The organism is Polyangium sp. 6x1 (assembly GCF_029946515.1).
GTDB lineage: Bacteria > Myxococcota_A > Polyangia > Polyangiales > Polyangiaceae > Polyangium.
Genome location: NZ_JARZHH010000033.1, coordinates 1 through 56,016 on the forward strand (window position 1 = coordinate 1; position 56,016 = coordinate 56,016).

50 protein-coding genes and 1 pseudogene (1 of these 51 only partly in view) are annotated in these 56,016 nt (G+C 69.3%); 19 read left to right on the plus strand and 32 right to left on the minus strand.

The annotated features are described in order from the left end of the window. The 3 genes and pseudogenes from QHF85_RS27580 to efp all read right to left on the minus strand — a co-directional run. Nucleotides 1–876: pseudogene (locus QHF85_RS27580) on the minus strand (hypothetical protein); the annotation flags it as partial. 265 nt (nt 877–1,141) lie between these two features. Next, on the minus strand, nt 1,142–1,390 hold the full coding sequence (locus QHF85_RS27585) for a DUF5522 domain-containing protein (protein ID WP_281330316.1): 249 nt from the start codon (nt 1,388–1,390) through the stop codon (nt 1,142–1,144). Nucleotides 1,391–1,489: 99 nt separating this feature from the next. Continuing rightward, nucleotides 1,490–2,056 carry an elongation factor P gene (gene efp / locus QHF85_RS27590; RefSeq protein ID WP_281330317.1) on the minus strand — a complete coding sequence of 189 codons (567 nt, stop codon included), beginning with the start codon at nt 2,054–2,056 and terminating at the stop codon, nt 1,490–1,492. A 104-nt stretch (nt 2,057–2,160) separates the two neighbouring features. Here efp and QHF85_RS27595 point away from each other — a divergent pair, with 104 nt between their 5' ends. From QHF85_RS27595 to QHF85_RS27605, 3 genes are read left to right on the plus strand one after another with little or no spacing between them, the layout of a single operon-like run. Then, nucleotides 2,161–3,021: a tetratricopeptide repeat protein gene (locus QHF85_RS27595; protein ID WP_281330318.1), complete on the plus strand. Its 861-nt coding sequence runs from the start codon at nt 2,161–2,163 to the stop codon at nt 3,019–3,021. A gap of 58 nt (nt 3,022–3,079) precedes the next feature. Beyond that, nucleotides 3,080–3,307, plus strand: a complete 228-nt coding sequence (locus QHF85_RS27600; RefSeq protein ID WP_281330319.1) for an addiction module protein — start codon at nt 3,080–3,082, stop codon at nt 3,305–3,307. After that, the gene (locus tag QHF85_RS27605) at nt 3,304–3,624 is read left to right on the plus strand and encodes a type II toxin-antitoxin system RelE/ParE family toxin (RefSeq protein ID WP_281330320.1); all 321 of its coding nucleotides are present in this window, start codon (nt 3,304–3,306) and stop codon (nt 3,622–3,624) included. Before QHF85_RS27600 ends, QHF85_RS27605 begins: the two co-directional genes overlap by 4 nt. A 24-nt stretch (nt 3,625–3,648) precedes the next feature. On the opposite strand, the gene QHF85_RS27610 is transcribed toward QHF85_RS27605, so the two are convergent. Both QHF85_RS27610 and QHF85_RS27615 read right to left on the minus strand, forming a co-directional pair. Then, on the minus strand, nt 3,649–5,013 hold the full coding sequence (locus tag QHF85_RS27610) for an alpha/beta hydrolase-fold protein (RefSeq protein WP_281330321.1): 1,365 nt from the start codon (nt 5,011–5,013) through the stop codon (nt 3,649–3,651). 79 nt (nt 5,014–5,092) lie between these two features. Next, nucleotides 5,093–6,466 carry a serine/threonine-protein kinase gene (locus QHF85_RS27615; RefSeq protein ID WP_281330322.1) on the minus strand — a complete coding sequence of 458 codons (1,374 nt, stop codon included), beginning with the start codon at nt 6,464–6,466 and terminating at the stop codon, nt 5,093–5,095. A 99-nt stretch (nt 6,467–6,565) separates the two neighbouring features. Between QHF85_RS27615 and QHF85_RS27620 the strand changes: the two genes are divergently transcribed. Further along, on the plus strand, nt 6,566–7,795 hold the full coding sequence (locus QHF85_RS27620; protein ID WP_281330323.1) for a vWA domain-containing protein: 1,230 nt from the start codon (nt 6,566–6,568) through the stop codon (nt 7,793–7,795). Nucleotides 7,796–7,847: 52 nt separating this feature from the next. Here the strand turns inward: QHF85_RS27620 and QHF85_RS27625 are convergent, their stop codons facing one another. Genes QHF85_RS27625 through QHF85_RS27640 form a run of 4 tightly spaced genes read right to left on the minus strand, consistent with a single transcriptional unit; the run spans nt 7,848 to nt 13,204 of the window. After that, complete coding sequence (locus QHF85_RS27625; RefSeq protein ID WP_281330324.1) at nt 7,848–9,359, minus strand: carboxyltransferase domain-containing protein; 1,512 nt, start codon at nt 9,357–9,359, stop codon at nt 7,848–7,850. Further along, nucleotides 9,356–10,066 (minus strand): LamB/YcsF family protein, encoded by a 711-nt coding sequence (locus tag QHF85_RS27630; protein WP_281330325.1) that lies wholly within the window; start codon nt 10,064–10,066, stop codon nt 9,356–9,358. Before QHF85_RS27630 ends, QHF85_RS27625 begins: the two co-directional genes overlap by 4 nt. A gap of 20 nt (nt 10,067–10,086) precedes the next feature. Beyond that, nucleotides 10,087–11,139 (minus strand): hypothetical protein, encoded by a 1,053-nt coding sequence (locus QHF85_RS27635; protein WP_281330326.1) that lies wholly within the window; start codon nt 11,137–11,139, stop codon nt 10,087–10,089. 28 nt (nt 11,140–11,167) lie between these two features. Next, entirely contained in the window at nt 11,168–13,204 is a 2,037-nt protein-coding gene (locus QHF85_RS27640) for a hypothetical protein (RefSeq protein WP_281330327.1), read from the minus strand. A 47-nt stretch (nt 13,205–13,251) separates the two neighbouring features. Between QHF85_RS27640 and QHF85_RS27645 the strand changes: the two genes are divergently transcribed. Beyond that, nucleotides 13,252–14,433, plus strand: coding sequence for a class I SAM-dependent rRNA methyltransferase (locus QHF85_RS27645; protein ID WP_281330328.1), 1,182 nt, complete (start codon nt 13,252–13,254; stop codon nt 14,431–14,433). 49 nt (nt 14,434–14,482) lie between these two features. Here QHF85_RS27645 and QHF85_RS27650 read toward each other — a convergent pair whose 3' ends face one another. The 7 genes from QHF85_RS27650 to QHF85_RS27680 form a co-directional block, all read right to left on the minus strand. Next, nucleotides 14,483–16,138, minus strand: coding sequence for a serine/threonine-protein kinase (locus tag QHF85_RS27650; RefSeq protein WP_281330329.1), 1,656 nt, complete (start codon nt 16,136–16,138; stop codon nt 14,483–14,485). 130 nt (nt 16,139–16,268) lie between these two features. Further along, a complete protein-coding gene (locus tag QHF85_RS27655) occupies nt 16,269–17,459 on the minus strand; it encodes a M20/M25/M40 family metallo-hydrolase (RefSeq protein WP_281330330.1) in 1,191 nt (396 codons plus the stop codon). A gap of 542 nt (nt 17,460–18,001) precedes the next feature. Next, nucleotides 18,002–18,766 (minus strand): acyl-ACP--UDP-N-acetylglucosamine O-acyltransferase, encoded by a 765-nt coding sequence (gene lpxA / locus QHF85_RS27660; protein ID WP_281330331.1) that lies wholly within the window; start codon nt 18,764–18,766, stop codon nt 18,002–18,004. 121 nt (nt 18,767–18,887) lie between these two features. Further along, on the minus strand, nt 18,888–19,703 hold the full coding sequence (locus tag QHF85_RS27665; protein WP_281330332.1) for an SIMPL domain-containing protein: 816 nt from the start codon (nt 19,701–19,703) through the stop codon (nt 18,888–18,890). 202 nt (nt 19,704–19,905) lie between these two features. Next, nucleotides 19,906–21,657, minus strand: a complete 1,752-nt coding sequence (locus QHF85_RS27670) for a protein kinase (protein ID WP_281330333.1) — start codon at nt 21,655–21,657, stop codon at nt 19,906–19,908. A gap of 3 nt (nt 21,658–21,660) precedes the next feature. After that, nucleotides 21,661–22,359, minus strand: a complete 699-nt coding sequence (locus QHF85_RS27675) for a hypothetical protein (RefSeq protein WP_281330334.1) — start codon at nt 22,357–22,359, stop codon at nt 21,661–21,663. Between the two features lie 112 nt (nt 22,360–22,471). Next, nucleotides 22,472–23,179 carry a hypothetical protein gene (locus QHF85_RS27680; RefSeq protein WP_281330335.1) on the minus strand — a complete coding sequence of 236 codons (708 nt, stop codon included), beginning with the start codon at nt 23,177–23,179 and terminating at the stop codon, nt 22,472–22,474. Between the two features lie 243 nt (nt 23,180–23,422). Between QHF85_RS27680 and glgC the strand changes: the two genes are divergently transcribed. From glgC to QHF85_RS27715, 7 genes are all read left to right on the plus strand, one after another. Further along, nucleotides 23,423–24,688, plus strand: a complete 1,266-nt coding sequence (glgC, locus tag QHF85_RS27685; RefSeq protein ID WP_281330336.1) for a glucose-1-phosphate adenylyltransferase — start codon at nt 23,423–23,425, stop codon at nt 24,686–24,688. A 9-nt stretch (nt 24,689–24,697) separates the two neighbouring features. Then, nucleotides 24,698–25,387, plus strand: coding sequence for a metallophosphoesterase (locus tag QHF85_RS27690; RefSeq protein WP_281330337.1), 690 nt, complete (start codon nt 24,698–24,700; stop codon nt 25,385–25,387). Nucleotides 25,388–25,442: 55 nt separating this feature from the next. Next, on the plus strand, nt 25,443–26,345 hold the full coding sequence (locus tag QHF85_RS27695; protein ID WP_281330338.1) for a hypothetical protein: 903 nt from the start codon (nt 25,443–25,445) through the stop codon (nt 26,343–26,345). A 48-nt stretch (nt 26,346–26,393) separates the two neighbouring features. Next, complete coding sequence (locus tag QHF85_RS27700; RefSeq protein ID WP_281330339.1) at nt 26,394–27,290, plus strand: 50S ribosomal protein L11 methyltransferase; 897 nt, start codon at nt 26,394–26,396, stop codon at nt 27,288–27,290. Further along, complete coding sequence (locus QHF85_RS27705; protein WP_281330340.1) at nt 27,287–28,015, plus strand: 16S rRNA (uracil(1498)-N(3))-methyltransferase; 729 nt, start codon at nt 27,287–27,289, stop codon at nt 28,013–28,015. The genes QHF85_RS27700 and QHF85_RS27705 overlap by 4 nt, the downstream gene beginning before the upstream one ends. Before the next feature lie 100 nt (nt 28,016–28,115). After that, entirely contained in the window at nt 28,116–29,666 is a 1,551-nt protein-coding gene (locus QHF85_RS27710) for a HAMP domain-containing sensor histidine kinase (protein ID WP_281330341.1), read from the plus strand. Between the two features lie 5 nt (nt 29,667–29,671). After that, complete coding sequence (locus QHF85_RS27715) at nt 29,672–30,595, plus strand: response regulator (protein ID WP_281330342.1); 924 nt, start codon at nt 29,672–29,674, stop codon at nt 30,593–30,595. Between the two features lie 21 nt (nt 30,596–30,616). Here QHF85_RS27715 and QHF85_RS27720 read toward each other — a convergent pair whose 3' ends face one another. The 6 genes from QHF85_RS27720 to QHF85_RS27745 form a co-directional block, all read right to left on the minus strand. After that, nucleotides 30,617–31,312, minus strand: a complete 696-nt coding sequence (locus tag QHF85_RS27720; RefSeq protein WP_281330343.1) for a hypothetical protein — start codon at nt 31,310–31,312, stop codon at nt 30,617–30,619. Next, nucleotides 31,309–34,038, minus strand: a complete 2,730-nt coding sequence (locus QHF85_RS27725) for a serine/threonine-protein kinase (RefSeq protein ID WP_281330344.1) — start codon at nt 34,036–34,038, stop codon at nt 31,309–31,311. Before QHF85_RS27725 ends, QHF85_RS27720 begins: the two co-directional genes overlap by 4 nt. 137 nt (nt 34,039–34,175) lie before the next feature. Continuing rightward, entirely contained in the window at nt 34,176–34,970 is a 795-nt protein-coding gene (locus tag QHF85_RS27730) for a hypothetical protein (protein ID WP_281330345.1), read from the minus strand. Nucleotides 34,971–35,046: 76 nt separating this feature from the next. Further along, the gene (locus QHF85_RS27735; protein ID WP_281330346.1) at nt 35,047–36,525 is read right to left on the minus strand and encodes an STAS domain-containing protein; all 1,479 of its coding nucleotides are present in this window, start codon (nt 36,523–36,525) and stop codon (nt 35,047–35,049) included. Nucleotides 36,526–36,853: 328 nt separating this feature from the next. Next, nucleotides 36,854–37,045 carry an FAD-binding protein gene (locus QHF85_RS27740; protein ID WP_281330347.1) on the minus strand — a complete coding sequence of 64 codons (192 nt, stop codon included), beginning with the start codon at nt 37,043–37,045 and terminating at the stop codon, nt 36,854–36,856. A gap of 48 nt (nt 37,046–37,093) precedes the next feature. Then, on the minus strand, nt 37,094–37,288 hold the full coding sequence (locus QHF85_RS27745) for a hypothetical protein (RefSeq protein WP_281330348.1): 195 nt from the start codon (nt 37,286–37,288) through the stop codon (nt 37,094–37,096). Here QHF85_RS27745 and QHF85_RS27750 point away from each other — a divergent pair. The 3 genes from QHF85_RS27750 (at nt 37,287) to QHF85_RS27760 (ending at nt 40,850) form a co-directional block, all read left to right on the plus strand. Next, a complete protein-coding gene (locus QHF85_RS27750; protein WP_281330349.1) occupies nt 37,287–38,588 on the plus strand; it encodes a ferritin-like domain-containing protein in 1,302 nt (433 codons plus the stop codon). The two genes, QHF85_RS27745 and QHF85_RS27750, sit on opposite strands and share 2 nt — an antisense overlap. Before the next feature lie 112 nt (nt 38,589–38,700). After that, on the plus strand, nt 38,701–39,873 hold the full coding sequence (locus QHF85_RS27755) for a Type 1 glutamine amidotransferase-like domain-containing protein (RefSeq protein ID WP_281330350.1): 1,173 nt from the start codon (nt 38,701–38,703) through the stop codon (nt 39,871–39,873). 5 nt (nt 39,874–39,878) lie between these two features. Further along, complete coding sequence (locus QHF85_RS27760) at nt 39,879–40,850, plus strand: alpha/beta fold hydrolase (protein WP_281330411.1); 972 nt, start codon at nt 39,879–39,881, stop codon at nt 40,848–40,850. Between the two features lie 4 nt (nt 40,851–40,854). Here QHF85_RS27760 and QHF85_RS27765 read toward each other — a convergent pair whose 3' ends face one another. The 8 genes from QHF85_RS27765 to QHF85_RS27800 all read right to left on the minus strand — a co-directional run bounded on the left by QHF85_RS27765 (nt 40,855) and on the right by QHF85_RS27800 (nt 50,861). Continuing rightward, the gene (locus QHF85_RS27765; protein WP_281330351.1) at nt 40,855–41,433 is read right to left on the minus strand and encodes a hypothetical protein; all 579 of its coding nucleotides are present in this window, start codon (nt 41,431–41,433) and stop codon (nt 40,855–40,857) included. A 60-nt stretch (nt 41,434–41,493) separates the two neighbouring features. Further along, a complete protein-coding gene (locus QHF85_RS27770) occupies nt 41,494–42,105 on the minus strand; it encodes a hypothetical protein (RefSeq protein WP_281330352.1) in 612 nt (203 codons plus the stop codon). A gap of 13 nt (nt 42,106–42,118) precedes the next feature. Further along, nucleotides 42,119–45,196 carry a serine/threonine-protein kinase gene (locus QHF85_RS27775; RefSeq protein WP_281330353.1) on the minus strand — a complete coding sequence of 1,026 codons (3,078 nt, stop codon included), beginning with the start codon at nt 45,194–45,196 and terminating at the stop codon, nt 42,119–42,121. Nucleotides 45,197–45,260: 64 nt separating this feature from the next. Then, nucleotides 45,261–45,611 (minus strand): hypothetical protein, encoded by a 351-nt coding sequence (locus QHF85_RS27780; protein WP_281330354.1) that lies wholly within the window; start codon nt 45,609–45,611, stop codon nt 45,261–45,263. A gap of 21 nt (nt 45,612–45,632) precedes the next feature. Then, nucleotides 45,633–46,784, minus strand: coding sequence for a zinc-dependent alcohol dehydrogenase (locus tag QHF85_RS27785; RefSeq protein ID WP_281330355.1), 1,152 nt, complete (start codon nt 46,782–46,784; stop codon nt 45,633–45,635). A 129-nt stretch (nt 46,785–46,913) separates the two neighbouring features. After that, nucleotides 46,914–47,588: a DUF2490 domain-containing protein gene (locus tag QHF85_RS27790; RefSeq protein ID WP_281330356.1), complete on the minus strand. Its 675-nt coding sequence runs from the start codon at nt 47,586–47,588 to the stop codon at nt 46,914–46,916. A gap of 50 nt (nt 47,589–47,638) precedes the next feature. Continuing rightward, nucleotides 47,639–49,765 (minus strand): protein kinase, encoded by a 2,127-nt coding sequence (locus tag QHF85_RS27795; protein ID WP_281330357.1) that lies wholly within the window; start codon nt 49,763–49,765, stop codon nt 47,639–47,641. 85 nt (nt 49,766–49,850) lie between these two features. Beyond that, on the minus strand, nt 49,851–50,861 hold the full coding sequence (locus QHF85_RS27800; RefSeq protein WP_281330358.1) for a hypothetical protein: 1,011 nt from the start codon (nt 50,859–50,861) through the stop codon (nt 49,851–49,853). A 487-nt stretch (nt 50,862–51,348) separates the two neighbouring features. Here QHF85_RS27800 and QHF85_RS27805 point away from each other — a divergent pair, with 487 nt between their 5' ends. Continuing rightward, nucleotides 51,349–52,005 carry a glutathione S-transferase family protein gene (locus QHF85_RS27805; RefSeq protein WP_281330359.1) on the plus strand — a complete coding sequence of 219 codons (657 nt, stop codon included), beginning with the start codon at nt 51,349–51,351 and terminating at the stop codon, nt 52,003–52,005. A gap of 71 nt (nt 52,006–52,076) precedes the next feature. Continuing rightward, nucleotides 52,077–52,811 carry an SMI1/KNR4 family protein gene (locus QHF85_RS27810; RefSeq protein ID WP_281330360.1) on the plus strand — a complete coding sequence of 245 codons (735 nt, stop codon included), beginning with the start codon at nt 52,077–52,079 and terminating at the stop codon, nt 52,809–52,811. A 123-nt stretch (nt 52,812–52,934) separates the two neighbouring features. Here QHF85_RS27810 and QHF85_RS27815 read toward each other — a convergent pair whose 3' ends face one another. Then, on the minus strand, nt 52,935–53,741 hold the full coding sequence (locus QHF85_RS27815; RefSeq protein ID WP_281330361.1) for an SDR family NAD(P)-dependent oxidoreductase: 807 nt from the start codon (nt 53,739–53,741) through the stop codon (nt 52,935–52,937). Continuing rightward, nucleotides 53,726–53,980 carry a hypothetical protein gene (locus tag QHF85_RS27820; RefSeq protein WP_281330362.1) on the minus strand — a complete coding sequence of 85 codons (255 nt, stop codon included), beginning with the start codon at nt 53,978–53,980 and terminating at the stop codon, nt 53,726–53,728. Before QHF85_RS27820 ends, QHF85_RS27815 begins: the two co-directional genes overlap by 16 nt. 44 nt (nt 53,981–54,024) lie before the next feature. Here QHF85_RS27820 and QHF85_RS27825 point away from each other — a divergent pair, with 44 nt between their 5' ends. Further along, complete coding sequence (locus QHF85_RS27825) at nt 54,025–55,737, plus strand: HAD-IIB family hydrolase (RefSeq protein WP_281330363.1); 1,713 nt, start codon at nt 54,025–54,027, stop codon at nt 55,735–55,737. Nucleotides 55,738–55,785: 48 nt separating this feature from the next. Next, on the plus strand, nt 55,786–56,016 hold the 5' end (the start) of the coding sequence (locus QHF85_RS27830; protein ID WP_281330364.1) for a DUF488 domain-containing protein. 270 nt of this gene lie beyond the right edge of the window; the window shows 231 of its 501 coding nt (coding positions 1–231); the start codon lies at nt 55,786–55,788; its stop codon lies beyond the right edge, outside the window.

Genomic DNA, 56,016 nt, shown 5'->3' on the forward strand with positions numbered 1-56,016 from the left:
GCCCGCGCCGCCCGCGCCGCCGGTGCCTGCGCCACCGGCGCCACCGGCGCCACCCGCGCCACCCGCGCCACCCGCGCCGCCCATGCCGCCCATGCCGCCCTGGCCGCTGCTGCCGACCTGGCCGAGGCAGGTGCCGATGCCGCCGGGGTACTCCTCCGACTTGTCACACTTCGCGCCCTCGCCGCCGCAGTCGGTGTCATCGCAGCAGAACTTCGCGCACTTGCTGCTGAGGCACGTATTGCCGCCCTGGCAGTAGCCGACGGAGCTGCCGCACTCGGCGCACACCGCCTGCGTGTTCGGCGGATCGTAGCACTCGTAGCCGGTCTGCCCGAAGTCGCAGGCCTGGCCCGCCGTGCAGCCCTCGTTCGTCACCGGGTTGCAGCCGCCGGCGGGCGGCGTGAAGCACGCGCCCTTCGTCGGCGAGTCGGCCGGCGCGGGCCCGTTGCAGGTGTAGTCGGGCGGGGGCGGGAAGCACTCGGTCTCGCACGCGCCCTGGAGGCACATGATGAGGTTGTTGTAGTACTGCGGGTCCATCTCCTCGCACGAGGCGTTGTCGCCCGTGAGGCAGTCGAAGCACCCGAAGGCGCACTCGCTGTTGGCGCACTCGGCGAGCGGCTCGCAGCAGTTGGCCTCGGCGCACTTGCCGCAGTCGTTCTGGTTGAGCAGGCCCGTGCAGGTCGGGTCGAAGGTCGGATCGCACATGCCACCCGACGACGAGCTCTGCGCGACGGAGCTCGAGCTCGACGACACCGACGAGCCCGCGCCGCCTTCGCCCCCGTTGCCGCCGGTGTTCCCCCCGGGGTTCGTTTCGACGGTACAGGCCCACATCGACAGGGCGCCGAAGCCCGCCATCACGAGGAATCCAATCGTTCGCATCGGAAAAGCTCCTACTACACCGACAACAACGGACGTCGCCGGGTCACGAGAGACCTGGGGTTGGCCCCGAGTGCGGGCCGGGCAAACGCGTGGTCGGCAGAGACGACCCGAGCGTGCGCCACTGGTTCGCCTATATCCGAAGTCTCCGCGGGAGCGAAGCAGATGTCGTCGGAAACCGCGGCCTTGCGGGACACCGCGTTTCGACAGGGCCAAACCGCGCTGCGTCGCGTCGCGTTCGTGCTGTGAAAGGCCGAAAAGCGCGGGCCTAGGGTTTGGTCTCGCCCTCGTCCGTGGCGCTCGCGGGCGCGCAGGCGAGGCACTCGAGCCCCTGGATCTCCACGGAGACCTTCTGCGCCACGCCGAGCCCGTACGGGCAGTGCCGGCACTTCGAGTGGCAACAGTAACCGCGCTTCAGGTGGTAGACCGACGTGAAGACGACTTTGTGGTCTTCCTTGTAGAAGTCCACGCCTTCGAGAAGCTGGCTGAACTTGGGAAGCGCTTTCGACAAAGCCACCGCCTCACGGGTCGACGTCGTTCGTTCGATCAAAGCACGAACGACGTCGCCACGGTAGCTCTGTCGAAAGCCCGGTCTCTTCCGCGGGGAAGGACCTTCTCAGCGGTTCACACGCTCGAGGTACTTGCCCTCGGTCGTGTCGACCTTCACCCACTCGCCCTCTTTGACGAAGAGCGGGACGTTGATCACCGCGCCGGTCGAGAGCGTGGCGGGCTTGGTGGCGCCGCTCGCGGTGTCACCCTTCACGCCCGGCTCGCAGGTCGTGATCTGCAGGACGACGCTCAGCGGAATCTCGACGCCGATCGGCTGCTCGTTGAAGAGCGTCACGTCGACGTTCATGCCGTCGGACAGCCACTGGGCGTCGTCGCCGACCTTGTCACCGGGGACGGTGATCTGCTCGCCCGTGCTCTGGTCCATGAACACGAAGTCCCCGCCTTCCGGGTAGATGTACTGGAACGTGCGCGTCTCGACGTTCGCCGGCTCGAGCTTCTCGCCCGACTTGAACGTCCTCTCGAGAACGTTGCCGTTTGCCATGTTCTTCAGCTTCACCCGGGTGAAGGCCTGGCCTTTGCCAGGCTTGACGAACTGGAACTCGATGACGGAGAAGGGGTCCTTGCTCCCATCGAGCATCATCTTGAGGCCTTTACGGATGTCGCTCGTGTCCATGCGGGGCGCTTCCTGGTAGCTTGACTTGGGCGCCCCCCTTAGCACAGGCAAGGGGGTGGCGCACAAGGGGCGAGGCGACTACCCCACCCTGTCTACGCAAGATCATGGATCAATTCGACGACGAGTTACGGGAGATCAAGCGCGAGATCGTCGAGTCCCGCGGGCTCATCATCAAGACGAACAACCTGACGAACGCCCTGGCGGCCGACCTCAAGACGATCTCCAAGCGCCAGCTCGGCTTCGAAAAGCGGGCGTTCTGGAACAGCGCCAGCGCCAACCTGCTCTTCGTCTTGGTCGTGATCGGCGTGGTGAAGCTCGCCTGGGATGCGCGGATCGACTCGGTTCAAGCCGAAACGAAGCAGGCGAAGGACAAGATCGGCAAGCTGGAAGCCGACGTGAAGGAGATGCAGCGCCGGGCCGACGACCGGACGCGAGCGGAGTCGGCGGCGGCGGCTTTCTACGAGCTCGTACGAGCGGGTCGGCGGCAGGAGATCATCGACGGCTTCGAGGCGCTCCGGAAGGAGCCGCTCTCGCGGGCCGAGCTCGCCTTCTTCACGGACGCGGTGGACACCGCGCGCGCCGAGCTCGGCATCAAGAGCTACCAGCTCGGCCTCGACCACCTGCGCACGGGCCGCTGGCACGAGGCGGCCGTCGCGTTCGAGGACGCGATCCGGATGAAGGAGAACGCGGCGCATACGCCCTCGGCGCGGCTGAACCTCGCGCGCGCCTACCGCAAGCTGAACCGCCAGCGCGACGCGATCCCGATGCTGATGCAGCTCTCCGAGGCCTCGCCGGACAAGGAGATCACCGACGACGCGATGTTCCTGCTCTGCGAGTGCCTCGTCGACATCCAGGCCTGGAACGACGCGAAGACCACGCTCCGCGCCTTCATCCGCCGCTTCCCCGACAGCCCGTTCCTGAACGACGCGCGGATGGAGCTCGCGGACATCTCGCTCAAACACTGAGGGCGTTCGTCCGCGTGAAGACGGTTGTGGCGCCCCACGAGGGCGCTACCATCGAGGCATGAGCACTGCCCGGAAGCTCCTCGCGGAGGCTCTCCAGCTCGACGACGAGCAGCGAGCCGCCCTCGCGCTCTCCCTGATGGATTCGCTCTCCCGTCCCGAGCCTCGCGACGAGCCCGCCTGGATCGCGGAGATCGAAAAGAGAGCACGCCACGTCCTCGCCGGCGCGGAGTCGGGCGCCGATGGCGACGAAGTGATCGATCGCATCGCTCACGATCTCGGCTTGTGACGGCGTTACGGATCGGTCCGGAGGCCGAGGTCGAGCTGCGAGAAGCGGCGGCCTGGTACAAGGAGCGGTCGCCCGAGGTCGCGCGACGATTCCTGCGAGAAGTCCGTACGCTGACCAAGGTGGTGGCCCGGATGCCCCTCCGTTTTCCCGTGATCGAGGGGATCGATATCGATCCGCCCGTGCGGCGTGCGCTCGTCGCGGGCTTTCCTTACGCGATGGTATTCATTGTCGCGGACGACGTGGTCCACATCCTGGCGATCGCGCATCAGCAAAGAATGCCTGGATACTGGCGGCATCGACTCGGCCGGGACGAGTAATGGACCATTCGATGGGGATTCGCTTCAGAGCCCCTTGAAAAGCTCCATCGGCCGAAAGACCCGCGCCCGCCACGCCGCCTCGTTGTGCGGCGCCCCCGCTTCCCACCAGTGATACACGTCCGTCTGCAGCGTGTAACCCACAGAAACCAGCACATCCCGCATCTGCGCATTCTCGCAGGCGTTATCGCCGATCTCGACGTCGTCCTCGATCCCGTCGCCGTCCGTGTCCTTGCATTTGGCCTCGTTTTCGGCCTGGCCGAGCGCCGGGTCCCCGCCGCCCGCGTCGAGGTAGAGCACCGCCGCGCGATGGCCGTGCGCGGCATATCGCTCGATCATCGTCTCGTTCTTTGACGTATCGCCCATCTTGCCCCAGCCCATCGTGCCCGACAGGCTCGCCGCGTAATCGTATTCGCCCGGGAAACGGTCGGCGATGTGGAATGCAATGAGCCCGCCGAGCGATGAGCCCATCGTGCCCACCTTCGGCGGCTCGCCATATCGGTCCGCGACGAGCTTGCGTACCGCGCCGTTCACGAAATCCGCATACGCGTCGCCCTTGCCGCCCCAGGGCTCGGCCGTCCCGTTTTCGTCGAGATCGATCACGTCGGGTACGTGCGTGTACTCGTCCATTCGACCGATCCCCGTGTTGTCGATTCCGACGAGCATCATCCCGGCCGGCGCGCTCGCCTGCAGCATCCATCCGCCCCATGCCGCCGCCGGATCGAACAGGTTCTGCCCGTCGTGCACGTAAAGCACGTGCGTCGCCGTGCCCTCCGGCACCCACACGTTCACCGTGCGCTCCGGCATTTGCGCGTCGCCGATCCGGAAGAACCGATCGAGGTGCGCCGCCACCGGCGCGACGAGGCTGATTTGCCCGTTGTCGTCGTACGTGTACGAGCGCGCCCACGGGTCGGCCTCCCAGATCGTCTTGTTCGTGAACTTGTAGCGGCTCCCCGCCGCCACGCCCTTCACGTGCAGCCAGCGAAAGCCCGCGTTGTCGATCTTCATCGGGCTGCCGGCCCAGCCGTCGTGATCGCCCGCGACGAGATCCAGGCTCGGGTTCGTCGAGACGAACAGATTCCCGCCCTCCACCCACACGGGCCATCCGTCGCTCGCGGCGTACTTGTCCATCGCGGCGTCGAGGTCCGCGCGGAGCTCGGCGAGCAGGCCGTCGAGGCTCGTCGCGCTCGATCCACCTTGCCCCGCGCCGCCCATCCCGCCCGCGCCGCCGCTCGCGCCGCCGAGGCCGCCGCCGCCTTGCCCGCCGCCTCCCGTGCCTCCGCCGCTCCCTCCGTCCCCGCAGCCGACGATCACCGCCGCGAGCGCGACGAGCGTGGAGAACAGGAGCCCCGACCCGCGAACACGAGCACCCAAAGAACGAGGGTTCGTCATGACGTACCGCCTCCCGAAGCAACGAACGAAGCTCGGAAGTGTGTGCGTGTCGCTCCGCGAAGGCAACGGGCCGCGGGCGTCAGCGCCTTCGTACGTTGCGTCCCTCGCGCTCCGCTTCCGCGGCTTCTTCCTCGGCGCGACGCTCCTCCTCGGATGCGTCCGTCGTATCGCTCACGTCCACGCGAACTCGGTTCGGCGCGCTCGGATCGCTTCCGTCCTGCACCTCGATCCGCGCGCCTTCAGGCCTGAGCGCTTCGGCGCGGCTGCGGATGACGCCTTTCGCGCGCTCGAGTGAGGCGTGGGCCATCTTGCCCGCCTCGTTCACCTTGCCCGCGGTCTCGCGTAACACCTTGCCGAAGAAGAGCGACAACATCTGCAGCACGAACGGCGCGACCACGCGCACGCCCACGAAGACTGCGAGCTGCGCGACCGTGAGCCCGAACAGAATGAACCCGGCGATCGGCCCGGGGATCACGTCCGATCCCGCGTGCGTTTCGTACTCGCGCGCCCAGCGCTCTTGCCGCTCTTCCCAGCGCTCTTGACGCCTCTCCCAGCGCTCGGCCCTGCGCTCCGCTCTTCGCTCTTCCTTCTCGGCCTTGCGCTCCGCTTTGCGTTCGGCCTTCGTTTCGTGCTTCGCGGCGGGTTTGTCCGGCTTCTTCGACGGCGCCTCGCCGAGCTTCTCGAGGAGCGGCGCGAGCCGGTGCGCGCGTTTGTCCGGGTCCGGTTCGAGCATGGCCACGAGCGCGGCCACGAGCGCAGGGCGGGCCGATCGACCGAGCGCGGCCTCGACGTCGATGGCGAGGCCCTTGTGCGGCAAATCCTCGGGCTGCCGGCCCGTGAGCATCGAGACGGCCGTCGCGCCGATCGCGTAGACGTCGGAGGCGGGCATCGCGCGGCCCTGGAACTGCTCGGGCGCCATGAACCCGAACGTGCCGACCACGGTGCTGCCGCCCTCGGGCTTCATCTTGTCGCGCACCGCGCCGAAATCGATCAGGGCAAACGATCCGTCGGGCCTCCGGAGCACGTTGCTCGGCTTGATGTCGCGGTGCACGACGGGCGGCGCGCGGCCGTGCAGGTAGTCGAGCATCGCCGACGTGTCGCGCAAGAAGCGGAGCACGTCGGCCTCGCCGAGCGTCGCGCCGCGCTTCTGCATCGCGGCAAGGCTCTCGCCCTCGATTTTTTGCGTGACGAGGAAGAGCTCGCCGCCCTCTTCGAAGTGCTCGACGTAGCGGGGCAGGCCCGGGTGCGACAGGCTCGCGAGCACGCGCGCCTCGCGCTCGGCGAGCTCCACCTCTTTCCAGCTCTTCGCGCCGCGCACGCGGAATCGCTTGATCGCGACGGGCTGGCCTTCCTTCTTGTCGACGGCCTCGAACGTCGCCCCTTGCCCGCCCTCGCCGAGGAGGCGCACGACCGCGTATCGACCCTGCCGCAGGTTCTCCGGTGCGTCGTTCATGAAGTCCGCGGGAACGACGATAGCTCAAAAATCGGCCTTGGGTGAAGTCCGATTCGTGGTCTTCTATACCGCTTTTCCAAGTCGTGATAGGAAGGAGCCATGCGAGTACGGAAAAAGAATTGGCTTGGGATGGTCGTGGGCGGTTTGTCGCTCGGGCTCGCGCTCGTGGGCGCGTGTTCGGCGTCGGGCGGGAGCGGGAGCGGCGCGGGCGACGGCGCGGGCGCGACGGGCGCTTCGGGGCAAGGCGGCGCAGGCGCGTCGGGCGGCAATGGCCCCGGCGCGAGCGGGAGCGGCGGCGACATTTTCGTCGGGCCGGGCAGCGGCACGGGCGGCGGGCTCACGGACGCCGATACGTGCGCGAGCGTCTCGTCCGAGGCGCAGGCGGGCAAACAGCCGGCCGATATCATCATCGCCGTCGACACCTCGGGCAGCATGGACGAGGAGATCGCCCAGGTGCAGGCGAACCTGAACAAGTTCGCGCAGATCATCACGGCGAGCGGGATCGACGTGCACGTCGTGATGATCGCGGACGCGACGATGTGCATCCCGGCGCCGCTCGGCAGCGGGGCCTGCAATGGGGCGGACGAGAAGCTGCCGAACTACCGGCACGTCGTGCAGACCGTCGCCAGCACGGACGCGTTCCAGCAGATCCTGGGCACGTATCCGCAATGGAAGGACGTGCTCCGCCCGAACGCCGTGAAGACGATCGCCGTCGTGTCGGACGATAACTCGGACATGGCCGCGAATACGTTCATGAGCCAGCTCCTCGCGCTCGACCCGACGTTCCAGGGCTTCAAGTTCGACGCAATCGTCTCCTTCGAGGGGGGCGATCAATGCGTGTTCCAGTGCGCGTTCAACTGCGCGGCCTGCCCGTTCACCTGCTGCAACAAGCAGTCGCCCCTGTGTGAGCCGATCTCGGCGGAGGAGGGCACGGTCTACAAGCAGCTCGTGCAGCAAACGGGCGGCGTCCTCGGCAACCTCTGCACCCAGAACTTCGACCCGGTCTTCAACAGCATGGCGACTGCCGTCGTCTCGGAGGCGAAGATCTCCTGCGATTACCCGATCCCGACGCCGCCCGACGGCACCTCGATCGACCCGACGAAGGTCAACGTCGTGTACACGAACAGCAATGGCACGAAGACCACGATTTACAACGTCCCGGCGGGTCAGGGCGATTGCGGGAACACGGGCGGCTGGTATTTCGACAGTCCCGTCGCCCCGACGAAGATCACGGTGTGCGCGAACACCTGCGCGGCCTTGCAGGGCGACGCGGGCGGGAAGCTCGAGGTGCTCTTCGGCTGCGAGACGCAGATCAAGCCGCCGGAATGAGCGGGCTCCATCCGCTGGCGGCGCCCACGCGTTTCGCCGGATCCGCGAGCCGTCAAGACCCGCGCACGAAACGCAATTGCGTCCCAGGCCGTCGCCGCGCGAGCGCGCCGAGCGACGAGCGCCGCACCACGGCGAGGACTGGATAGCCGCCCGTCGTCGGATGATCCGGCCCGAGCACGATGGGCGTGCCGTCCGTCGTGACCTGCACCGCGCCACGAAGCATTGGAATGGGCAGGGCGAGATCGGGCCGATCCCGCGGGATCTTCGCGCCTTCGAGCCTTTGCCCCACCCGATCGCCGAGCCGCGAGACGGTGAATGTCGACGCGAGGAGCACGTCGAGCGCGTCCGCGGGAAAACGGCTCCGGTGCGGGCCCTCGTCGATCACGATCGTCACGATTTCGCTGTCCGCGGGCGGCTCGAAAGGGCGTGAAGGCTGCGCGGCGGCTCGATCGGGATCCCCCACGGGCACGACGTCCCGCCGCCGGAGCGCGCGTCCTTTCGCGCCGCCGAGCCGCGCCACGAGCAGCGTCGCCCGCGCGCCGAGCGCCACGGGCACGTCGATCCCGCCGCGCGCCGCGAGATAGCGCACGGCGTGGGGGCCTTCCTCGACGCGGAACGAGTCTCCATCCGCGAGGTGAACCGGCGCCGCGCCGTCCACCGAAATCGATACGTCTCCCCGCGCTCGCATCGAGAGCGCGCCGAGCGGCACCTCGATCGCCGCTGCATCGCGCGCATTGCCCACCGCCTCGTTCGCGGCTGCGTGCGTCTCCGGATCGAGCGGCCCCGACGGCGGGAGCCCCCGCGCGAGTTGCCCGGCGCGGCCCCCGTCCTGCACCGTCGCGCACGCCGGCGCGGCTTCGATGACGAGCGCGCGTGGAGATTGTTCATTTTGGACAACCTCCTTCCGCGCTGGCTCTGCCGACACCTCGCTCGCCGCGACGGGCTCGAACCGCACCCGATCCCCCGGCGCGAACAGAATCGGCGGATCGCGGCCGGGATCGAACAACGAGGCCCCGGGCGCACGGCCGAGCAGGTTCCAGCCCCCGGGCGAATCGAACGGATAAATTCCGGTGAACGTCCCCGCGATGCCGACGCTCCCTGTCGGTACACGCGGGCGCGGCGAGCCTCGGCGCGGCAAGACCAGGCGCGCATCGATGGGCCCGCAATACCCGAATCCCGGCAAGAACCCCACGAGCTCGACCGTGACCTCACGCTCCGCATGCAGGCGCACGACAGCGTCCGTCGACACGCCGAGCGTGCCCGCGACCGCTTCCAGATCCGGCCCGTCGTAGACCACGGGGATCACGTGGGTTCGTCCGGACACATGCCCCCCGGCTGCGCCGGAGGTCGCGGCCTCGATCGTCCGGACAACCTCGTCCGAATACGCTACATTTGCCACGACGACCACGCCGCCGCCGACCACCACGTCGCTCCCTGGAAAAACCTCCCGCAAGGCCGCGGCCGCCGCGTGCGTTCGCGCGGCGCGATCCGGCGCATTCTCCACGCCGAGGTCGACGTACACCGCGGATTCCCCGTACGGCAGGAGCACCGCCGCGCCGCTCACGCTCGCCCCCGCGATTCGAGGTGCCCCGCCGCCGCGAGCGCCTCGCGCACGGCGCGCGCAATCGTGAGCGCGCCGGGCGTATCCCCGTGCACGCAGAGCGTCTCGAACGTGCCCGCGCCCGCGAGCCGCAATGCCTGCGCCCGCGCCGCCGCCGGATCCGTGATCAATGCGCCTTGTTGTGTGCGTGGCACGAGCTTCCCATCCGGCCCGTAGGCCCGATCGGCGAACCCCTCCCGCAGATACGCGCGCCCCTTGGCCGCCGCGAGCCGGGCGAGCGCGCCCTCGGGCGGACCCACGAGCGCCACCTGCGCACCGAGCCCCGCGTCAATCCCGAGGGCCACGGCCGCCGCGATTGCGGGATCTCGCGCCGCGTCGTGGTAAAGCGCGCCGTGCGGCTTCACGGCCTCGATCGTCATGCCCACCCGCCGCGCCACTCGTGCGAGCGCCTCGACCTGCGACCGCACCGACGCCGTGAGCTCCGCGCTCGTCATCACGACGCTCGTCCGGCCAAACCCGGCGCGGTCCGGGTACGACGGATGGGCGGCGAGCCGGGCGCCTGCATGGAGCGCGAGCTCGCACGCCCGCTCCATCGAGGCCTCGTCGCCCGCGTGCCCGCCGCACGCCACGTTGACCATCGTCGCGATCGAATAAAATTCCTCGGGCTCGCCCGGTAGCTCGCCGAGGTCCACGTTCAACGATATGGCCATGCTCCCCTCACCATGCCATTCTAATCCGAACGCACCACGGTCCACGTGAGCGCGTGCCAGAACGCGCCCGCCGCGATGCCCGGCTGCGCGCCGACGGCGATGAGCGTGAACGCCCGCCCGTCCTCGAAATCGTCTTGCGTGACGCCGCCCCGCGCGAGGGCCGCGTCGAGTGGCGCCGCCGAGGTCTTCACGAGCTGCCCGGGCACGAACGTGAGGATCTCCGCCTGCGCGATCGACCCCAATTCGAACCGCGCGAGCTGCCGGAACGGCGGAAACGGCCCGACGGCGCCTGCCGTGAGCGAGGGCGCGAGCTGCTGCGGCATTCCGCCCTCGGTCCCGGGCACGAGCCGCACGTCGACGGGAGGCATCGGCTGCGCCGCGTGCGCAGCCTGCAGCGAGAGGTTTCCCTCGGCCGTCACGCGCGACATGGCCGCCGCGAGCAGGCCCGGATTGGGCGTGTCCGCCGAATACGTCGCGCCGCACGCCTCCTTTTCGAGCGGTCCGGTATGACCGGGCCCGCCGACACAGCCCGTCGGCACGAGCAAGAGGCTGCGCTTGGCGACGAACGCCGACGCCGGAATCACCGCGACCGGCGCCACCACGACGCCCGCGGGCGCATTGCCCCCGGTCAGCGCCGCGCAGCCGAGATCCTTGGTCTTCGCGAGGTCACCGGCGATCACGTGCAAATACACGTCCGCGTCCGCGGGCAAGACCGTCGCCGGATCGACCCGCGAGGCCGCGGCGAACGCGAGCCCCGAGGACCCGGCCGGAACCGGCGCGGGATCGCCGCCGTCGGGGTAGGGGACGAAGCAGAGCCGGATCGCCTCGTGATCGTTCACGCCATTGACGATCGTGAGCACGGGCGGCCCGTCGGGCTCGGGCACGACCTCGACGCCGCCGCCGCCTGCGCCCCCGCCGCCGCCCGTGCCGCTCGACGACGACGCGCTCGAAGAAGCGCTCGTCGAGGGCTCGGGCGGGGCATCCGTGCCCTCGGCGCAGCCTGCTCCGAGGCCGAATACGAAGGGCACGAGGGCGGCGAGGAGGATCGTTGTGTGGCGAGGGAGCGCGGTCATGCGCCGAGTTTAGCGCGCGCCGGGGGATTCAGCGTCGGATCGAGTAGAGGAAGCTCGCCTTGGGCTGCCGGAGCCATCGGTCGGTGATCGTCTTCTTCAGATCCGCGTACGCGCCGGGCGCATCCACGTATTTCGCGACGAGCGCATCGGCCCCGGGTTTGTCGCCGCTGCCCTTGATCTTCGCCACGATTCCCATGAGCTTCTTGCTCGCGGCGGGGAACGCGTCGAGCTTCACGGACATGCAGCCCAAATCAGAGCCATTCTGCGCTTTTTCGTTCGCGTTCCACACGAGGACGCCCTCGTCGAGCAAGAAGCCCACCTGGATCGCCGAGAGCTGGCTGTAGTTCAGGGGGTGCTTCGTCTCGTCGTACATCCCGCGCGAGATGTGGCCGAAGGACCAGGCGATGTCCCGCACGTGCGCGAGGTTCGCCTTGTTCTTGTCGATCACGCCCCGCTCGGCGAGCCAATCCGCGAAATAAAGCGCCGCCGACTGGGCCTTGAGCTCCTCCAGCGTGCTCGCGAGCGGCCCGCCGAAGACCTCGCTGTCGATCTTGCCGTTCACCGCATACTGATGCGAAGGCCCGAGGTTGTGCGCCGCCTCGTGCAGGACCGTGCTCATGAGCTGCGGCCCCGGATCATCCGTGTACGACGCCATCGTCTGCGCGCAGAACACGGACGCGGCGAGCCCGTGCTGCGACGCGATGCTGTCCGGATCGGTATAAAAATTCGTCATCGCGACCGTGCGGCCGCGCCCCTCGTTGCCCACGGGGCCGAAGTTCGGCAGGCTCTGCCCGATCGTCGCGCCAAACGCATCCCGCGAGTCGCCTGCGTTCAGGATGACCGTGATGAAATCGGGCAGCTTGAAGGAGACCTTCTGCGCCGCGTACGGCGGGCCGGCGAGCGCCGCGAGCGCCTGCTCCATGTCCTGCTTGAGCGGATCGAGCTTCTCCTTCCATTCGATCGAGCTTTGGTCGATCCGCGCGAAGCTCACGTGGAAGCCCGCCTTCTCGCTGCACGGCTCGAAATACGTCTCGTCCGGGCCGATGCGCAGATACCATTTCGAGTTGAACGTGCTCATCCGCGCCCAGGCCTCGTCCGCCTCGAACCAGCTCCCGTCCCGGAACGCCTTCGCGGCCGCCCGCAGATACGCCTGGAACGAGGCCTCGTCCGGATTCGTGATCGCCTCGGCCGCCGCGTCGAGCTCGCGCGCCACGGCCTGCATGTCGTTCTCGTAGGCGCGGTGGTACGGCACGGCCTTGAGCGCGTCGCCCTCGCCCGTCACCACGACGAACGGATTCATGAGCGCGCGGCCGTCCGGGCGCGCCGCGAGCGCCTTGCAGAAATCGGGGTTCGATTGCAGCGCCGCCGGATAAAGCCCCGACGGCACGCGCTTCTCCTCGCCCGGCTGCCGCGGGAACGCATAACAATTGACGTCGCCCTTCGTCGCCGGCGCCTCGCATTGCGGGCCCTGGTTTCTGTAGAAGAGCCGCCGGCTCGCCGGATCGTCCGCGGGGACCTTCGACGCGAGCGAGAGCGTGCCGGTCTGCTTCTGGTAGATCTTCTCGACGAGCCGCGCCGCCGCGAGGATGTGGCCCACGATCGCCCGATCCTCGTCGGTCGCGGCGCGCGCGGAGAAGTCCGAGGCGACGAGCGTCGGCCGGCCCGCTTCGAGCTCACGGAGGACGGCCTTGCGGCGCTCGGCCTCGCCGGGCGCGAGGCCCGCGAGCTTCGGCCCGTTCTTCACGAAGTCCACGATCGAGGCGTACGCCTGGCCGAACGTCGGGTTGAAGGCGCCGGACGAGACCCAGTGGATCTCCTCCGTCTGCGTCGGGCCCCAGAGCACCGCGAGCTCGTTCGGATCGAGGGTCTTGTCCTGATCCGCGTCCTCGCTCCAGAAGAGCGGCAGATCGAGGTCGACCGCGGCGCGATTGAAGTCCGCGCGAGGGACCGCATCGAACGTGGCCAGCCAGACCCCGTCCGGCGAGACGGCCGGCGGCGCGCCGCCACACGAGGCCGAGAGCGCGAAGACCAACGGAAACGCGAGGCGAGGCCAGGAAAAACGCATGCGCCCTTCTATCACGGGGGGCGCGGAAGTAGGCTTGCCAAAGCCCCGTGACCGCACGCGATTCGAAGCCCCTCCGCCTCACCCGCTCCGCCGCCGCCTCCGTTCGTCGAGGTCATCCCTGGGTGTACCGCGAAGGCCTCACCCGGCCCCCCAAGCTCGATTCAGGCACGGCCGTCTCGCTCGCGAGCGAGGAGGGCGAGCCGCTCGGCGTGGGCCTCTGGGACGCAACGTCCCCCATCGCCGTGCGCGTCTTCGGCCAGCACGGGCGCATGGACGAGCGCGCGCTGCTCGAGCGGATCGAGCGCGCGTTCGCCCGCCGCGCGCCGTTCGTCGGGCCCGACACCGACGCCTACCGCCTCTGCAACGGCGAAGGCGACCACCTGCCCGGCCTCGTGATCGACAGGTACGCGCACGTCGCGATCGTCCGCCTCGACGGCGATCACCTCGACCCCTGGATCGACAAGCTCGCGCCGAAGCTCGCGCGCGTGCTCACCGGGCTCGGCGTGCGCAGCGTCGCGCTCCGCCGCGCCCGCGACGAGGCCGGCGACCGGCGCATCCGACCGCTCGCCGGCGACGAGCCCGAGGACCGCGTGATCGTCCGCGAGAACGGCATGGCGATGGAGGTCGACCTCGCGCACGGCCAGAAGACGGGCGCGTTCCTCGATCAACGCGACAACCGCGCCCGCGTCCGCGCGTTCGGCGCCCGCCGCGCCCGCGCGCTGAACCTCTACAGCTACGCGGGCGGCTTCTCGGTCGCGGCCGCGCTCGGCGGCGCCAAGCACGTGACGTCGGTCGACGTCGCCGCCGCCGCGCACGCCACGGCGCAACGCTCGTTCCGCGCGAACGGGCTCGACCCGGCGAACCACGCGTTCGTCACGGCCGACGCTTTCGCCTTCCTCGAAGCCGCGGCGCGACGCGGCGACAGGTTCGACCTCATCGTCTCGGATCCGCCGAGCTTCGCGCCGAACGAACGAACGAAGCCGCGCGCGCTCACCGCGTACCGCAAGCTGCACGGCGCGCTCGCGAAGGTGCTCGCGCCGGGGGGGTTGCTCTGCGCGGCGTCGTGCTCGAGCCACGTCTCGGCCGAGGACTTCCTCGGCACGCTCGACGACGCCGCGCTCGGCCGGGACGATCTTTCGCTCGTGGCCATGCACGGCCAGCCACCCGATCACCCCACGCTGCCCGCGTGGTTCGAAGGCCGGTACCTGAAGTTCGCGGTCCTCGCCTGACGGTTCGTCCGCGCGAACCCGTTGGGCCTGAAACCATCAGGAGCGCCGCTCAGAAGCCAGGATCACGCACCTTGGGCAGGTTGTCCTGGCTGCCCGGCTTCGTGGTGCCGGTGCTCTTCGTCGTCGGCGATTTCGCCGTGCCGGCCCCGGTGGGCGTCGTCGTGGCCTTCGTCGTCGCGGCGCCCGGGCTGTGCGTCGCGGGGTTCGTCGTCGCGCTCGTCGCGGGCGTCGCGCTCGTGACGGGCGGCGGGACGGGGGTCGGCGTGGGCGTGGGCGCCGGGGGCGCCAGCGTGGTGGCGGTGGGTTGCGTCGCGGGTTCGGTCGTCGTCGAGCTTTGCGAGAACGCGAGGACCGCGCCGCCGATCGCGAGCGCGCCGATCGCGCCGAACACCACGGCGAGCTTCTTCTTGCCGCCGCCGGTGAAGGCCGCGATGTCGTCGACGTCGGCGACGATCGCGGCCGCCGTCGGTGACGAGGGCGCGCCTTGTGCGCTGATCCCGCCGGGCACGAGGCTCGCGCGGCCGTGCGCGATCGTGGCGATGTCGGGGATCGATCCGGGCGGCGGCGGGATCGACTGCAACCCCGGCGGGATCGTGGGCAGGTGGTTGCCGAGCAGCCCCGGCGGGATCGTCCCGCCGTTCGCCCGCGCTTGCGCGAGCAGCGCGGCGCGTTGCGCCTTGAGCTGCTCGCGTTGCTCGGCGCGCTCGTCGGCGAGCTTGAGGCCGTCGCGGATCGCCGTGCGTCGCTTCTCGGCGCGCTCGCCGAGCATCGACTTCACGAACGTGACCACGTCGTCGTCGGGCTGCCCCGCGAGCTTGAGCTCCGCGATCCCGCGGTCGATCGCGCGTGCGAACTCGGCCATCGACGCGTAGCGATCGCCGGCGTCCTTCGCGAGCGCCTTCATGACGATCTCGTTCAGGAGCGGCGGGCAGCTCGGCATCGCCGAGATGAGCGACGGCGCCGGATCTTTGTCGCAGATCCGTCGCAGCGTGATCATGTCGTTGTCGCCGCGGAACGGGTGCTTCGAGGCGAGGAGCTGGTAGAGCACGATGCCGAGCGCGAAGACGTCCGTGCGGCGATCCACGGCCTTGCCGAGCGCCTGCTCGGGCGACATGAACGGCACCTTGCCCTTCAGCTGGCCGTCCTTCGTTGCGCCCGTGTCCGAGACGGCCGTGGCCTTGGCGACGCCGAAGTCCACGATCTTCACGACGCCGTCGTACGTGACGAGGATGTTCTGCGGCGAGACGTCGCGGTGCACGAGCCCCACGAGATCGCCGGCTTCGTCCCGCAGCTCGTGCGCGGCGTGGAGCCCGAGCGCCGCGTTGAGGCAGATGCGGAGCGCGATCAGCATCGGGACGCCGCCCTTTTGCCGCGACGCGCGCGCGAGCTGGCTGAGCGGCTCGCCGTCGATCCACTCCATCACGATGTAGATCAGCCCGTCCTGCTCGCCGAGATCGAGGATCTCGCAGACGTGCGGATGACGGATGCGCGAGGCGAGGCCTGCCTCCGCCAGGAACATCTCCTCGAACTGCGGATCCTGCGACAGCTCGGGCAGCATCGTCTTGACCGCGACGATCTTCTGGAAGCCGCGCGTGCCCTTCATGCGCGCGGCCCACACGACGGCCATACCGCCCTGCGCGATCGGCACGAGTAGCTCGTACCGTCCCAGCGTGTGCCCCGCCCCCACGTCCCCGAGCGAGCTCATGCGTCCCCCCTCAAAGCCCCGCACGCGTACAAAACGGGGCCGTCCGAGCTCCTCGCCCGATCTCGCAGCTCGTACCTCGCCGGACCCTGCACGATGTCGAAGGTCAGGATCGCAGAAGGACGGCCGCGCCTCAAGAAGATCGCAACAAGCCGTCCGTGTCGAAACTCTGCGTCCGGCCCAGCAAAAACCGCACGATCGCCTCTGCCTTCGGCACGAGCGTCGTCACCTCGATGCGCTCCTCGTGCGTGTGAAAGCCCGAGCCTCGCGGCCCGAGACCATCGATGGACGGAATGCCGAGCGCCGCGGTCGTCGCCGCGTCCGAGCCTCCACCCACGAGCGGCGCCTCTCCGTCCCCGAGCCCCGCGGCCCGCGCGCACGCGGCGTACGCCTCGTAGAGCGCTGCGGACGCAGCCGTGCGCTCGAGCGACGATCGCGCGATGCCGCCCGTCACCGTCACGGTCGTCCCTGCGATCGCCGCTTCCTTCGCGGCCTCCGCGAGCGCGGCGAAGAGCGCGTCTCCGTCGGCGCGCCGCTCGTAGCGGAAGTCGAGCTCGGCCTCGGCCCGATCGGGCACGGTGTTTTTCGACTGCCCGCCGCGGATCGTCCCCACGTTCACGGTCACGCCGCGCGCGTAGTCCGTGAGCTTCTGCGCGTGCTCGATGAACCGCGCGAGCGCCCAGATCGCATTCGCGCCGTCCGCATGCGCATTGCCCGCGTGCGCCGCTTTTCCCGTGGCGACGACACGCGCGCTGCCCGTGCCCTTGCGCTGCGTGATCACGAGATCCTTCGCGCGCCCCGCCTCGAAGACGAGCGCTGCGCTCGCGCCCGCGAGCTCCTCGGCGATCACGTGTTGCCCCTCGGGCGAACCGACCTCTTCGTCCGAAACGATCACCACGCGGATCGGCACGCGCGCGAGCACGCCCACGTGCGCGAGCGCGCGCAGCGCTTCGATCACCACGACGAGCCCGCCCTTCATGTCGAGCACCCCGGGGCCCCGCGCGATCGTCCCCTCGCGCCGGAATCCCTCGAAAGTGCCGGGCGGAAAGACCGTATCGAGGTGCCCCACGATCGCCACGCATCCCGCCGCCGATCGCTCCGCCGCCTCCGTCCTCGCGACCCAGTGCGGCGCATACCGAGCGCTCGCGTGGGACCGCACCGAGCTCACGCCGGAGATCGTGCCGAGCTCCGCCGCGAGCATCTCGCCCACGCGCGTCCCGCCCGGCACGTTGTCCGTGAACGAATTCACGCTGACGAGCGCTTCGAGCAGCAAAAGCGCCGCTTCTTGCCGCGCACGAAGATGCGCCTTCGCCGCCTCGATCATGCGCGGAGCTTCGTCCAAAACACCCGGATTGACGAGCCCCTAGCGCCTTGCCGATGTGACGATGTGCGTTATATTACATGGAATCAGGGCGAGGCGCGGTTGTTGGTTGGGGCGGGGGGCGCGGCCGAATGAATTTGCTCCACACGCTGGAAATCCACGCATCGCAGATCTTCGTGGGCATGAGCGTCTTCGGCTTGAGCCTCGTGCTCAGCCTGGCGGCCGTGGCGCTCGTGATCGTCCGACTCGGCCCCGACCATTTCGAGCCGACGCGGGGCCCGGGGCGTTTTCTCGCCGATCGTCCGGCCTGGCAGCGCGCCCTCGGGATCGCCGGCAAGAACCTGCTCGGGTTTTTCCTGGTCATTCTCGGGATCCTGATGTCCCTGCCCGGCGTGCCAGGACAAGGGCTGCTCACGATCTTCATCGGCCTCGTCCTGCTCGACGTCCCCGGCAAACGCGCGATCGAGCGGCGGATCATCGCGGTGCCGGCGGTGTTGCGCGCGTGCAACCGACTGCGGGCTCGCTTCGACAAACCGCCGTTCACCTTAACGTCGGGGCGGCGCGCGAAAGAACGCGACGAGCTCGCGGACGAACGGATCGGGCTCGGATTCCAGCCGCGCGAGGGCGTCGGCGCGGGGAAGATCCCCCACGAAGAGCGCTCGAAAGGCCCGCTTCAACGCGACACGTGATTCGAGCGGCACGCCCGTCCGTTCGAGCCCCACGCGGTTCAATGCCCGCACGCGCGCCCGGTTCCCCTCGGCGATCACGAACGGCGGCACGTCGCGCTCCACCATCGACCCGCCCGCGAGGAACGAGCGCGCGCCCACCCGGACGAACGGCGCCACCGCCACGTGACCGCCGGTCACCACGTGATCGTCGAGCACGACGTGCCCCGCGAGCAACGTGCCGTTCGCGAGCGTGACGCGATCGCCGACGATCGCATCGTGCGCGACGTGCACACCCACCATGAAGAGCCCCGCGCTCCCGATGCGCGTGACGCCGCCGCCGTGGCCGGTGCCACGATGCGCCGTCACGTGTTCGCGAAACACGTTGTCGTCGCCCACGACGAGCGTGGTCGGCTCGCCCGCGTAGCGCCGATCCTGCGGCGCGCCCCCGAGCACCGCGAACGAATGGACGACGTTGCGACGCCCGATCCGGCTGCCCGCCGCGATCACCGCGTGCGCCTCGACGCGGCAGCCGTCGCCGATCTCGCAGTCGCCCTCGATCACGGCGAACGGGCCGACGACGACGCCTTCGCCGAGCTTCGCCCCAGGATCGACGTGCGCGAGCGGATGGATCGAGACGGCCACGGGCGGCGCATTCTCGTGACGGGCGACGCGCTTGGCAAGGCGAACGCCTCGAAGAACGACGCGCCGCGCGAGGACCGGCCGGCCGAAGCTGGCAAAACGCCTCGCGCGGCCGCGGGATCCGTCACTGGTTCGAGAAGTGGAACCGGGCCGTCACGGTCGCCGTGATCGTGAGCTCGCCCGGCTCGACCGTCGTCGCGCGCCTCAAGCTCGCGATGCCCTCCCCCAGGAAGATCGGTGACAGGCGCCCCTCTGCGCCATCCATGCTGTGCAGCCCGAGCAACCGGACGCCCGCCGAGGCCGCGAGGATCTTCGCGTTCCGCTCCGCGTCCACGGCCGCGAGGTGCAGCGCCTTGGCCTGCGCTTCCTCCGGCCGCGCGAGGAAAAACGAGACGCCCTGCACCAGGTTCGCGCCCGCGCCGACGCCCGCGTCGATGACCTTCGCCGCCAGCGTCCCGAGCTCCGCCGCCTCTGCGAGGCGCAGCGTGACGGACAGCGTGTTCTGCGCGCGATATCCGACGATCTTCGGCGCGCGGCCGCCCTGGGGCTCGTCGTGGACCGGCTGGATCTGCAGCGTCTCCGTCTGCAGCGTGAGCCCGTCGAGGCCGAGCTTCTCGATCGTGCTCGTCAGGTGCGTCATCTTGCGGGCGAGCTCGGTCTGCGCCTGCTCCAGCGTCTTCGTCCGGACCTCGACGCCGAGCTCGGCGCGCATCGCGTCGGGCTTCGCCACGATTTCGCCCTGGCCGCCCGTCGTGATGAGCTCCGTGAGCTGCTCTTGCAGGACGATGTTCGCCCGCCCCTTCTCGCCCTCCTGCACCTCGGCGCGGAGCTTCGCCCCAGCCTTGGCGCGCAAGGGCGCGCGCGGCGAGAGGAACGACTGGACGCCGAGCGCCACGCCCGCGAGCCACGAACCGCCCTGGAGAAGTTTCGCCATTGCCATGAGGTCCCCCTTTCCCTTCGCGCAGCCGTGTTTTCGCGCGCGACGTTCACGCGACGGACGAGCCGTCCCATGCTTCGAAGCGAGCATGGGGCCCGAGCCGCGCTCCGACCAGCCGGGGACGGAGGGCGATTCGAAATGGAAACGGCCCGCTACGAGGGAAAAACGTAGCGGGCCGTGAACGGGGAAAGCGCGAGCCTGACGATTACTTGCACTTCTTGAAGAGACCGACCCCCGTGCATTTCTGGCCGGTCTTCGCCGTGGCCGTCGCCTTTGCCGTCGGCGTGGGGTTCGTCTTCACCGTGCTGCCGCCGCTGCCGCTCGACTTCGCGGTGTTCGCGGCCTGCGCCGTCTCTTTCGGGGCCTCGGCGAGCTTGTATTCCTTCTCGAACTTCTTGCCGGCCTCGACGGTGATGTCGTCGTTCTGCGTGACGTAGCCGGCCTTCGAGACCTCGACCTTGTGCGCGCCCGGCGCGAGCTTGAGCTTCGACGGATCGTCGATCGCCTTGTCGTCGACCTTGATCGCGTCGCAGCCCGGGCTGCACTTGATCGCGACCTCGACCTCCTCGGCCGCGGGCGGCGGCGTGGGCGGCGTCTCGCCCGTGTTCGGGGGCGCCGCCGTGCTCTCGCCGCTCGTGGTCGGCGCGCCCGTCGGCGTGATGGCGATCGGCGCGTTCGGGTCGTCGCCCTCTTTCTTGTCCTTGCCGCCCGTGAGGATGAGCGCGCCCACCACGCCGCCGATGAGCAACACCGCGGCGACGCCAATGATGATCGGCAGCTTCTTCGAGCTGCCGCCGCCATCCATCGGCAGGCGCGGCGCTGCCGTCGTCGGCGCCGCCGGGCCGGGGCCCATGCCCATGCCCATGTCCGCATTCGCCTGCACCGCGGGGCCAGGCCCGCCCATGCCGGGTCCGCCCATGCCAGGCCCGCCCATGCCAGGACCGCCCATGCCCCCGCCTCCGGGCGGCGGCGGCGGCGGGTAGCCCGAGCCGTCGCTCGCGCCTCCCGGCTGGTAGACCGGTACCGCGGCCGTCGGTCCCATCGGATCGGCGCCGCCGATCGCGGGGAACGCGATGGTCGCGCTCGTGGCCATTTCGGGCATGTTCGCCGCGGCCGAGAAGGCCACCGCGAGCTCGCTGGCCTGGCGGAAGCGTTCGTTCGGATCGAGCGCGAGCGCGCGGTTGAACACCGCGTCGAGCACCGGCGAGACCATCGCGCCGAGCTCTTGGGCGCGCTGCGACGCGGGCTGACGGGGACCGACGAGCTCGTGTTGCCACGAGGCGAGGTCGGGCTGCGCGCCCTGGCAGGAGCGCCAGTACGGCCGGCCCGTGAGCGCGTAAAAGAGCACGAGGCCCATCGCGAACACGTCGGCCGCGGGGCCCGCGGGCGCGCCGCCTTGCATCTGCTCGGGCGCGACCCAGGGCGCCGCGATCGCGTAGCCCTCGTTCGTCTGCACGTAGCTCCGCGCGAGGCCCGCGCCGAAGTCCATGATGCGCACGGCGAAGCCTTGCGGCGCGACGAACACGTTCGTCGGCTTGAGCGCGTGGTGCATGAGCTGCCGCACGTGGGCGTTGTCCAGCGTGCGCGCCATGTTCTGCGCGATCTGCGCGACCTCTTGCGGCGAGAGCGGGCGCTGCGAGACGAGCTGCCCGAGCGACGGCGTTTGCGACAGCTCCGTCACGGTGAAGGGCGCGGCGGTCTGCGGATCGTAACCCGCGTCGAGGACCGGCAGAACGGCGTCGGGCGGCAGCCCGTTCGTCGCCGTGTAGATCTGCTCGATCATCGTCATCACTTCGGGGCGCTGCGCGATGTTCGGCGAGTACATGCGTACCGCCATCGCGCGCCCTGTCGCGTCGACGACGCGGTAGGTGGCCGAGGAGCCGCCGTGGCCCAGGAGGGCCTGGACCGAGTACTTGCCGGCGATCACGTAGCCGGGGGAGAGCTGGGGCGCGGTCACGGGTTACTTCTTCTCGCCGTCGGTCTTCTTGTCGTCGGCTTTCTTGTCGTCGGCCTTCGCTTCGTCGGCCTTGATCGACTCGATCGCCTTGCTCACCGCGCCCATGCCGGCCTCGTCGTCGTCGGCCGCGAAGCCGAGCGCGAGGAGGGCCTTGTCGCCTTCGAGGGGAGCCTGGAGCACGAGCAGCGTGCCCTTCTTCTTGGCGCGCTCGGCGCCCGGCATGTTCCAGACGTTGAGCTTGATGCCGTTCACCTCTTGGTTGTCCGGCTTCTGCTTCCAGTTGATCTTCGCGCCCTTGGGCAGCGTGATCGCGGCCGCCTTGACGAGGTCCGCGAGGGCCGTCTCGCGCGCCGCCAGGTCCTTCTTCGCGTCCTTGTCCGGCGCGTACGAGCCGAACACCACGACCGCGCCCTCTTCCGAGGCCTGCGCGATCGTCTGGGCGTCACCCTGCGCGTAGATCCACTTCTCGGCGGGCGTGAACGCGAGGCCCGCGCTCTTGACCTTCGCGACCGTCTTTTCGCCCTTCGACGCGCACTTCTCGTCGAGCGTCTCGCACTTCGGCGGAGGCGGCGGGGGCTTCACTTCGGTCGTCTCGGCGCCGGTGTCCGTCGCGTCCTTGGCGTCGGGTTTGTTCCCTCCGCAGGCCGCGGCGACGAGGAGAAGAGCGAGGGGAGCGATTGCTTTGAAGGTGCGGTAGACCATGCGCAAATCCGAGCGTGTCAGATGCCGGCCGGCGTCCGCAAGTATTTCGGGTCTCGCCCCCCCCACCTTCGCGCCGGATCCTGGAGCGCGGGGAGCGCACGGAGGGAAAGCCTCAGGGCTTCTTCTTCATCCCGGGCAGATAGGCCTTCTCGGGCGCCTGCTCGAGGAACTCGATCTTTTCGGCCGTCAGGATCCCGTACTTCGGGTTCGCGGCGGCGCCCGAGCTCGCCTTCGTGAACGTCACCGAATAGGTGCCCGTCACCTTGACCTTCGCCCCGATGTTGGGGATCGGGTTCGGCAGGTCCGCGCCCCAGAACTCGTCGGCGAGCTTCGCCTCGCCTTCCTTGCCCTTCGGCTGCTTGTCGATCGCCTCGATCAGCGTGAAGACCTGGGCGAAGTTCGACGCCCAGCCCATGACGTCGATCATGTCCTTCGTCTCGCCCTTCTCGTCCGCGATCGCGAAGGTCGGGATCGGCGCCTTGCAGTCCGGCGCATCGCCTTTGCCCGTCTTGTGGATCGAGCACGCCGGCGCGTCGGCGTAGTTCGTCTTGACGATGTAGCCGACGATCGAGACCTGCTTGCCGTTGACGTCCTCGAAGTGCACGCGGCTGCGGAGATCGTGCGTGATGCCCCAGATCGTGAACGCGCCGTCCGGCGTCTTCTTCTGCTTCTGCGGGAGCGTCGGCACGGCAGGCATCGCGGCCTTCTTGCCGCTGACCGCGGGCTTGGCCTTGTACGGCTCCTCCGCGGGCCCGCAGCCGAGCACGGCCGAGGCTGTGACGGAGGCGAGGGCGAAAACGAGTGCATGTCGGACGTTCATGGGTCTCTCCGGGCCGCTCGAGGGTACGCCCTCGGGCACAGGCTACCGCCCTGGGCAGGGGGATTGGGCTGGAAAGGGCTAACACGATGGCGCACGGCGCGTAAAGAGATTCGCCGAAGGTGGGGCGCGCGGGCGGCACGATCCCTCATAATGAGGCGCCGACCGGCCTGACAGGCCCGTCCAAACCTGCCCCTGTCTTCGAGCGTCGCCTGGACCACGAAGGTAGGGTAGTCTCCACGAACCATGCGCGAGACGAAGCTGCGCGCCCCGTTCGAGACCTCAAGCGTCCTCGTCATGATCCTCGCAGGTGGGGAGGGCCGGAGGCTCGGCCCTCTCACCTCGGATCGCGCGAAGCCGGCGGTTCCGTTCGGCGGGCGCTACCGGATCATCGACATCGTCCTCTCGAACTTCGTCAACTCGGGGCTGCACAAGATCAAGATCCTCACGCAGTACAAGAGCGCGTCGCTCGACGAGCACATCGCGCGGGCCTGGCGCCTGTCGCCGATGCTCGACAACTTCATCGAGACGATCCCCGCGCAGCAGCGCACCGGCAAGAGCTGGTTCAAGGGCTCGGCCGACGCCGTCTACCAGACGCAGCACGTCATCACGGACGAGTCGCCCACGCACGTCTGCATCTTCGGCGGCGACCACGTCTACAAGATGGACATGCGCCAGATGCTCGACGAGCACCTCGAGCGCAACGCCGAGGTGACCGTCGCTGCGATCCCCGTCCCGCGCAAGGAAGCCCGCGAGTTCGGCGTGATCGAGGCCGACGCCAGCGGCCGGATCATCGCCTTCCACGAGAAGGTCGCCGATCCGCCGCCGATGCCCGGCCACCCCGACCTCGCCCTCGCTTCGATGGGCAACTACATCTTCAACACGGGCAACTTGCTGAACGCGCTCGAGCAGGACGCGAAGAACGAGCAGAGCGCGCACGACTTCGGCCGCGACATCATCCCGTACATGGTCCGGAACGGCAAACGCGCGTTCGTCTACGATTTCCAGACGAACCGCGTGCCCGGCGAGGACGAGGGCTCGAACGCCTACTGGCGCGACATCGGCACGATCGACGCCTACTGGGCCGCGCAGATGGACCTCATCAGCGTCCAGCCGGCGTTCAACCTCTACAACCAGCGCTGGCCGATCCGCACGGCGATGGCCCACGATCCGCCGGCGAAGTTCGTCTTCCGCGACGAGTGGAACGCGCGCGTCGGCATCGCGACCGAGAGCCTCGTCTCGCTCGGCTGCATCATCTCCGGCGGCCGCATCCATCGCAGTGTTCTCTCGAACCGCTGCCGCGTGAACTCCTTCAGCCATGTCGAGGAGAGCGTGCTTTTCGAGAACGTCGTGATCGGTCGTCACGCCAAGATCCGCCGCGCGATCATCGACAAGGACGTCGAGGTCCCGTCGGGCGCCGAGATCGGCTACAACCTCGAGGAAGACAGGAAGCGCTGGTACGTGAGCGAAGGCGGCATCGTCGTCATCCCCAAGCGCGCGAAGATCGGCTGAGCGGGAGAGATGGGTCGAACGGTCGTCGTCGGCGACTTGCACGGATGCAGGGACGAACTCGAAGATCTGCTCGGCCACGTCGGGTTCGGCGCGGGTGATCGGCTGATCTCGGTCGGCGACCTCGTGGTGCGCGGCCCGGATCCCGCGGGCACGATCGATCTGCTCCGCAAGCACCACGCGCGCGTCGTGCGTGGCAACCACGAGGACCGGCTCTTGCGCTACCGGCAGGCGCCGCCGAACGCCGTGCCGCAGCTCGGCAGCCTGCAGCGCGAGGTCGTGCGCGCGCTGCGCCGCCGGCACTGGGACTTCCTCGCGTCGCTGCCGCTCTGGATCGACCTGCCGGAGCACGGCTTGCGCGTCGTGCACGCCGGCGTCGATCCCACGGTGCCGATCGAGCGCCAGAGCCCGCGCACGCTGATGTACGTGCGTTCGCTCAACGTGAGCGGTGCGCCCGAGGAGCGGCGCGGCTCGATCTTGTGGGGCGAGCGGTACGTCGGACCGCCGCACCTCGTCTTCGGGCACAACGCCCTCGAGCGCCCGCAGATCCACCGTGACGCGACGGGCATCGACACAGGCTGCGTGTACGGCGGTCGCCTCACCGCGATGGTCCTGCGCGCAGGCGAACACCCGCCGCCGCCCGAGGATCGCTGGAGCGTGCTCGTCAGCGTGCCGGCGCGAAGGACCTACTACCCGCGCTGAAAAGCGATCAACCGGATCTCGCCAACGGCGCGCGTTTCCGGCTACCCTCACGCCCATGCGCTCCGTCTGGCCTCGCCTCGCCGCGACGCTCGCCCTCACGGCTGCTTGCCATTCTGCGTTCGTCGTCGCGACGCCGTCCCTCGCGTTCGCGCAAAGCCCTGCCAAAGGCGACAAGGCCAGCGTCACCTCGCTCATCCAGCGCGGCAGCGCGCTCTTCGACGACGCCGAGTACGAAGAGTCGATCCAGACGCTCTCCGCCGCGCTCCTCCGTCCCGGCACGAGCAAGCAGGAGAAGATCGAGATATACCGCCTGCTCGCCTACAACTACATCGTGCTCAAGCGCGCGGACGAAGCGGACGCCGCCGTGCGCGGGCTGCTCGTGCTCGACGAGACGTACAGCTTGCCGCCGACCGAGTCGCCGCGCTTCAAGGACTTCTTCAAGGCGACGCGCGAGAAGTGGGAGGCCGAGGGCAAGCCGGGCCGCGAGACGACCGACTCGCCCGCGGTCGAGAAGGCGATCCGCATCATGCACACCTCGCCCGCGCAGGTGCCGCCGGGGACCTTGATCAAGCTCACGGGGCGCGTCGAGGATCCGGATGGCCGCGTGCGCGCGATGCAGCTCGCGTATCGCACGGGCGCGGAGGGCAAGTTCGTCCTCGTGCCCGCGAGCTACACGCTCGGCGAGTTTCGCGCGCAGATCCCGAGCGACGCGGTCAAACCCCCGCTCGTCGAGTACTACCTGCAGGCGATCGACAAGGGCGGCCTGCCGCTCACCTCGCGCGGCGACGCCGCGACGCCGCTGCGCATCGCCGTGCCCGCGGCGCAGAAGGGCGGCGTCCTGTCGAGCCCGTGGTTCTGGGTGCCCGTCGGCCTCGCGGTCGTGGGCGGCGGCGTGGCCGCGACGTACATCCTCCTCAACCAGAGGACCTCGACCGTGACGATTCGCGTGACGGAGTAGCCCATCCCGAGTGGCCAAGAGGCCCGATCCGCGCCAGAACCTCGTCCAATGACCGAGCCTGTTTATCCGTTCGTCGCCGTCGACGTCCCTCGCGATCGAGCCGAAGAACTCGGCGCACACCTCTTCGATCTCGGCGCCATGGGCGTCGAGGAGCGCGACGAGCAGACGCTCGCGAAAGGCGCGGGCTCCGGCAAGGTGACCCTCGTCGCGAGCTTCTCCACGCGCGAGGAGGCCGACGAGGCGATCGCGGCGCTCGTCGAGGAGGATCCCTCGCTCGCGCCGCGCATCGAGGAGATCGTGGGCGACGCCTGGCGCGACGCGTGGAAGCAGCACTTCGAGCCGTTCCAGTTCACGTCCGACGTCGTCGTGGTGCCGCCGTGGGTCGCCTACGAGAAGAAGCGCGCCGACGAGCACGTGCTCGAGCTCGAGCCGGGCCGCGCCTTCGGCACGGGCCTGCACGCGACGACAGCGCTCGTCGCCGAGATACTTCACGATCGTAAGACTTCGCTCGCCGGCGCGCGCGTGCTCGACGTCGGCACGGGCAGCGGGATCCTCGCGCTCGTCGCGCTGATCTACGGCGCCGCGAGCGCGCTCGCGATCGACAACGACGCCGAGGTCATCGACGTCGTGCGCGAGAACGCCGAGCGCAACGGCCTCGCCGATCGCGTCGTCGTCCGCGAGCAGACGATCGAGCACGTGACCGAGACGTTCCCCGTGGTGCTCGCGAACATCGAGACGCGCGTGCTCCGTCCGATCGCGGAGGATCTCACGCGCGCGGTGGCTCCGTCGGGCCTCCTGATCCTCTCGGGGATCCTCGCGGCCGAGCACGACGAGATCGTCGCGCGGTACACCTCGCTCGCGCGCCCGCTGCGTCACCTCGAGACGCGCCGCCGCGGCGACGGCACGGGCGACGACTGGGTCGCGATCGCGTTCGCTGCGTCATGAGGGGCCCGCTGCGTGTCCCCGTCGCCCGTGTCGAGGCGGGCGCTTCGATCCTCGACGAGGACGCCTCCCGCTACGTCGCGCGCGTGCATCGCAAGCGCCTCGGCGATCGCGTGGTGCTCTTCGATCCCGACCGCGCGATCGAGGCCGACGCCGAGATCACCGCGATCGATCGCGCGAGCGTCTCCGTCGTCGTCGAGGCCCCGCGCGCGGCCACGTTCCTCCCGGCGCGCCGCGTGACGCTCCTCCAGGCCACGTGCAAGAGCGACAAGTTCGACGCCATCGTGCGTGACGCGACCGAGCTCGGCGTGAGCCGTGTCGTCCCGATCGTCGCCGAGCGATCCGTGGGCCGCCCCGCGGACGGCCGGGCCGCGCGATGGCGCCGCATCGCGGTCGAGGCCGCGCGGCAATGCGGCCGCGGCGACGCCCCTGCGATCTCGTCGCCGATGGAGCTCGGCGAGGCCGTGCAGCTCTTCGCGTCGGGCGAGGGCGTCTTTGGCTTCTGCCTGGATCCCGTGGCCGACGCGCCGCTTGGCCCGGCGCTCCGGCGCCTCGGCCCCGACGTCGAGCTCGCGTTCGTCGTCGGCCCCGAGGGAGGTTTGTCGCCGGCCGAGATCGAGGCCTGCGCCTCGGCCGGCCTCGCGCGCGTCTCGATCGGCCCGCTCACGCTCCGCGCCGAGACGGTATGCGCGGCGGTGCTCGGGGCGGTCGTGCTCCTCTCGCGATAACGCTCGGCGCCGCGGACAAACGCGGCCGGGGACAAACGCGGCCGGGGACAAACCCCGCATCGGACTTGACAAACCCGGGCGCCCGGCATCACCTTCCGGCGTGTCTTTCCTCGACGACGTGCGCCGTTGCCTCGACCGCCCGGAGGGTTCTTCCTGGGCGCTCTCGGGCCTCGGCGCGCATCGAAAGACGCTGCTCGACGCGCTCGAAGCCCTCGAAGCGCGCGGCGAGCCCGAGGAGAAAATCGAGCGCCTGCACGACGTCTGGTCCGACAAGCTCGGGGCGTTCGTCCAGGAAATGCGGCGATTGCTCGAAGGCGGCCTTGCGTTCGGCGTGAGCGCTTCGGAGCTGCATGCGCTCGTCGACGTCGCGCTCCGCCGCCGGCTCGGTTTGTCCGACTCGGCCGGCTCGCGCACCCGCGATCGCGAGCTCGATCGCCTCTCCAGCGAGGTCCTTTTTTCCATTCAGCGGCCCGAGCGCACGCCGAGCCTCTGGCCCGAGCGGTATGCGCTCGAAGTGCGGGCATTGCGGCGCGCCGAGGGCGAGACGCTCCTCACGCCCATTGGCAGGCTCGTCCTCGGCCTGCCCGAGCGCGACGCCGTCCGGTGGCTGCTCGCCGTCGAGGTCGCGCAATCACGCGGGCCCTCGGATCCGTGGCGCCTGTCGCGCGCGGCCGCTGCGCGCCTCATCGCGGCGCGCAGGCTCCGCGTTTTCTGGTATGGAAGCGAGAGCTGGCCGGCGCATCCGCAATCGCTCGACCGGCTCGCCGCGCTCGGCCTCCTTTCGTTCGAGGACGAGGCCGAGGAGGCGCTCACCACCTACGAGCTCACCGAGAATGGCGCCGAGCTGCTCGCCGAAGTCGCCTCCGGCGATACGCCGATGGTCCTGCTCGCCGGCGCGCTCATTCAGGACGAGACGGCCGCCGTCCTCGGCCGCATTCGCGCGGCCACCGCGCTCATCCAGCGCGAGAGCGCCGCGTTCGCCATGACGCGGCACGCGCGCATGGTCGCGCACGAGATCCGCAATGCCCTGGTCCCCGTCCGCGAGGCGATCGACGATCTCTTTGCGGCGCTCGCGCGCGATGGCCGCGCGGCGCTCGTCGACCGGCACGGCGCCACCATCACGGGCGGCGTCGACCGCATTTTCCGGTTCATGACCGAAATGGCGCAGGTCGTCGAGCGCGCGGGCCCTCCGCCCGAGCCTTTCGACATCGCCGCGGCCATCGAGGACGCGCTCGCCGCCCTCGCCGAGGAGCTCGGCCGCGTGGCCTTGTTCGACCGGCCCCGCTTCCTCCCGCCCGTCCGCGGCCGTCGCGACCGGTTTGTCCTGGCGATCGTCGATTTGCTCCGCAATGCGGCACGCGCCCGCGACGACCGGCCGGCCGTGATCCGGGTCGCCGCCGAGCTCGATCGAGACGGCGCCATCGTCGTCACCGTCGACGACGACGGCCCGGGCGTCCCGCCCGAGTATCGAAAAGCGATTTTTGCGCCCGGGTTTTCCTTGCGGCCGGGCGGGACGGGGCAGGGGCTCGCGCTCGTGCGCGAGGTCGCGCGGGCGGAGCTCGGCGGCGAGGCGCATTGCGAGGAGAGCCCGCTCGGCGGCGCTCGATTCGTCCTCCGCCTGCCCGTGGACGCCGGAAGGAGCGCCGCTTGAGACCGATGGGCCGCATCTTGATCATCGACGACGACCCGAGCTTTTTGCAGCTCTATCGCGCGCGGCTCGGCGCCGAGGGGTATCTCGTCGAGACCGCGGACGAGATTGAAAAGGCGCTCGCGCGGCTCGACCAGGGCGGCTGGGACGTCGTGCTCGTCGATCAGAAGCTCGACGGCAAGACCGGCCCGGACACCGGCCTCGACCTCGTCTCCGAGGTCTCCCGTCGCGCCCCGCTCGCGAAGACGATCCTCGTCACGGGGTATGCCACGGAGGCCGCGGTCACGCGGGCTTTCCAGGACGGCGCCTACGATTACCTCGAAAAGGGCCCGATCTTTCGGGTCCTCTTGCTCGCGAAATTACGCAATGCCCTGGAGGCCGTGCGTGCGCACCATTTCGGCGAGCTCTCCTCGGACGAGGCCGAGGCGGCGATCCGCGACACCTGGGCTGCGGCCGAGAGCGAGACGGACCCGAATCGCAAGGGCAAGCTGCTCGAGGACCTCATGGTCCTCGTCTTCAAGACGATCCCCGGCTTCCGCCACGCCTCGGCCCGGCGCCGCAACGAGGAGGAGGAGATCGACCTCGTCATTCGCAACGAATCCACCGATCCTTTCTGGGTGAACGAACGCACGTCGTACATCCTCGCCGAATGCAAGAACTGGACGAGGCCCGCGGGCGCCACGGAGATTCGCAGCTTCTTGTGGAAGCTCTCGCGCAAGTTCAATCGCTCGCGCCTCGGCCTCTTCATCGCGCCGGGCGGTTTCTCCGCGCCCCTCCGCAGCGACCTGCACGGCGAGCGCCGGGACGATTACCTCGTCCTGCTCATCAACAAGGTCGACCTGCGGGAGCTCGTCCACGCGCCGGATCGAAATGCCTTCTTGAAGAAGCTCCACGAGCGGGCCGTGCTCGAATTGCACGGCGAAGGCCGCTGACAGGCGAAGGAGGAAGAACCGCTAGTCCGGGAACCGCCGCGCGGTGAGCAGTTCCTCGATGTAGTGCACGGTCAACTCGACCTCGCGGCGCGACACCCCGAGCTGCTCGGCGACCTCGGGATAGGAATGCCCCGCGAGCACGGCTTCGATGACGCGCAGGTACTGCGCGCCGCGCTGTACGAGCCGCCGCACGTGGGTGCGCGCGATCGCCCACTCGGCCGCGAGCCGCGCGAACGCGTCCTCGCCGTGCGCCGCGAACTCCGCGTCCGCTCGCGCGACCGCGGCCTGCAGAAAGGAGAGCAGCATCGCCCGCTTTTCGACGAGCGAGCTCGGACCACGATCCGGCGACGACGACGTCAGCGTCGCGAGCGAGATCCAGCGATGATCACGGCGCGCGGTCGCGCGCTCGTACTCGGGACAGTCGCGCATGTAGTCGATCGCGGCGCGGCGCACGAGCATGCGCAGCCACGCCCCGAGCTCCGGCGGCGGATCCATCGCGCACAGCTTGATCACCGTCGCGAACGCGCGCGCGTGCAGGTTCTCGAGGACGCGCGTGACAATCTCGTGCGGCGTGTCCTCGTACGCGCGGAGCCGGCCGATCGGCTGGCGTGCCGCGATCGGCAACAAGACCGGAAACAGCGCGGCGGTCAGCGCGGGCCACGCGGCCTCGCCACGATCGGCGACCGCCCGGAACAGCGGCCAGAGCGCGTCCATCACGGGCCACCGTGCGCGGCCAGCCACGCGTTCGCGTCGGCGAGCTCGCGCTGCGTGAGCGGCAACGTCGATGTCGCGAAGCCGCTGGCGGCCGCCTTGACGAGCTCGCGTGCGCGCGTCCCCGACGACGCCTTGCCGAGCGCGAGCTGCACGCGCGCGCGGATGAAGGGCGGCAACCCCTTGCCAAGCTCGAGCGCGGTCTCGAGATCCGAGACGCTCGCCGGCTTGCCGAGCGCCTGCAGCGCGAGGTAGCGCCCGCAGAGCACCTCGGCGAGCGCCGGGTGCTTCGCGTTGACCTCTTTCCACGCCGCCTCGGCGCGCGCGAACGTCGCGAGCGCGGCTTCGGGCTGCCCGGCATGAACCTGCGCCGTGCCGAGGTTCGTCAGCGCCATTGCGATATCGCGATGCTTTTCGCCATACGCTCCCTCGGCGATCGCGAGGCTGCGCTGGAACTGCGCGACCGCCTCCGCGCCTCTCTGCGCGTACGTGTAGTCGCTGCCGAGGTTGCCGATCATGATCCCGACGTTCGGGTGTGCGGCGCCGAGCGCGGCCTCGGCGATCTCCGCCGCTTCGCGATGGGCGGCGATGCCACGGTCGAGGTCGCCCTTCATTGCGAGCGCGTTGCCCAGGCTCGACAGCGCCGCGGCGACCCGCCGATCGTGATCGCCGAACGCGGCGCGGCGCATCTTCACGGCGTGCTCGAACTGCGCTTCGGCCTCGGCGTTCTTGCCGAGCTGCCCGTATGCGCCGCCGAGGAACAGCATGATCTCGGTCTGCAGGTAGACGTCGTCGATGCGCTCCGCCGCGCCGAGCGCCGGCGCCTCCATCGCCACCGCCTGCTCGTGCTTGCCGCGGAGGTACGCGATGCGGACGAGGTTGACCCAGGCCTGCGCGCGCGTGCGATCGTCGCGCGCCGTCTCGGCGAGGCGGAGCGCCTCTTCGAGCGTCCGGGTCGCGTGGTCGTAGTCCGACGTCGCGAGCTGCGCCGCGCCCAGCGCCACGCGCGCCGCGGCGCGCAGGCTGACATCTCCGATTGCGTCCGCGCCCTTGACTGCTTCCTGCGTGAGCGGCAGCGCGTCGCGCGCCTTCCCGAGCTCGATCAGCGCGTGCGAGCGCGCGAACAGATCACGCACGGCCGAGACCGGCGGCGAATCGGGCACCGGCGCGCTTGCCGTCGGCGTCGCCGCCGTGCAGCGCGCGGGCGGCGGCAGGCTCTCCGTCGCGGCGACCGCGTTCAGCACAGTCGCGCGGTCGGCGTCATGGAACTGCGCGATCAACGCGCGCGCCCCGCGTGTCCGTTCGGTGAGGCACGCGAGCTCGAGCGCGAGCCGCTCGCGCTGCTGCGCTCCACACACGAGCTCGCGCGCGGCGTCGAGGTCCGTGGTCCAGCGGTCGAACGCGCGATCGATCCGCTCGAGTGTCTGCGGCGCGAAGCCGACGTCCAGCGCGGCGAATCGGCGATGGACGAGCGCCTTGGCCTCCGCCGTCCATGGGCTCGCGAGATCGGGGCTCGTCGCCGCGCAGAGCTTGCGCTGGCCGCGTAGCTCGCCGGCCTCGAACGCCGTCTCCGCTTCGCGCTCGGCCTCTCGCGCGCGCATGGCGTTTCGGATCGCGACGACGCCAACCGCGATCAGCGCGACGAGCGCCGCGCCGCCGAAGGTGACGAGCTTGCGATGCCTGCGGATCCAGTGCCCCACCAGATCACGGATCCGATACGCGCGCGACGAAAGGAGCTGCCCAGCCTGAAATCGTCGCAGCTCGGCCGCCACCTCGCCCGCGTCGGCATAACGCTCCGTGAGGTCCCGTGCCATCGCGCGCTCGACGATCACGCGTAGATCCGCGGGCACGCCGGGCGCGATCGCGCCGATCGCCGTGGGCGGGCGCGCGAGCACCTCGGCGACCAGCTCCTCGCTGTCGTGCGAGTGATCCCAGTACGGCGGCGCGCCTGCGATCAGGTTGTAGAGCAGCGCGCCGAGCGAGAATACGTCCGTGCGCTCATCGAGCTCTTCGCCGCGCGCCTGCTCGGGCGACATGAAGCACGGGGTGCCGAGGACCGCTCCCGCACGGGTGAACGCGGGGTTCGCGAGCGGGCCATCGGCTGCGCGCTCGTCGTCGACGCCGCCGTGCTGCTTTGCGAGGCCCCAGTCGATCACGACGGTCTCGCCGAACGCGCCGATCAGGACGTTCTGCGGCTTGAGGTCGCGATGGATCACGCCGCGCGAGTGCGCGTACGCGAGCGCCTCCGACACCGCGATCACGTGCGGCAGGAGCGTGAGCCGCGCGGCGAGCGTCCCGCGTTGCTCGATCGCTTGCGCGAGCGTCTCGCCCGGGACGAGCCGCATCGTGTAGAACGCCGTGCCGTCGGGCCACGTCGCGGCTTCGTAGATCGGCACGATGGCCGGGTGCTGCAGGCGCGCGGTGATCAAGGCTTCGCGCTCGAACCGCGCGCGCATCTCGGGCGACAGCACCTCCTTGAGCGCGACTTCGCGGCCAAGCCGGCGATCGTACGCGCGCGAGATCCGGCCCATGCCGCCGATGGCGATGGTCTCGCCGACCTCGAAGCTCGCTGGATCGGCGATCGGGGGAAGCGCGCGCGGCGCGCCCCGCTCGCGCAGCAACTGGAAGCACGTCTCGCAGCCCGCGACGTGCTCGTCGAGCGCATCCGACTCGGCGTCGGACAGACTGCTTTCGTCGCGCGCGAGCAGCAGGGTGACGTCGTCGCAGTCCATCCGAGCGACAAGGTGCCTAGGGCAGAGGGCTCGTGCTTGTCTCCTCCTCGACGCCTAGCACGCTTGGCGTGCGGCGATCAATTGTGAGAATATATACATGCCTAGCCTTGGCGCGGCACGGCAGCGAGCGCGCAGCGCTAGGGGTTGATCGGCACGGTGACCGGCACGTTGGTGATGTCGTAAGGCGCGTACCCCGGCGGCTGCACCGTGAACGACGTGTCGATCTGCCCGCGGACGGCACCACTTGCGTCGAGCGCGACCACCTGCCCCTCGTACGATTGGAGGGCGGCGAGGGGGCTACTCACGCCGAAGCCGGTGATGTCCTCGCCCGGTGCAGTCAGCGGCGGGTGCGTGCTCGCGCACGCGAAGCGGTCCGTGGTCAGCGGGTCCGAGGTGCCGGCGGTCCGGTAGCGGATCTCGACATCGCTGACGCCGAGCGCCTCGCAGCTCGGGTGTTCGCCGGCCGCGTTCTCCAGCCGCCACCCGAGCAGAAAGTAGTTCCCGCCGGGCGAGATCGGCGCCGTGACGGTCGTCTTGCCCTCGGCGATGTCGACGACGTACGGCAAGGACTCGCCATGGATGGTCTCGCCGAGCTCGCCGGTATTCTGAACCGTGAGCGCGTAGCGCCCGGTCGTCTCTTCGGACTGTGACTGACCATCGACCTCGCGTTCGACCGTGCCCACGCCGTAGACCGTCACCGTCGCGCTGCCGGCCGCGCAGTCGAACGAATTGACGAACGGACTGCCCGTGTCGGTATTGTACTCGTCGAGGCCCTGGGCGATCACGCGGACTTTCGGGAACGCGGCCGGGCAGCCGACCTCGCCGGTTGCGAAGTCCTTGATCGACCACGTCACGTTGACGTCGAACGGCTCGGCGCTGCTGCCGGTACATCCCATCGCGAACACACAGATCAAAACGCTCTTGCGCAACATCGCTCCTCCGGGTCCGGAGAGGCACGTCGGCAGGGGAGGCGACGGCACCACAAAAAATCTTTTCGACCCGTCGGGCTCAGCGTCGGCGCGCTCCGATCAGCCGTCGCAGCGCCTCGGCCAGCGTCGGGTAGGTGCGGCGCGATTGCATGTCGACGCCGAGATCCACCATCGTCTTCGCCACGCTCGGCCCGATCCCCGAGAGCAGCCCCGTCGCGCCGACGAGCTCCACGCTGCGCATCACGTTCGAAAGGTGCTGCGCCGCCTCCGCGTCGATCGTGTCCACGCCCGTCAAATCGAGGATCACCGCGCTCGATTGCCGGCCCACGACCTCGGTGAGCAGCCGTTCGAGCAGGACGCTCGCGCGGGCCTGGTCGATCGAGCCGATCATCGGAACGACGAGCACGCCTTGCCAGACCTCGATCACCGGGCTCGACAGCCCGACGATGGCCTGCTGCTGCGATTGGATCAGCGCGAGCTGCTCCTCGAGCCGCCGCTGGTTCTCCACGCGGTCGGTCACGTTTTCTGCCACGGAGTAGATGCGCGCCACTCGATCGCCGAACGTGCCGCGCACGGGGATGATCGTGTTGCGCCAGTGTGACGTGACAAACGACGTCTCGGAGATGAACTGCTCCCCGGCGAACGCCCGCTTCATGTCCGCCTTGAAATCCTCGCGGTTGCCGTAGAGCTCGTAGAGGTTTTTCCCGACGAGCTCGCCTGGCATGACACCGAGCTCCTTGAGGCCATTTCCAATGGACATCTGGCATGTCCCGTCCTCGTCCATGGCCCAGATCGCGAGGGGCAGCTCCGAGAGTGCGCGGATCAGGGCCTTGGCCTGGAACGTCTCTTCCGAGTTGTCGTTGGCGCGCAGCGAGAATCCGACGATCGCGGTGACGTCGCCGGCCGCGTCTCGTACGGGCGTGAGGCGACGTATCCAGTAGGACATGCCCTCGATGCTATCCCCGTAGAGCTCCTCCCCTGCGAGGGCACGCTCCGTCTCCTCGCGGGCGACCGATCCGGGGGGATAGATCTGGAGCGCATTCATGCCGACGAGCGCGCCCGGGGCGATTCCAAACTGGGCGAGCCCCTTGCCTTCCGAGACCAGGATCGTCCCATCCTTGGCGATCGACCAGAGGATCCCCTCGAATCGATCGAAGATCTTTCCGAGCAGCAAGGTCCGGAGCGCGACGGGCTCGTCTTTCGTGACGAGCGGCGTGAGCGGCGCTGGAATGTCTGCGCGCGGCTCCGCGGCGCCGTCCATCCGGACGCATACCCCGCCGGCGCCGGCTGTCCATACGGTCCAGCGTTTCGCCGTGCCCGCCGCGAGGCGCGCGGCAAAATTCGATTTCGTGGATTGTCCGCCCGCAACGGCCGCGCACGCCGACGAAACGACGCTGCGATCCGCCGTATCGAAGAGCGCGAGCAGCGACGGCGCCTCGCCGAGCTCCACGCGCGCCGCTTCATTTTGCGCCACCACCACGTCGCCTTCGACGAGCAGCAGTGGATCCGGACACCCGTCGAACACCGCGCCATGACGCGGGTGTATGTCCCCAATCATGGGGCCAGACGTAACAGAAGTCCCGGAAAAGCACAACCGAAGGCGCCGTCGCGGCGCTCCTGCGTCGGGGCGTGAGGAGCGCCAAATTTATGTCGCTTTTCAGAGCGGGTGCACCGGCTCGTGCGCCGCATTCTTACCGGCGAGGAAGCCGAAGACGAGGGCCGGGCCGATCGTCCCGCCCGCGCCCCAGTATCCGCGGCCGGCCGGGGATGCAATGCAATTGACGGCGCCGAAGAGGCCGGGCTCTCCGTGCCGTCGGGGCGGAGCACGTGCCCGTCCGTCCCGACGATCGGGCCGCCGCAGGTATCGAGCGTCCCGGCCCCGAGGATCACCGCATCATAAGGCCAGCTCGTCGAGGGATCCAGAATGCGCCGCCCGATATGGAGGCGGTCCCTCCGGGCTGCGGGCCCGCCTCCAGCAAGAGCACCGATACGTTTTCGCGCACCGCCGCCACCGCCGCCGCGAGCGCCGCGCCCCCAGCCCCGACGAGCACCACGTCCGCATCATCGTGCCAAGTCATGCAAGTCCTCCTTGTTCGAGGATCGGGTCCATGCTCCCCCACGATTGCTCAATCTATCCGATTCCGTCTCCGCACCGTGGAGAACTTCCGTCCGAGGAGCACGATTTTGTCCTGTTGCCATTCTGTGCCAGCGGCGCGCGGCCCGGGTGGCAGGGGTGCCAGGGTGTTTTCGGCAAAGATCACGAAACGCCAGGTCTGCCGGCTGGAACGGCCCTTGCCGTGCCGGAGGATCGAGGTGTCCATGGCCAGGTCCAATCGAGTCGATCGAATCTTGCGTCACGTCCTTTCTCTCTCGATCGCGCCCGCCGCCGTCGCGTGCGGGATCGACACCGACGGCTTCACCGCCGTCACGTGCGGGTCCGAGCGTTACCTCTCCGATTTGCATGCTGCCGAGGAGCTCGATTTCATGCAGCTCGTCGACATCGGCGAGGGACCGTCGGATGAGCCGCGCGTGATGACGACCTTCGGGACGAAGTGCGGCTCCGCGAGCAACGTCGCCATGTGCGAGGCAGCGATTGCCGCCGCCACGTCCACAAAGGGGTTTCGCCTGGGTCAGTGCGTCGATTCTTGTCCGCGCCACATCCTGATCACGAACAAGGGCGACGAGGTCGAGGTCCTCGATACGAAGGAGGCCGTCCTCGCCTTGATCGGACCCATCGATACAGCGGGCGAGGCCGTGCTCGCCGCCGAGCTCGCGGAGTATCACGTCGCCTGCAACAACACGGAGGAGGGCGGCGTCCGGGCCGCGGGCTCCGGCTTCGAGGTCCTCGGCACGAGGTACACCGAGATCTGCGATCCCCTCGTGCGCGAGCTTTACCTCCTCGGCATCAACGCGGACGGGAATGCGCAGGAGATCGATTCGGAGGTCATCGAATCGTCCAGCGCCTGCATTGGCCGGCGCCCCGCGGGGCTCGCGCGTCGCAAGGCCTGCGGCTCGACCCGCGTCGGCGCGTACCTCGCGAGCGTCGCGCACCTGGAAGCCGCGAGCGTCGACGCATTCGAGGCCCTCGCCGCGGAGCTCGCCCACCACGGCGCGCCGCGCACGCTCGTCGAACGCGCCGGCATCGCCCGACGCGACGAGGTCCGGCACGCGCGGGTGATGCGCAAGCTCGCGTCGCGCCACGGCGGCCTGTTCCGCGCCCCGAGCGTGGAAAAACAAGCGCCGCGCTCCCTCGAGGCCATCGCGCTCGACAATGCCGTCGAGGGCTGCGTGCGCGAGACGTTCGGCGCGCTCGTCGGCATGTGGCAAGCGCGCGCCGCGAAGGATCCCGCGGTCCGCCGCGCGATGCGCCGGATCGCGCTCGACGAGGCCCGCCACGCCTCGCTCGCGTGGGCCATCGACGAATGGATTCGCCCGAGGCTCGACGCCGCGGCGCGAGAACGGGTGGAAGCCGCGCGCCGGAACACCCTCGAAATCGTGGCCGCCGAGGCGCGCGCTGGAAATGACCCCGAGCTCGTCTCGACCCTCGGCCTCCCCGACGGCGCGGCCGGCGAGCGGCTCGCGCGGCATTTCGAGGTCGCCGTGCTCGCGCTCTCCGCGTGATCGGTGGACGGGCTCGCGGGGCGGGCGCGCGGCCCGTGCCCGACGTGGTGGTCGTCGGCCCGCGCGACGGCGTGGAAATCCCCGAGGGCGCGGAGAGGGTCTGATCCGTTGCGTGCGCTCGGGCCTTCGCCTCGCCGCCGCCTTCGTGTACAATGCGCCCCGCATGCGCGGCGCCATCCTCTTCAACGGCAATGCCGAGTCCGACGAATGGCTCATTCGGGCCGCGGCCCCATTCCTCGCGACGTCCCGGCACAGGGACCCGGCCATCGCCGCTGCGCGCCGCACCCTGCTCGTGACGGCCGGCTGGGCCGAGCACGAGTACGACGAGGCGCACGTCAAGCGCGCGCTCAACGCCGCGGGCTTCCCTTCGGTCTTCGAAAACGGCTTCGACCGCGCGCACGAAAACCTCTCCTTGCTGACCGAGCTCGACGGCGTCCTCGCCGAGGCGCCCGAGCTCGCCGAGGCGTTCCGCGAGCTGCGCCGCGCCGAGGCCACCGCGCGCAGGTTTTACCTCGAGCACAACGCGCACACGATCGACCTCTTCCGCCGCACGTTGCGCGAGGCGAAATCCGAGGCGCCCGATACCGATCTCCAGAGCCTGCTCGCCGACATGACGCACCCCACGGGCCCGCGCGCGCTCGCCCGCCACGCCCTCGCGCGTGAGCTCCGGCGCGCCTTCCACACGCTCGAATCGAACGACGACCACCTCTTCGAGCTCTTCGGCGATATCGAGCGCCGCGCCTTCGACGCCGCCGGCGCCCTCTATCACCCGGCCTTCCGCGCCGCCAAGGAGCGCCTCGAGGCGCGCATCCTCTCCGCGAGCAACATCTTCCTCTTCGGCGGCCGGCTCGACCTCTTGCTCGGCGCGCTCCGCTTCTTCCGCCTGCGCGACGTCTTTGTCGAGGCCCTGCGCCGCGGCGCGCAGATCGTCGCCGTCTCCGCGGGCGCCATGGTCCTCTGCGAGCGCGTCATCGTGTACGACGATTTCGCCGAGACCCCGCGCGATTTCCAGCTCTACGATCGCGGCCTCGGCATCGTGCAGGACATCCAGATCTTCCCCCATTGCATGGAGCGCATTCAAACGGACGAACCCGACAACCTCGCGTACCTCGCGCGGAGGTTCCGCCATCACGCGTGCGTCGGCCTGAACCAGCGCTCGCTGCTCCTCTTCGACCTCTCGCCGCGCCGGGCCGTGAGCGTCGGCGCGGGCGACGGCGTGTACGTCTTCGGCCCCGACGGGAGAAAGCGCTGCCATCGCGCCGGCGAGGAGGTCGCGATCTCGTGAAGGGCATGGGCGTCGGGAAAAACCGGATGTTTTCGTTCCTCGGCCACTGGTTCACCATCGCGCCGGTCGCGCGCCACACGCTCGCGCCCCGCCGCGTCTCGGCGTCGGTGCCGTTTCAGCTCACGGTCCCGGACGCGAAATACGGCGAGGTCCGCCTCTCGGGCCGATTGCATCACGCGCCGTCGGAGACGCTGCTCGTCGTCGTCCACGGCCTCGGGGGCGACGTGCGCAGCCATTACGTGCTCACGGCCGCCGGCGCCGCCGAGGCGGCCGGGATCGCGAGCCTGCGCGTGAACCTGCGCGGCTCCGACCGCACGGGCGAGGACATCTACCACGCCGCCATCACCCAGGACCTCCACGCGACCCTCGCGAGCGCGGAGCTTTCCCGTTATTCACGCATCTTGCTCCTCGGATACTCGCTCGGCGGGCACATCGTCCTCCGCGCCGCGACCGAATCGACCCTCGACGCCCGCGTCCGCGCCGTCGCCGCGGTTTGTCCGCCGCTCGACCTCTTCATTGGCGCCCGCGCCATCGACGAGCCCACGCGGCTCGTGTATCGACGCCACATCCTCGCGGCCATCAAGGAGATCTACGCCGAGGTCGCCGGCCGCCGCCCCGTCCCCTTGCCGCTCCCCGAGGCGCGCCGCATCGCCACGATCCGCGACTGGGACGAGCACATCGTGGCGCCGCGCTTCGGCTTCCGCGGCGCGGACCATTATTACGGGGAATCGAGCGTCGCGCCGCGGCTCGCGGAGATCGGCGTCCCCTCGCTCGTCGTGGCCGCCGAGCACGACCCCATGGTCCCGGCCCACACGCTCGTGCCCATTCTGTCCGGCGCGCGCCCGCCGCTCGAGGTGCGCTGGATCGATCGCGGCGGGCACGTCGGTTTTCCGGCCCGCGTCGACCTCGGTTTTTCCGGGCCGAGCGGGCTCGAAGATCAAGTCGTCGCGTGGCTCCTCGATCGCGCAGGCGCTTGAGCCGTCACTTGCACGTCCCCTCCATGTCCTCGCCGAAGCAGGCCACGTTGCACGGGCAGATGCTCGCGCCTTCGCAAACGCCCTGCACGCAATCCAGGTCGGACCAGCACTTTCCCGGGTCGAGCGGCTTCGGCTTGCAGCGGGTCGCGACGCACGTGAACGTGAGCGGGCAATCCAAGGTCTTCTCGCAACAGCCGTTCAGGCCCGGGCACGTCGCCAGATCGACCGTGCCCGGAGGACATTTCCACCCTGAGGACGTGCAGATCGGCTCCCCGCTCGCCGTGGCTTGACAGGAGATCGCGCATTTCGGCTCCTCGCCGTTGCACATGATGGGGGGGGCTCCGCCCGTGCCGCCGCTGCTGGCCGTGCTGCCGCTGCTGCCGCCCCCTTGTCCGCCCGTGCCGCCGCTGCCCACGCTGCTGCTGCTGGCGCTGCCGCCGCCCTTGCCGCCGCTGCCGCCTTCCCCCGTGTTTTCACCCCCTTCGCCCCCGTTCCCCGAGGGCGGCTGATAACTCCCGAGCGCGCACGCAGTGAGCCCCAAGGACACGATCGCGATCGAAACGAAGCCAAGTCGATACATCATGCCCCGATTGTATCACGGAGCCGTGCGCGATCCCATCCCGTGAGACGGGTGCGACGCGAGTCACGGGAGGCACACCCCCGGCTTGTCCGGCATGACGCAATCCGCGCCGCACGGGCAAACCTGGGCCCCGATGCAATGCGGCGTCGCGGCGGGGCAATCGTCGTCGACGAAGCAGTTCGGGGACGCCAGCTTCTCCTTGCAGCGGTCATTGATGCACCTCGTCCCGATCGGACAGGGTGACCGCGGCACGTCCGAACAGCATCCGCCTGCGCCTTTGCAGACCGAGCGCTCGATCGTACCCATGGGGCAAACCCATTTCGAGTCGTGGCAGGTCGGCTCGACGACGACCTCCGCTTCGCAGTACTGCGTGCAGCCCTCCTTGGGGCCATCACACACCGACATATTCCCCCCGGATCCGCCATTGCCGCCCGTGCCGCCCCCGGTGGCCGCGCTGCCGCCGCTGCCGCCGGTTCCGCCATTTCCACCGCTGCCGACGCCGCTCGCAGTGGCCACCCCGCCACTGTCGCCGCCGCGGCCGCCGGTGCCCCCGCTGCTCGCGCCTTCACCCCCTTCGCCCCCGTTCCCCGACGGCGGCTGGTAACTGCCGAGCCCACAAGCCGCGACCCCTACGGCAACGATCGCGATGGACACGAAGCCAAATCGAAGGTTCATGCCTTCGAGCGTATCACGGAATGGCGAACGACCATATCACGGTGAGCGCCTTTCCCTCGAACGGCTGCACGTTCACCTGCCGGAACGCCCGGTCCACGCACGCCCCGACCTTCGTCCCCACGAATCGCTCGTCGAGCGAGACCGCCGAGACCGTGCCGTTCGGATCGAGGACGAGCGCGACCTTGCCGTTGCCCTTCGGCTGCTCCTCGTCCTCGCGCTTGCACGAGGCCGCGACCACCTTCGCTTGCGAGAGCTTCGAGTACGCCTCGCCGAGCACCACCGACCGCGCCACGGGCCCGCCGCGCGCCTGCGGCAATGCCGTCACCGGCCCCGTGAGCCCGGGCTCGACCACGGGCGGCGGGATGTTCTCGGTCTCGCGGAGGAGGTCTTCGAGCGGCTCGGGCAGCTTCGCGTTGTCGCGCTCCTGCTTGACGATGTACTCGTCGAGCTGGCGCACGACGCTCGAATCGAGCGCCGTGGGCTCCTTCTGCGCCGAAGGCGACGCCTTCGCCTGGAGCGCGAGCGAGCCCTGCACGAGCTTCAGCGCCGTGAGCGCCGCCTTCGCCTCGGCCGCGCTCTTCTCGGCCTCCTTTTGCCCCGAGATGGCCCGCTCCCGGTCGGCCTGCGCCTTCGCCTCGCGCGCGAGCGCGAGCGCCCGATCCGCTTGCGCCAGCGCCGTGTCCGCCTCGGCCTGCGCGCGCTTGGCCTCGAGGTCGACGTACACCGTCCCCGCCCCGAGCGCGATGGCGCCGGCGAGGATACCCACGACGCCCACGATGATGCGGCTCCGCTGCGCCGCCGAGACGCTGGCCGCGTAAAACCGTTTCGGAGCGCCTTCGAGGCGGATCTGCCGCACCCGCAGGATCTCTTCGAGCAGGAGCAGGCGCCGCCTGCGCCAGAGCAGCTCGGGGTCGGGTTTTTCCTCCCAAACCCGCGCAGCGTCCTCGAAATCCTCGATGACGAGCCGCTCCTCGCGCTCGCTCGCGACCCAGTCCCGGAGCCTGCCCCAGTGCACGAGCAGCGCCTCGTGCGCGAGCGTCACGAGCTCGACCTCGCCGTCCTTGCGGCGCTCCGTCTCGCGCAGGACGAGCCGCGCCTCCGAGAAGATCTGCACGACCGCGCGCGCCTCGGGGCCGATCTCGCGCACGAGATCGCCGATCGGCCGCGTCATGCGCGCCCCCGCGGGCGTCGTGAGCGAGAGCAGGACGCGCTGCACCACGCGCTCGGTGCCCGCCTCCTTCACCGCGCGATCCAAGGTCTCGTTCGCGTGCCGCGAGAGCGCCCCGGAGAACTCGATCGCGCGGAGCGACGAACGCGTGACGAGCCTGTTCGCGCGATCGCGGCTGCGCCAGAGCTCGCGCAGCGCGAACTCGACGAGCGGCATCGATCCGGCCGTCGTCTCCAGCGCTTCGAGCAGCTCCTTGCGCAGCCGCGGATCCTCGAACGTGTAGCCGTAGCTCTCGAACGCCGCGTCGATGACCTCGCCCCACGCGGCCGATCCGAGCGGCGAGACGAGCACCGCGCCGCGCGTGATCACGCGGCCCACCTGCTCGTGCGCGAGGATCGGATCGAGCAGGTCGCGCCGCGCCGTCACCACGACGCGCAGGCCCGGCCAGGGCCGCTCGCCGAGCCGCGCGAGCAGATCGAGCGTCCACGTCTGGCTCTTGCCGCCGGGGCCCTGCGCGAGCGTGGCGATCTCTTCGAGCTGATCGACGAGCAGCACGAGCCCGCGCTTGCCCTGCGAGAGCCACGCCTCGACCCGCGCGGCCGCCTCCTCGGGCGATCGCCGCGGATCGATGCCCATGTGAAAGAGCGCCGTCGTGAGGACCTGCCGCGGATCGGTGCCCGGCGAGATCAGCACGGTCTCCCATTGCCGCGGTCCGCCGAGCGCGCCGTCGGCGATCGCGGGCAGGATGCCGGCGCGCGCGAGGCTCGATTTGCCGCTCCCGCTCGGGCCGAGCAGCGCCGCGAGCCCGCGCGTGCGCAAGACCTCGAGCGCCGCCGCGACCTCGACCCGGCGGCCGAAGAACACGTCGCGATGCTCCCTCTCGAAGCGCTCGAGCCCGCGAAACGGCCCGTCCTCCTCCGGCGGCAGCGCGCGCCTCCGACCGACGAGCGCGCTGCGAATGCGTTCGAGCTCGATCGCCACGATCTCGGCCGATCGAGGCCGCTCTTCCGGCTCGGCGGCGAGCAGCGCGTCCACGAGATCGCCGAGCGAGGCCGGGATCTCCGACACCAGCTCGGCGACGCGCGGCGGCTTCTTTCGCCCGTGAAGGACCTCCTCGTCGAGCGAGCCCCGGCCCGCCGCGGGCGTCCGACCGACGAGGCACACGAAGAGCACCGCGCCGAGCGCATAGAGGTCACTCGCGCTCGTCGCGGGCGAGAGGTCACGCCAGCAGACAGGATCGACGAACCCGCGTTTGCCCCCGATCGCTTCGAGCGGCGAGCGAAATCCCCGATCGCTCGGGCGGTCGCCCGGCGTGCCGGGTGTGCTCGGGATCTTCGATCGCATCGAGGGAATGGTTTGTCCCGGCGTGTTCGTGGGCGACGCCGCGGAGATGCCGAAATCGATGAGCTTGTACGCCGCGGGCGTCCCGAGCAGGGCGACGTCGACGACCACGTTCGCGGGCGAGATGTCGCGGTGCACGAGCCCGGCGCCGTGGACCGCGACGAGCGCGGAGGCGATCGCGATGCCGGCGTCGATCGTCTCGCGCACCGAGAGCGTTTGCTTGTCGCGCAGCCGTTCGCCGAGCGACTCGCCCGCGACGTACTCCATCGCGAGCCCGATCACGCCGCGCGCCTCGTCGACGGGCAGCTGGTAGAAGCGCACGACGTTCGGGTGCTCGACGCGGCAGAGCCGCGCGGCCTCGTCGATGATCGCTTGTCTGCCGGCTTCGCCGCCCGCGTCGAGCGCAAAGAGCTTCACGGCCGAGAGCCGGAGCTTCGTCGTGCCTGCGGTCTCCTCGGCCAGCCAAACGGGCGCGAAGCCTCCTCGACCGAGCTGCCGGACGAGCCAGAACGCCCCGATGCGTCGCGCGGCATCGGGGAGATCGGTCAGCCGACGGACAGCTTCGGGCAGGGCGCTCGACATGCCAGGGAGGACATTGTCCCCAAGGCCAGGGGGGCGTGTCAAATGGAGCCGACGCGGGATCGAACTACGCGCGCGAGCGACGGAAGAGGTCCTCCAGGACGTCGACCCGATCGGCGGCGATGCAGAGCATCCAGTGGCTCACGCGATGGTCGGGAATGCCATACGCAATGAGGCGCAGCTTGCCGGAGAGCCCGCGCGGCGGCAGCGCGGTGCTGAAGACGGGCGTCGTCCGCGTCGCCGCCATCTCTGGCCGCGTCCGGGGCGCGTCTTCGAGCGGCTGCTGCTCGGGCCTGGTCCAGTGTGCGCGGCCGATCGGGCGCGGCGACGTCTCGCGCGGCAAGCCGGGCCGGTCCTCCAGGCTGAGATCGGCGCCCCAGAACGGCAGGTCTTTTTGTCGATGTTCCTTCGTATGCATGTCCGGCTCCCTTCTGGAAAATCACTTGGCTCCTGGCGGAATGAGCGCCACCTTGAGGATCCCGTCCGTGCGGGCATTGAAGAGGCGATACATCTCGGCGGTCTCCTCCAGCGGGACGCGATGGGTGATGAGCGCCTTCGGGTCGATGCGCCCCGCTCGGATGTGCTCGACGAGGCGGGGCATGTAGCGCTTGACGTCGCATTGCCCCGTCTTGATCGTCAGGCCCTTGTTCATCGCCGTGCCCACGTCCACGAGGTTCCACGGCGGCCCGTAGACGCCGATGATCGAGACCCGGCCGCCGCGCCGCACCGACTGGATCGACCAGTTCAGCGCCACGGGCGATCCGGCCTGGACGCGGAGGGTTTTGCCCAGGACGCCGTGCAAAAGCGACCCTTTCGCTTCGAGGCCGACCGCCTCGATGCACACGTCCGGGCCTCGACCGTCCGTCATTTCCAGGAGCCGCGAGACGACGTCGGGATGCTCCTTGAAATCGATGGTCTCCGCCTTGTTGTATTTCCGCGCGAACGCGAGGCGGTCCCAGACGGAATCGATGGCGATGACCCTGCGCGCGCCCTGAATCCATGCGCACCGCTGCGTGAAGAGCCCGACGGGGCCGCAGCCGAAGACGGCCACGGTGTCCTCGGGCGTGATGTCGCCCATCTCCGCCGCCTGGTATGCGGTGGGGAGGATATCCGAGAGAAACAGCACATCCTCTTCGGAGAGATCGTCCGGGATCTTCATCGGGCCGACGTCGGCGAACGGGACGCGCACGAGCTCCGCCTGTCCGCCCTGGTATCCGCCGGTCGTGTGGGAATATCCGAACACGCCGCCCACGACCTTCGTCAGCGGATTCGTGTTCTCGCAGAGCGAGGTCCGCTGGCGCTGGCAAAAGAAGCAGGTGCCGCAGGCGATGTTGAACGGCACGACGACGCGATCGCCGCGTTTCAGGCTTTGCACCGAGGGCCCGACCTCGTGGACGATGCCCGTGAACTCGTGGCCGAAGATCGTGCCGACGCGTGTATCGGGCACGTAGCCGTTGTACAGGTGCAGGTCAGAGCCGCAGATCGTCGCGCGCGTCACCCCGAGGACGATGTCGTTCGGATGTTCGATTTGCGGCTCGGGACTTTCCTCGACGCGGACCCGCCTGGGTCCATGGTACGTGAGTGCCAGCATGCGTGAACCCCCTCCCGAGGCTCACGAATGCAAGAGGCAGTCCGGCCGCCCGTGGACGAGCGCGATTTCGACGAGAATCGCGTCAGCCTGGAAATGCGGCCCGAGCGCGCGCTGAGCCCCGGCGCCGCGTCACTTCGCCGGCGGCGGCACGTCGAAGAAGAGCGACATGAAAAAGACCCGATCGTGGGTCCACCCCGAAGCATCCTCCCGGCTTCGGAGCATGAAGCCTGCGTCGAGGCGCGTCTGGGGCGAGAGCATGCGCGCGAGGCCGATCAGCGCTCGGTTCTGGTTCATGCCGAGCCCCGAGAGGTCCACGAGCACCTCGTCCCAGACGAACGGGAGCCATTTCGCGCCCTTCGGCGCGTAGTTGATCCGGAGCTGATTGCGATACCGATACCGCGTCTCCGTCTCGCGGAACCGGGCCTCGAAGCGGTTGCGGTCGTTCCACGTGAAATCGCCGATCCGCCCGAAAAAGTTCGGCTCGAACTCGAAGCGCGCCTCCTGGGCGAACGCGCCCGTCGCCAGACGATCGGCGTAGATCGTCCCGTGCACCCCGACGAACAGAAAATCGCTCAGGTAAAACAGGGGGCCCGCCCGGAGGAACGACTGGTGCAGGCCGCCGCTTCGGCCGTTCAGCCGCGACTCGGCGTAGACGCGCAGATCGATGCGGGGGAACGTCGGCTTGTCCGCCCGGACGATCGGGACGCGGTTCTCCGCCCAGAGCCAGACTTCATAATCGGCATGCGCCTCGGACGCGAGGCTGAGCGCGAGGAGGGCGGTGGGGACGGCGAGGGCGCGCTTCATGCCCGCAGTCGAGCCACAGGATTCGTTGGTGGTCAAGCGATCGGGCGCACCTAACCCCGATCGAGCACCGCGGACGTGCTTTGCCAGCTCCCGATGTCGCGCGGCACGAGGTTCGCTCCGCCACCACGCGCGTCCATGACGCGCACCCCCTCGTGCGTGAACGTGATGCCGACGAGCGGCGGCGCCCCCGCGTCCTTTTCGTAGTACGTCCGCCACGCCGGCGACGTCGAGCCCGCTTGCCTCCGCATCACCGAGGACAACGTCACGAGCCACGGCAGGCCCACCGGATCGAGCGCCATCGCCACCGGCCGATCCTTGGCCTCGACCTCCTCGGGGATCACCGCGCCGCGATCCAGGCCAAGGACAAAACCCTCGCCCGCGGCCCACGAGAGCCGCTCGCCGCTGCAGAGCGCCGCGAACAGCGCGGGTTTGTCCTGCACGCCCGTCGCGTACACCGTCGTCTGCCCGTCGTAGCTCGCGAACAGCGCGCGCCCGCGCGTGCCCTTCGCGTTCGCGCCCACGACGAGCATGCCGTACGGACCCGAGGAGAGCGCGATCACGTGGCCCGAGAGCGGCAGCGCGACGGGCGCGGACCACCCCTCGTCGTTCCACATCCAGAGCTCGGGCAAGCTGTCCTCGTCGCCCTCCACGGCGGCCGTGACGACGGCGAACGTCTGCCCGTCCCCGAGCGCGGCCTCGATCGGGCTCTCGCGAGGCGGCAACACGAGCGGCACGATCTGACCGGGCCGCACGAGGCGCACGTGCGAGGGGCCGACGAGCGCGAAGCCCGCGTGAGGACCCCGCACGACGAACGTCGTCGCGGCGACGATCGGCGCGTCCTTGGGCCCGACGGGGATGGGCATCGCGCGCGGACCCCAGAGGTACATCAGCCGCCCGCCGAAGCGCGCGAGCGCGCGACCGTCGGGCTGAAACGCGACGTTGCCGGGCCGGAGCGGCGGCAGCATCACGCCTTTGATCTCGACGGGCTGAAGCTCGACGATCTCCGCGGTCGGCTCCAGCGTCACGACGGGCGTCGCGAGCGCTTGCGTCGTGCGGAACGCGGTCGTCGCGCGGTCCTCGCGCGCGGCGCGGGCCTTCCAGCGCGCGGCCGCCGCTTCGAGCAGCGGCAAGAGCGCGTCGGCGAACGCGCGCGCGGAATCGAAGCGCGAGGGCGCCTCACGCGGGGCGAGCGCGCGCGCGGACTCCTCGTTTCGCAAGGGCTCGGGCAACGCGGGCGAGGCGCCTTTGCCGAGCACGCGATCGAGCTCGGTGAGCGCCGCGCGATCGGCGGCGAAGCCCGGGTGCAAGCGCGGCGCGGTCACGAGCGAACGGCGCTCGCCCGTCACGAGAAAGCCGTTGTCCCAGGGCCCGCGGCACCAGTGCTCGCCTCCGAGGACGAACCACACGACGGCGGCGAGCGCGTGCACGTCGGTCCACGGGCCGATGAGCGGGTTCTTCTCGCCGGGGCGCGAGAGCCACTGCTCGGTGCCTGCGTACTCGCGCGTCAGCGCGGCGATCGTGTAGGTCGCGTCGGCGACGCGCGCGATGCCGCAGTCGGCGATCTTCGGCGTCTCGTCGCCGACGGGCCCGACGATGAGCACGTTGTCGGGCTTGAGATCGCGGTGGATGATCCCCTCGTCGTGCAGCGCGAGCACGCCCTCCACGATGCCGCGGCAGAGGCGCAGGGCGCGGATCGGATCACATCCGTCGGGCGCGCGCGTGATGCGATCGCCGAGCGACGATCCATCGGGCCCGCCGTCGACGTATTCGAGGGCGAGCCACGGCAGCTTCACGGTCCGCCCGCGCACGTCGACGGGCGACTCGCCCATGCCGTAGAAGCCCACGACGAACTCGGTGGGCGGCGTGCGGTCCATGATGCGGCTCAGCGCCGTGGCCTCGCGCTGCGCGAGCTGACCGGCGAAGATCCCCTCTTGCATGAGGTCCGACACCATGGCCGGCTTCATGACCTTCACGGCGATGCGGGACGGACAGAGCGGCGAGAGCGCGCTCGAACGCTTGGCCGGATCGACCTCGGCGAGGAACACGCTCGACATGCCGCCCACGCCGAGCAGCCTGGCGAGGCGCGCACCCGTGGGGCTGCCCCACGCGTCCGAGAGCGGGGGCGCGCCGCGCGCGAGGTCGCGGAGATCGACGTCTTGGGAGCGCAGGAGCGGCATGCTCGGGGGCGATGGTAGGCGGGTGAGGCGGCGAGGTAAAGAGCGGGGAAGGGGGACGTCTTCGCACGCGCTCGTCCGGACGGGCTCATTTCTTCTTCGAGGCGGGCGGATCGATTCCGAGCAGACCGACGAATTCGTCGATCCGAAAATCGAGCTCGACGCCGCAAGGGAGGGGCACACGGCGGATGTGGTTTTCCTCCGCGATGTAGAGATGGTCTCCGAGCTGGTAGACGAGCAAGGCCGATGCGCTCCAATGGCCATGGCACCGGAACGAGACGCCGTTCGGCTCGTCCAGGAGCCCGCCGCTGCAGCGCTCGCACTGATCGGCGAAGACGCCCAGATCCACGGAGGGGCCGACGGTGGGCGGTAGGACGATTCTTACCTTCGTGGTGTCGCGGCAAAGCCTGTGGGGCAACCAATCGGTCTGCAGGCGGAGGTAGTCCGCGCCGGCCCTTTCATCGTCCTTGGGCAGCAGGACGCGCTGGACCACGGCCGGCACCTTCCGCCGGGGCGCCTTGGTTTTGCTGCAACGCTCGGACGGGCTGTCATCGAGGAATGCCCGCTGAAGCGGGGCGAGATCACGCTTGGGGATGTCCGTCTTCAGCTCCAGGCATTTGGTTTTCCGGCCGCCGCCCTCGGACCCTTTCCATTCGTGACCGTTGGTGGCGATGGCCAGATCCTTCCCGTCCGGCGTGACACGCAGATCGATCGTCTCGGGCTTTCCCTCTTTGCTGAGACAAACGATACGCACGTGCGTGGGTTCGGACGCCTCGGTCGAGCAGAGCTCCGGGACGGAGAACTCCGCGGCGAAGAAAGGGTCGGAGAAAGAGTGGTCCAGCGTGCCGATCACCAACGAGGGGCCGTGCCAGGGGTCGATGAAGGGCCGCGACGTGTACGAACCCTGAACGCCGATGTCCACGGTGACGGTCTCCAGACACGTGTCGGAAAACCCCTCGATCCAGGCATGGGCCGGGATGCTCATCGGGGCCTCTTCCATCCTGCGGTAAGGGTGCTCGTGGATCAGAACGAGCGCAGCCGCGAGCACGACGATTGCGCCGATCATCGCCGCCCACGCCTCGCGCTTCTCCGTCATCACGCCGCCGAACCTTTCTCTTGCGTATGAAGGCTAGGTGGGTGGAACGAAGAAGTAAAGCGCGGGGGATCGGGGAATTGTCCAATGCGGAGGCGGAAGCGGGAGCGCAAATGCGAACGCAAACGTGCGCATGATCCTCCCGGCGCTCGTCCGTCTCGAAGAACAGGGCACAGTGCTTGCTGGACATGCGAACCGCTGGAAGGGGCGCCGGTCCCGGAAGAACTCGAGCGGCTGCGCGATGCGGTGTGTGCGCGGAGGGGTCTGGAATCCGGTTGTAGATCCGGACGAGTTGTGAGATCCGTACTTTGTGGGCCTGGGTGGTGACGGGAGGTCCGGTCAGCGAGCCACGTTCGTGGGGCGTCTCCTCGCGGTCGCGGATGAAGGCGCGCTGGCTGCGGCGCGCACGGGAGTGGGGTGATGACGACCCGCCATGGGACGGCAGCGCCGCTCGACGACAAATTGCAGCGGACGGCCAAGGAGGAGCTTCACGATGACCATTACCATCACCGCCTTTGAGCGGTCACCCGATGGCGGCAGGGGACTGGCGCGTGATACGCGGGTTCGCTGGGCGCTTGAAGAAGTGGGCCTGCCTTACGAGGTTCGCTTTGTTTCGTTTCGCGCGATGAAGGAACCCGCGCATCTGGCGCTTCATCCTTTCGGCCAGATTCCGACGTATGAGGAAGGCGATCTCGCCCTGTTCGAGACGGGCGCGATCGTCTTCCATATTGCCCATCGCCATGCGGGCCTGCTGCCGGACGATGCCAACGCGCGGGCGCGCGCGATCACTTGGATGTTCGCCGCGCTCAACACGGTGGAGCCGCCGATCCTCGAGCTCGCAAACGCCAGACTCCTGGAGAGCGACAAGAGCTGGTTCGAGGAACGTCTGCCTCTGGTCGAGGATCGCGTCCGCAACCGGCTGAAACAACTTTCCGCTCGCCTGGGCGATGCCGAATGGCTCGACGGTGCATTCAGCGTGGGCGATCTGATGATGGTGTCGGTGCTGCTCAGGCTGAAACCCTCGGGCCTTCTGAACGAATTTCCGAACCTGGTCGCCTATGTCGCCCGCGGCGAAGCGCGGCCCGCCTACGAGCGGGCTTTCGACGCTCAATTGGCGGCTTACAGGGCAAGCCACCGACCGGCTGATTGAGACCGGCCTGGGGGCAGAGCAAGATCGCGCGGGGCCGGTACACCTGGAGTTGGGCGGATGGGACACGCGTGATGAAGACATCTACTCCGCCAGTTGATCTCGATCCGTTCTTGGAATGGGTTCGCGTCCGTAGCGAGCGCGCGTGGGCGGCGTGGCCTCAGCCGTCGCTGGAGACCTTCAAGCGCGCCCGCGTTGGCGGCTGTGCGTGGTGGCCAGGGACCCGCTGGCTGGGCGGGCTCACGGACGCTCAGATCGCCGCTGCCGAGCGGAAGTATGGTCTGCACTTTCCTGGGGACTACCGGACCTTCCTGCGAAGCCTGCACGCGCCGGATCGCCACATGTTCCATGCCGGTTTCGCGGACGAAACCCTCGTCGAGGACGAGGCACCATCGTTCTTCAACTGGCTCGCGGATGACGAACAGATCGCGGACGCGATCGAGTGGCCGCTCGAAGGCTTGGTGTTTGATGTCCTGAACAACAGTCTGTGGCGCGATGCATGGGGCCCGCATCCTTCGGACGAAGCGGAGGCTCGGCATAGACTTGCCGATGTGCTCGGCCGGGCGCCTTGCCTCGTTCCCGTGGTGGGGCACCGTTACTTGGTAGAGGCAGACACCCCGCGTGGATATCTTGTGCTCTCCGTCTACCAGTCAGACATCATCATCTACGCCCGGGATGTGCGGACCCTGCTCCTGGCCGAGTTGGCCGATTTGCTCGAAGTGCCCCATCCGCGCGGTGCTGGAAGCGTGACCGAAGCGGAATGGAAGGCAGCGAAGCGCATTCCTTTCTGGGGGGAGTTTGTCGAATGAAGTCGCGCTCGCCGCCGAACAAGACGATGGGCCACGCTGTCGGCATGCGAGGTCCTGCGCTACGAGAAGACGAACATACCGCCCAACAAGCCGTTGCTGACCGACGGTCCGGGCCCCTCGTCGTCACACCGTGGGCGTGGCCCCTCCATCGATGCGAAAGGTCGTGCCCGTCATGAAGTCCGTCAGCGGACTCGCGAGGAAACATACGGCCGCAGCGATATCGGCCGGCGTGCCGAGACGACCTACCGTTTGATGCACCATGTTCTTCAATACCCACGCGCGTCCTTCGGCGGGATCGGCCGAGCCTTGCTTGGCGGCGACCTCGCGGAACCACCCGTCGAGCGCGGGCGTCTCGATGAGCCCGGGCATGATGCCGTTCGACGTCACGCCGGTGCCGGCCAGGGCCTTCGACAAGCTCAGCGTGAAGTTGTTCAACGCCGCCTTCGATGCGCCGTACGGACCGAGCTGCGCATGAGGTGAGATCGCGTTGCGCGACGAGATCTGAATGACGCGGCCCCACCGCCGCTCCCGCATTCCCGGCACGAACGCCTGCACGAGCCGCACGGCAGGGAGCGTGTTGCTCTTGTATTCGTCGAGCCATTCCTCGAACGGCGCGTCGAACCACGACGCGTGGGCCATGTTCGTCGAGCCGCCCGCGTTGTTGACCAGGATGTCGATGCCGCCAAAGGCGCGCTCGGCGGCGTCGATGACGCGGCTTTGCCCCTCGGCGGTCGACAGGTCACCGATGGCAACGGCGGCGCGCCCTCCCGCCGTGGTGATCTCGTTCGCGACGGCCGCTGCGCGTTCGGCATTGCGACCGTGCACGACGACCGCGACGCCCTCGCGTGCCAAAAATCGCGCCACCTCCGCGCCGATGCCCGAGGTCGATCCGGTGACGAGCGCGCGCTTGTCTTTCAGGTGCAGGTCCATGATGTCCTCCCTATGCGCCAAGCATCGTGCGCAAAGCGCCCGCCCGCAAACCCGATCGCGCCACAAATGAATCGAATCACGCCAATGTCTCGGGTCGTCCCCTCCCAGGCGCGGAACGCCCGCGTGAAGGAGTCGATCTCGTCGAAGCCGAGCAGGAAGGCCGCCTGCACCTCGCCCGGGAGCACCTGAAGACGCTCGCGCTCGCCTGACGCCCGCTTCCACTCCCGCTGCGTGGCCATGCCCCACCGATTGACGTCCTCCGGTGCCGCGCAAGAGTGCGCGCATGCGATACCTCGCGCTCACCTGCGACTATGACGGCACGCTCGCCAAGCACGGCGCGGTCACCGACGAGGGTTTCGAAGCGCTGGAGCGCCTGCGCGCGACCGGCCGGAAGGTGATACTCGTGACCGGACGCGTGCTCGGCGACTTGTTGACCGTCCTCCCTCGCCCCGAGCTCTTCGATCGCATCGTCGCCGAGAACGGCGCGGTCCTTTATCGTCCCATCGGACGCGAGGAACGCGCCCTCGCGGAAGCGCCCCCGCCGTGGTTCGTCGATAGACTTCGCGAAGCGGGAGTGGCTCCTCTCTCTGTGGGTCGTGCCATCGTGGCGACAGATGCCTCGCAGGATCGTGCGGTGCTCGACGTGATTCGACGGAGTGGTCTCGAATTACGGATGGTGTATAACGAGGACGCATTGATGGTGCTCCCTGCGGAGGTCGGCAAAGGCAGCGGTCTCCGGGTCGCCTTGCAAGAGCTCGGAATGTCGCCGCACGAGGTCGTAGGCATTGGCAATGCCGAGAACGATCACGCATTCCTCGCGCTTTGCGAGTGCTCCGCGACGCCGGCCGACGCCGTTTCATCGCTCCGGGAGCGCGCGGACCTCGTGACGAAAGGCGAAAATGGGCGGGGGGTCGTCGAGCTCATCGACAAGCTCATCGACGACGACCTGCGCCACGTCGAGCCCCGCCTGACGCGCCGGCACGCGCTCCTCGGTACGACGGGCGACGGCGAGCCGCTGCTCATCCCTCCGTACGGAGGCAACGTCCTCGTGGTGGGCCCGTCCGGCAGCGGCAAGACGACATTCGCAATGGCGCTGCTCGAACGGCTGGCGGAGCAATCGTACCAGTTCATCGCCATCGATCCCGAGGGTGACTATTCTCGATTCGAAGACGCGATCGAGCTCGGGGACCTTCGTCGTCCACCGAGCATCGACGAAATTTTGCGCGTGCTCGACAACCCTGACACGGACGTATCGGTCAATCTCCTTGCCATCGAGCTCGGCGACAGGCCGGCGTTCCTCGAGCAGCTCTTCCCCCGGCTGCAATCGATGCGTGCGCGGACGGGTCGACCCCACTGGATCCTGATCGACGAGGCGCACCATGTCTGGCCGTCCGCTTGGGGACCCGTATCCCTCACGTTTCCGCAGGAGGTGGGCGAGCTCGTCCTCGTCACGCTCCATGCCGACGAGATTGCCGTCCCGATCCTCGAGCGTATCGACGTCGTGATCTCGGTCGGACCCTTGCCCGAACCGGAGCTCGTGGCCTTCAGCGTGGCGATCGGAGTTCCACCGCCTCGGGTGACCGAGCCTCCGCGTCCCGGGGACGTGCTCGTATGGAATCGCGGCGCGGGTCACCAGCCGCGCTGGGTGACGCCGGCGCCGGGGCGGGGGGAGCACCTGAGGCACCTTCGCAAGTACGCCGAGGGCAACCTTCGCGAGAAGAGCTTTTATTTCCGGGGCCCGGACGGTCGGCTGAACCTTCGTGCCCGTAACCTGGCCGTATTCGTCGAGATCGCAAACGGGGTCGACGACGAGACGTGGCTCTATCACCTCGCGCAGGGCGATTACACGCGCTGGTTCGCCAATGCGGTGAAGGACCCAGCCTTGGCAGCGACGGCCGAGGAGATCTCCGCGCGCACGGATCTCACGCCCCGGCAGAGCCGCGCGTTGATCTCCGAAGCCATCACGACACGCTATACGCTGCCTGCCAGGCCGTAGAAGTGCAAAGGGTTGTTTCGTTCTGTTTCGTCGCGGAAGGTTTTGGTCATGACGGGTCCACGGAGCGGTACACGGCAGGCACGAGGCGGCGGCGATACGGTCCGGCTCAAGCGGGCATACGAGGAACCTGAAGCCTCCGATGGGTACCGGGTGCTCGTGGACCGGCTATGGCCGCGGGGTGTGCGCAAGGATGCGCTTGTGATTGACGCCTGGATGAAGGAAATCGGGCCGAGCGCCGAGCTCCGGCGCTGGTTCGGTCACGAGGAGGCCCGATGGGAG

What these genes read in the sequence shown, in the direction of transcription:
- QHF85_RS27810 (WP_281330360.1), top strand. Translation starts at nt 52,077, where the DNA reads ATGAAGACATCTACTCCGCCAGTTGATCTCGATCCGTTCTTGGAATGG.
- QHF85_RS27765 (WP_281330351.1), bottom strand. Translation starts at nt 41,433, where the DNA reads ATGATGTATCGACTTGGCTTCGTTTCGATCGCGATCGTGTCCTTGGGG.
- QHF85_RS27735 (WP_281330346.1), bottom strand. Translation starts at nt 36,525, where the DNA reads ATGATTGGGGACATACACCCGCGTCATGGCGCGGTGTTCGACGGGTGT.
- QHF85_RS27815 (WP_281330361.1), bottom strand. Translation starts at nt 53,741, where the DNA reads ATGGACCTGCACCTGAAAGACAAGCGCGCGCTCGTCACCGGATCGACC.
- QHF85_RS27790 (WP_281330356.1), bottom strand. Translation starts at nt 47,588, where the DNA reads ATGAAGCGCGCCCTCGCCGTCCCCACCGCCCTCCTCGCGCTCAGCCTC.
- QHF85_RS27635 (WP_281330326.1), bottom strand. Translation starts at nt 11,139, where the DNA reads ATGACCGCGCTCCCTCGCCACACAACGATCCTCCTCGCCGCCCTCGTG.
- QHF85_RS27820 (WP_281330362.1), bottom strand. Translation starts at nt 53,980, where the DNA reads ATGGCCACGCAGCGGGAGTGGAAGCGGGCGTCAGGCGAGCGCGAGCGT.
- QHF85_RS27785 (WP_281330355.1), bottom strand. Translation starts at nt 46,784, where the DNA reads ATGCTGGCACTCACGTACCATGGACCCAGGCGGGTCCGCGTCGAGGAA.
- QHF85_RS27620 (WP_281330323.1), top strand. Translation starts at nt 6,566, where the DNA reads ATGCGAGTACGGAAAAAGAATTGGCTTGGGATGGTCGTGGGCGGTTTG.
- QHF85_RS27805 (WP_281330359.1), top strand. Translation starts at nt 51,349, where the DNA reads ATGACCATTACCATCACCGCCTTTGAGCGGTCACCCGATGGCGGCAGG.
- QHF85_RS27640 (WP_281330327.1), bottom strand. Translation starts at nt 13,204, where the DNA reads ATGCGTTTTTCCTGGCCTCGCCTCGCGTTTCCGTTGGTCTTCGCGCTC.
- QHF85_RS27730 (WP_281330345.1), bottom strand. Translation starts at nt 34,970, where the DNA reads ATGTTGCGCAAGAGCGTTTTGATCTGTGTGTTCGCGATGGGATGTACC.
- QHF85_RS27715 (WP_281330342.1), top strand. Translation starts at nt 29,672, where the DNA reads ATGGGCCGCATCTTGATCATCGACGACGACCCGAGCTTTTTGCAGCTC.
- QHF85_RS27615 (WP_281330322.1), bottom strand. Translation starts at nt 6,466, where the DNA reads ATGAACGACGCACCGGAGAACCTGCGGCAGGGTCGATACGCGGTCGTG.
- QHF85_RS27775 (WP_281330353.1), bottom strand. Translation starts at nt 45,196, where the DNA reads ATGTCGAGCGCCCTGCCCGAAGCTGTCCGTCGGCTGACCGATCTCCCC.
- QHF85_RS27650 (WP_281330329.1), bottom strand. Translation starts at nt 16,138, where the DNA reads ATGAGCTCGCTCGGGGACGTGGGGGCGGGGCACACGCTGGGACGGTAC.
- QHF85_RS27655 (WP_281330330.1), bottom strand. Translation starts at nt 17,459, where the DNA reads ATGATCGAGGCGGCGAAGGCGCATCTTCGTGCGCGGCAAGAAGCGGCG.
- QHF85_RS27745 (WP_281330348.1), bottom strand. Translation starts at nt 37,288, where the DNA reads ATGGACACCTCGATCCTCCGGCACGGCAAGGGCCGTTCCAGCCGGCAG.
- QHF85_RS27690 (WP_281330337.1), top strand. Translation starts at nt 24,698, where the DNA reads ATGGGTCGAACGGTCGTCGTCGGCGACTTGCACGGATGCAGGGACGAA.
- QHF85_RS27610 (WP_281330321.1), bottom strand. Translation starts at nt 5,013, where the DNA reads ATGACGAACCCTCGTTCTTTGGGTGCTCGTGTTCGCGGGTCGGGGCTC.
- QHF85_RS27740 (WP_281330347.1), bottom strand. Translation starts at nt 37,045, where the DNA reads ATGACTTGGCACGATGATGCGGACGTGGTGCTCGTCGGGGCTGGGGGC.
- QHF85_RS27705 (WP_281330340.1), top strand. Translation starts at nt 27,287, where the DNA reads ATGAGGGGCCCGCTGCGTGTCCCCGTCGCCCGTGTCGAGGCGGGCGCT.
- QHF85_RS27695 (WP_281330338.1), top strand. Translation starts at nt 25,443, where the DNA reads ATGCGCTCCGTCTGGCCTCGCCTCGCCGCGACGCTCGCCCTCACGGCT.
- efp (WP_281330317.1), bottom strand. Translation starts at nt 2,056, where the DNA reads ATGGACACGAGCGACATCCGTAAAGGCCTCAAGATGATGCTCGATGGG.
- QHF85_RS27760 (WP_281330411.1), top strand. Translation starts at nt 39,879, where the DNA reads ATGGGCGTCGGGAAAAACCGGATGTTTTCGTTCCTCGGCCACTGGTTC.
- QHF85_RS27600 (WP_281330319.1), top strand. Translation starts at nt 3,080, where the DNA reads ATGAGCACTGCCCGGAAGCTCCTCGCGGAGGCTCTCCAGCTCGACGAC.
- QHF85_RS27795 (WP_281330357.1), bottom strand. Translation starts at nt 49,765, where the DNA reads ATGCCGCTCCTGCGCTCCCAAGACGTCGATCTCCGCGACCTCGCGCGC.
- glgC (WP_281330336.1), top strand. Translation starts at nt 23,423, where the DNA reads ATGCGCGAGACGAAGCTGCGCGCCCCGTTCGAGACCTCAAGCGTCCTC.
- QHF85_RS27630 (WP_281330325.1), bottom strand. Translation starts at nt 10,066, where the DNA reads ATGGCCATATCGTTGAACGTGGACCTCGGCGAGCTACCGGGCGAGCCC.
- QHF85_RS27665 (WP_281330332.1), bottom strand. Translation starts at nt 19,703, where the DNA reads ATGGCAATGGCGAAACTTCTCCAGGGCGGTTCGTGGCTCGCGGGCGTG.
- QHF85_RS27770 (WP_281330352.1), bottom strand. Translation starts at nt 42,105, where the DNA reads ATGAACCTTCGATTTGGCTTCGTGTCCATCGCGATCGTTGCCGTAGGG.
- QHF85_RS27675 (WP_281330334.1), bottom strand. Translation starts at nt 22,359, where the DNA reads ATGGTCTACCGCACCTTCAAAGCAATCGCTCCCCTCGCTCTTCTCCTC.
- QHF85_RS27750 (WP_281330349.1), top strand. Translation starts at nt 37,287, where the DNA reads ATGGCCAGGTCCAATCGAGTCGATCGAATCTTGCGTCACGTCCTTTCT.
- QHF85_RS27725 (WP_281330344.1), bottom strand. Translation starts at nt 34,038, where the DNA reads ATGGACTGCGACGACGTCACCCTGCTGCTCGCGCGCGACGAAAGCAGT.
- QHF85_RS27825 (WP_281330363.1), top strand. Translation starts at nt 54,025, where the DNA reads ATGCGATACCTCGCGCTCACCTGCGACTATGACGGCACGCTCGCCAAG.
- QHF85_RS27780 (WP_281330354.1), bottom strand. Translation starts at nt 45,611, where the DNA reads ATGCATACGAAGGAACATCGACAAAAAGACCTGCCGTTCTGGGGCGCC.
- QHF85_RS27680 (WP_281330335.1), bottom strand. Translation starts at nt 23,179, where the DNA reads ATGAACGTCCGACATGCACTCGTTTTCGCCCTCGCCTCCGTCACAGCC.
- QHF85_RS27700 (WP_281330339.1), top strand. Translation starts at nt 26,394, where the DNA reads ATGACCGAGCCTGTTTATCCGTTCGTCGCCGTCGACGTCCCTCGCGAT.
- QHF85_RS27595 (WP_281330318.1), top strand. Translation starts at nt 2,161, where the DNA reads ATGGATCAATTCGACGACGAGTTACGGGAGATCAAGCGCGAGATCGTC.